The organism is Thioalkalivibrio sp. ALRh (genome assembly GCF_000381425.1).
Lineage (GTDB): Bacteria > Pseudomonadota > Gammaproteobacteria > Ectothiorhodospirales > Ectothiorhodospiraceae > Thioalkalivibrio.
In genome coordinates, this window is record NZ_KB906524.1 from 67,954 (window position 1) to 125,624 (window position 57,671).

Consider the following 57,671-nt stretch of genomic DNA (forward strand, 5'->3'; position numbering starts at 1 on the left):
AGATCTCCAGGTTGGCGATGGTGTTCTCGAAACGCACCTGCACCGAACCCAGGTCGGCTCGCAGGGAGTTCACCTGGTTCAGCGCTCCGTCGACGATCGCGAGGGCCTCGGTGGCACCATTACGGCTTCCAATGTCTACGTCGGTGAGATTCAACGGATCCGATTCAGTGCCATCGAACAAAGTGATCGAAGTGGCATCTGAGTTGTCATCGCCTTCACCATCGCTGAGAGTTACATCACCGCCATCTACTTCAAACGCGGTGTCAAAGTTGCCGCGAATCGCTATAGTGGTTTCACCATCATTGTTGGTGATCAGCGATGCACTTAGGCCAGCATCGCGAATCGCACTCACCGCAGCGTCCGTATCCAGATCGCCGCTTTCGAACCCTTCATCTGCGACGGCTTCACCTTCGGGTGAGGATAGTGCCGTATTGATCTGACGGACCGCGTCTTCTAGAGAGGTCACTTCGCTGAGATCAACCTCCAGTTCGACTCCCAAACCTTCATCTTCGCCCTCTCCCCCAAGGACACCGACTTTATCGAGCGTGATCGTCAAGTTGTCAATGGATTCAATTCCGACATCGTTGATCTGTTCCTGGGTCAGCCCTCCTTGTTCCTCATCCGCATCGCCCACGGCGATCGCCCGGCCAAGTTCAGTTGCCCGCGCATCGGCGCCGGACACCGCGATGTTCTGACCCTGGTTGGCCCCGATCTGGAAGAAGATGTCGTTCAGCGCACCGTCCAGGATGGCATCGCCGTTGAACTCGGTCTCGTTGGCCACACGGCTGATTTCGGCCACGAGCTGCTGGGCCTCGTTGTTCAGGGCCTCGCGGTCGGACGACGAGTTGGAGTCGTTCGCCGCCTGCACGGACAGTTCACGGATACGCTGCAGCGCATCGCCCACGGTACTCAGCGCACCCTCGGCGGTCTGCGAGAACGAGATGCCGTCGTTGGCATTGCGCACGGCCTGGTTCAGGCCGTTGATCTGCGTGCTGAAGCGCTCGGAGATGGCCAGACCGGCAGCATCATCCTTTGCGCTGTTGATTCGCAGGCCCGAGGACAGCCGCTCGAGGCTCTGGCCCAGGGCACCCTGCGACTGGCTCAGATTGCGCTGAGCATTCAGGGACAGGATGTTCGTGTTGATAACTTGGGACATGATTACGTCTCCTTACGGCATAGCTTTAGACCGCCTCGGGCGATCGCGATGGCGGCATTCAACCGCTCTCAGGGCCGTTAACGTCTGCCTGTCCTCAAGCTTTAACGACAATTTCCGATTTTTTCCGATTGTGTCCCGCACAGGTCCGCAATCAGGCAGCGCGCGCGGCGCGGACAGAAAAAAGCCGGGACAAGCCCGGCTGAAGGTCACAATATGCGCGGTGAGGCGCATCAACCTCAGGCCTGTTCCTCGACACCAGTGCCATCCAGGCCCCGTTGCTCCTGGAAATGACGGATCAGGGCCACCACCGCCTCCGGCGGAATCTGCCGAATCACCTCGTCCTGCTCGGCATCTTTGACCGTGATCACTGTCCGGCCGCTGGAGTCGTCCACGCTGAACTCCAGCGCACGCTTGGACGACTGCAGATAGGCGTTGATCGACTCCACCACCTGTTCCATACCCTCTGACTCGCTTGGGTCCAGGCCCTGCCTTGCTTCGCTGAATTCCCGCTCGAGTCCATCCGTGGGAGTCGAAACGACATTGCCGGGCACAGCCCGGGAACCCGATCCATCCGCCGGCCCACGCGCGACAGGCATCGAGGCGTCGCCCGGACCCTGGCGCACGGGCTGAAACACCAATGAAGTGATACTGCCAATCGAATCACTCATCTTGCTCCCCTCACCATCAAGGGCGGGTGACCGTCCGGCCACCCGCCCGCCTGGCCTTCTACCGGTTCAATTTACTGCAGCAGCGCGAGCACGTTCTGCGACGTTGCGTTCGCCTGGGCGAGCACCGAGGTACCCGCCTGCTGCAGGATCTGCGCCCGGGTCAGCTCGGCCGTTTCGGCGGCAAAATCCGCGTCACGGATGCGGGAGCGGGCGGCCTCCAGGTTCTCCGAAGACACCTGCAGGTTCGCGATGGTGTTCTCGAAGCGCACCTGCACCGAACCCAGGTCGGCCCGCAACGAATTGATCTGGTTCAGAGCCCCATCGACGATGGCAAGTGCTTCCGTAGCGCCACCGCGGCTGCCGATGTCAACATTGGTCAGGTTCCGCGCGCGAGAGGCAACCTCATCCTCATCGGTAAAAAGATGGACTGCAACTTCATCTTCTAGCGTCACGGTACCGCCCGATACTTCGAAAGCAGTGTCGAAGTTACCGCGGATGGCTATCGTGGTTTCGCCATCGTTATTGGTAACCAGCGAGGCACTGAGGCCGGCATCGCGAATCGCAGTCACCGCAGACTCGGTACCGAGCTCGTTATCGTCGAAACCGTCCTCTGCTACAGCATCACCTTGGGGCGCAGAAAGCGCGGCATTGATCTGGCGGACCGCATCTTCCAGCGAGGTCACCCCATCAAGATCAACCGTCAGCGCAACTCCCAATGCATCGTCACCCTCACCCCCGAGCACGCCAACCTGATCAAGCTGGATGGTGACGTTGCTGATCGAGTCAATGCCGATGTCGTTCAATTGCTCCTGCGTAAGACCGGCATCCCCTTCGGCAATAGCACGCCCCAACTCGGTAGTACGAGCATCCACACCGGAGACTGCGATGTTCTGCCCCTGATTGGCCCCGATCTGGAAGAACAGATCCTGCAGGGCCCCATCCAGGATCGCATCACCGTTGAACTCGGTGGAGTTGGCCACGCGGCCGATCTCGGCGATCAGCTGCTGGGCCTCGTTGTTCAGGGCTTCGCGGTCGGAGGCGGAGTTGGAGTCGTTCGCCGCCTGCACGGACAGCTCGCGGATACGCTGCAGCGCATCGCCCACGGTGCTCAGCGCACCCTCGGCGGTCTGCGCAAACGAGATTCCGTCGTTGGCGTTGCGCACGGCCTGGTTCAGGCCGCGGATCTGGGTGGTAAAGCGTTCGGAGATCGCCAGACCAGCGGCGTCATCCTTGGCGCTGTTGATACGCAGGCCGGAGGACAGTCGCTCCAGGCTCTGGGCCAGCGCGCCCTGGGAATTGCTCAGATTGCGCTGAGCATTCAGGGACAGGATATTGGTGTTGATGACTTGAGACATGATTACGCTCCTGTAGCGTCATGCCGAACCACCTTGGTCGGCTTCATCGGCGAACACTCGTGCGCCTTCGAAAGCAGTAACGACCACTCGACCGAATCCTTTAGCCCCATTCCGGAAAAATTTTGCCGCCCGCCTGAACGTGTCCGCCACGGCGCCCTCTCGCCGCCCCCAGCGCTTCCGTTCACACCACATGTCACCCCGGCCGATGCGAAGCCACCCATACCGTCATTGCGAGAAGCCGCAGGCGACGCGGCAATCGGCTCGCCGAGCCAAGGGCGTGTGAATCGAGCACCGTGCACGTCCAGGCCGATTGCTTCGTCGCTTTGCTCCTCGCAATGACGTCTCCATTGGCAGGGGGCCAGCGGCCTAGAGCAGCCAGGTGGTGCCGATGCGGGTCTCGGGCGTGGCGCCGGGGATCAGGTCCATCAGCAGCCAGCCGAAGATGAGGGTGATGAAGGCGCCACAGAAGACGGTGGCCACGAACAGGCCGATGCGGTTGCCGCGCTTCAGGCCGAGGATGCCGCGCAGCGACCAGTAGAGCAGCCACAGGCTGTAGAAGATCAGCAGCAGGCCGACGGTGTTGCCCCAGGGCCAGGGAAAGGCGGCGGCGACCTTGCCCACCCAGGCGGGCAGCAGGCCGATGGTCACCGCCAGCATCGCCCGGTCCGGGTGGGAGTAGCCCTGGAACAGCTCAGTCAGGTAGTGCGCGGACCAGGCCAGGCCCAGCACCCCGATGCTCATCGCCAGCACGCTGTAGACGCCGAAGCCCCAGGCGCCCGGGATTGCCTCCTGCGGCAGCCCGGTCGGGATGATCTGGTACAGCCACTGGCTGACGATCACGCTGAGCAGCAGCACCGGGAACGCCAGACGCAGAAAGGTTTGCCACCAGAGGGGTATCGCCTCCAGTTCGCCCACCTCCCGCACCGCCCGCAGGGGGTTCGTCAGCGTGCGCAGGACCAGAAGGCCCGGGCTCAGGCGAGAGGGGAATGAGTTCATCCCGTCAGTATGTGGCAATCCCGTGACGGTTTCGTGACAACGCTTGCCTTGACCCTGGCCTGATCGACCCGGGCTCAGCCCGCGAGCGTCAGCACCAGAATCACGAGGGTCAGGGTCTCCACCAGCTCCAGCGTCGCACCGGCCGTGTCGCCAGTGAAGCCTCCCAGCCAGTGTCTCAGTACGCGCGTTGCCACCCACAGCGTCAGCCCGGCGGCGAGCAACGCCGGTATCACCCCCCAAAGGCCGGAGAGCAGGCCGAGCACCAGCACCACGGCAGCCGAGACTGCGACAACGCCGATGGCGGCGCTGCGTGGAAGGTGCCTGGCCATGTCCGCGCCCAATCCGACGGGGTTCACGTAGGGCGTAGTCAGAAACAGCACCGGCGGCACCACGCGCCCCAGCAGCACCGCCAGCAGCAGCGCGACCCAGGCGCCGGTATCGACCACCGCCACCAGCGCCGTACCTTTCAGCAACAGGATCAGGATCAGCGCCGCGACCGCCATCGGGCCACAGGCCGGGTCCTTCATGATCGCCTGGGCCCGCTCCGGGTGCCGCTGACCGCCGACCCAGGCGTCCACCGTGTCCGCCAGCCCGTCCAGGTGCAGTGCGCCGGTCAGCGCGACCCAGAAGGTCAGCACCAGCGCCGCGACCAGCAACACCGGCGCTCCGGGGATCGCGGAAAGCCCGATCCCCACCAGCACCAGAACCAGACCCAGGATCAGCCCCACCAGCGGATAGGCCAGGACCGAACGGCCGAGGTCCTCGGGCCGCGGCTCCTGCGCCGGCGTCGGCACGCGGGTCAGGAACTGCAGGGCCAGCCAGAAGGGGGCTAATACCGAGTTCATTGCGCCCCCCCTTCCATTCCTGCTGTAGGAGGCCAGCCCCCTGGCCGATGGGGCGTTGGCATATTCCCGATCGGCCAGAGGGCTGGCCTCCTACATTTGTTTTGCTTGATCACGAGGGCATCTCCTCGCGCTGGCCCGGCTCGACAACGTGCAAAGAGGCCAACGGCACTTCGATCGACAATAGCTTCTCCAACGGCCAGCCCTCCAGTTGTGCACGCAGCAGGCGAATCACCCCGCCGTGGGTGACGACGAGGACACGACCGCCCGGCGCGATCACGCTCTGCTCCCAGCCGGCCAGCACCCGGTCGCGGAAGCTGCCGAGGTCTTCGCCGTTGGGTGGCGGGTAGCCGAACGGGTCTTCCCAGAACCGACCCAGCGCCTCGGCGTCCGTCTGCATCAGGGCCTCGGCCGTTTGCCCCTCCCAGTCCCCAAAATGTAGCTCCTGCAGGCGGGGATCACACTGGACGGGGAGCCCGGCCGCGCGGGCGAAGCCCTCGGCCGGAAGCCGGCAGCGCTGCAGTGGCGAGCACACGACACGATCCCACTCGCCCGAAGCCTCGAACGCCGCACACATCGCCCGCTCGCCTTCCGGGGTCAGCGAATCATCGCAGCCGCGCCCGCGAAAGCCGGCACCCGTCGTCTCGCCGTGGCGCAGCAGACCGATACGGACCGATTTGGTCATGGGGTATCGCCCGACACGCCAGCCTCGGCGAAGGTCGCCATGCCGGCGTGAAGCTCGCAGGCCAGGCGCAGCAGGGGCACGGCCGTGGCCGCCCCACTGCCCTCGCCCAGGCGCATGCCGAGATCCAGCAGCGGCTCGGCCGCCAGCGCAGCCAACAGGCGCTGGTGGCCGGGCTCCGCCGAGCTGTGGGCATAGAAAAACCAGTCCGCCGTACCCGGACAAAGTCGCTCGGCCACCAGCGCCGCCGAGGTGCTGATGAAACCATCCACCAGCACCGGCAGCCCGATCTGCGCCGCGGCGATGTAAGCGCCGGCCAGCCCCGCGATCTCGAACCCCCCCAGACAGCGCAGGCTGCCCAGTGCCTCGCCGCGCACCGCGGCGTGGGTGCGCAGCGCCTGCTCGATCACCTCGGCCTTGTGGCGTACCCCATTTGCATCCAGGCCCGTGCCGGGCCCGGCCAGATCGACCGGCGGCAGGTCCAGCATTGAGCAGGCGAGTGCAGCCGCAGCGGTCGTGTTGCCGATGCCCATCTCGCCGCCGATGAACAGTTGTGTGCCACTCCGCCGCGCGCGCTCGGCACACTGGCGGCCGGCGTTCAGCGCGCGTTCCAGCTGCGCCGGCGTCATCGCGGGTTCGCGGGCCAGGTTTGCGGTGCCGGGGCCCAGGTTCAGCTGCTGCACACCGCTGACGGCCGGTGGCTGGGCCACGGTACCCAGGTTGATCACCTCAATGGACGCGCCCAGGTGCCGCGCCAGCACCGAGATCGCCGCACCGCCGTTCGCGAAGTTCGCGACCATCTGCGCGGTCACGGCCTGCGGGAAACGCGAAATGCCTTCCGCCACCACACCGTGATCGCCAGCGAACACCGCGACATGAACCCGCTCCAGCGTGGGCTGGCCCACGCCCTGCATGGCGGCCAGGCGCTCGGCGATCGCCTCCAGCCGCCCGAGCGAACCCGGCGGCTTGGTCAGCTGGGCCTGCCGCTCGGCGGCCGCCTGGCGCGCGTCGGCACTCAGGGACGCCGGCGGCACCTGCAGCCAGTCACAGTCTTCGGTCACGTGTTCCTCCGATGTTGAAACCAACACTCTTCATCAATGACGCCCGTCATTGCGAGGAGCCGAAGGCGACGTGGCAATCCGTCAGTTCACCCCGGGCCGATTGCTTCGACGCTGCGCGCCTCGCAATGACGGTGCCTGTTTCGCGCGTTGGTCTATTCATTCCAGCGGCTCACCCTTGAGCACATGAGGAAGGCCGGCGACGGTCAGCACGACGCGGTCCATCGTGGGGGCCAGGCGCTGGTGCAGCCAGCCCGCCTCGTCGGCGAAGCGGCGGGACAGCGCGTCCATCGGGGTAATGCCCATGCCCGTCTCGTTGGAGACGAACACCAGGGTGCCCGGCAGGCGCGGCACGGTGGCGATCAGGGCCTCCCGCTCGCGTTCGATCAGCGCCTCGTCCTCGGTGCACAGGAGCTGGGTCAGCCACAGCGTCAGGCAATCCACCAGCAGGCATTCATCTGGCCTTGCGGCCTCTTCCAGCGCGGCGGCCAGGCCGGTATCGGCCTCGATCAGGTCCCAGTCACCGGGCCGGTCGGCGCGGTGGCGTTCGATGCGGCGTGCCATCTCGGCGTCGTCGGCACGCGCGGTAGCGACATAGGTCACGTGCAGGCCGCTGGCATCGGCCAGCTGCTCCGCCAGCCGACTCTTGCCGGAACGCACGCCGCCGAGCACCAGCGTCTTCATGTCACAGGCTCCGTCTTCCCTGTCCGCAGCAGGGCAAGGATGCGCCCCAGGTCCAGATGCGCCTCCAGGGTATCGGCCAGGCGTTCCAGGCCGCGCTCGCGTGCGGTCGCCAGGTCTTCGCCGTGCTCCTTCCCATTGCGCATGCCAGCCCAGTGCAGCAAAGCCTCGGCGGCAGCGGAGGTATCGAATACCCCGTGGACATAGGTCCCCGCCACCGCATCGTCCTCGCTGCGCGCGCCGTCCGGGCCATGCTGCAGCTCCAGTAGCGGGTGATCCAGTCCGGGGCCGGTCGTCACTCCTGCATGGATCTCGTAGCCCTCCACGCGGGCCTCCCGACCCAGCACACGGCCCCCGTGAACACGTTCCAGGCGCTTTTCCGGTGCTAGACGCGTCTCGATGTCCAGCCAGCCGAGCCCCGGCGTGGAGCCGGGCCGCCCCTCGACACCGTCGGGGTCGTGCACGACCCGGCCCAGCATCTGGAAGCCGCCACAGATCCCGAGCACCTTGCCGCCATAACGCACATGGCGCTGCAGCTCGTCTTCCCAGCCCTGTTCCCGCAACCAGGCGAGGTCGTCGCGAACGGCCTTGGACCCCGGCAGGATGACCAGATCCGCCGGCTGCAGCGACTCGCCCGGGCCGGCGAAGCGAAGGTCCACACCCGGGTGCAGGCGCAGCGGGTCGAAATCGGTATGGTTGGAGATGCGCGGCAGGGCCGGCACGACGACCTTCAGGGCATCCACCGCCTTTTCCGGCACCGCCTCGCGCGGCAGGGCGTCCTCAGCATCCAGGTACAGCCCGTGGAGATACGGGATCACGCCCAGCACCGGCTTGCCGGTCTCCTGCTCCAGCCAGTCCAGTCCCGGCTGGAGGAGCGAGATATCGCCGCGAAAGCGGTTGATCACGAAGCCCTGCACCCGCGCGCGCTCCGTCGCGCTCAGCAACGCCAGCGTACCGACCAGATGCGCGAACACGCCGCCACGGTCGATATCCGCGACCAGGATCACCGGACAGTCCACCGCCTCGGCAAACCCCATGTTGGCAATATCGCCTGCGCGCAGGTTGATCTCTGCCGGCGAGCCCGCCCCTTCCACCAGCACGTGCGCATACTGCGCGGTCAGCCGTCGATGCGAGGCCAGCACGGCCTCGCGGGCGACGGGCTTGTAGTCATGGTAGGCACGAGCATCCAGCTCGGCCGCAGGACGGCCGTGGATGATCACCTGCGCCCCCTGATCGGAGCTGGGCTTGAGCAGCACCGGATTCATGTCGGTATGCGGCTCCAGGCCGCAGGCGGCGGCCTGCAGGGCCTGGGCGCGCCCGATCTCGCCGCCGTCCAGGGTCACTGCACTGTTCAGCGCCATGTTCTGCGGCTTGAACGGCACCACCGACAGCCCACGGCGATGCAGCACCCGCGCCAGACCGGCCACCAGCACGCTCTTGCCGGCATCCGAGGTGGTCCCCTGCACCATCAGCGTGGTCGCGCTCACAACGCCTCCAGTCCCTGTTCCAGGCGGTGCCATTGGGCCTCGTCGCCCGGCAGCCCGAAACGCAGGCTGGCGGGGTCGTCGAAACGCCGCACCAGGATCGCCTGTCGCGCCAGCGCATCCTGAACCGCGACCGCATCATCGCGGCGCCCCCAGCGAAACAGTGCGGTGCCACCTTCGGTAGCGATTCCGTACCGCCGCAGCAGCTCTTCCAACCGCGCACCCGCCGCGGTCAGGTTCGCGCGCGTCTGCTCCTGCCAGGCGCGATCCTCCAGCGCTCGGGTGGCCGCCCAGCGCGCCGGGCCGGACAGCGCCCACGGACCCAGCCGCTCCGCCAGCGCCGCCCGCAGCGCCGGCTCCGCCGCCAGGAATCCGACCCGCGCCCCGGCCAGACCGAAGAACTTGCCCAGCGACCGCAGCACCAATAGCCCCGGGCCCAGGTCCGTGCCCGGGTCGGCCGCCAACAGGCTGTGCCGGGGGCTGGTATCCATGAAGGCCTCGTCCACCACCAGCCAGCCGCCGCGTGCCGCAAGCCCCCTATGCCAGCGCAGCAGCGTCTCCACGGTCACGCGCAGTCCAGTCGGGTTGTTCGGGTTGACCAGTACCAGCACATCCAGCTGCGGCAGGCGTGCCTCGATCGCGGCCGGCGCCGCGTCGCCAAGCGCAGGAAGCGCCTCGACCCGATGCCCGGCCATGCGCCAGGCCCGCGCGTGTTCGTTGTAACTGGGCGCGAGGAGGCCAACCCGAGCAGCCGCTGGGCGAAGCTGTGGCAGCAGCTGGATGGCCGCCTGCGAGCCCGCCAGGGGCAACAGCCCTTTGCAGCCGTAGTACCGCGCCGCGGCCGCCTCCAGACCGTCGTCGGGCTCCGGCAGGCGCGCCCAGACGTCCGCCGGGGGCATGGGCAGCGGATAGCCGTGCGGGTTGATGCCGGTAGACAGGTCCAGCCATTGCTCCGGCGCCACCCCGTAATGCCTGGCAGCTGCGCGCAGTCCGCCACCATGCACCTGGGTTAGCACGGCCCCGGTCGGTGCCGGCCGCGCTCTGTTCAGCTCAGAAGATCGCAAGGCTCACCCCGATGACAAGCACGCCCATCCACAGCGCCAGCGCCCGATCCACCAGCCCCATCGCCGCACGGATGCCGGCGGCATCCGGTGCCGCGCCCATCCCCAGGCGCGGACGCCACTGACGCTCGCCGTGATATTGGCTGGCACCGCCCAGCACCAGCCCCAGTGCGCCCGCCCCAGCGGCCATTACCGGCCCAGCGTTCGGGCTCTTCCAGGCCGCGGCCTGCTCGCCCCAGCACTGCAGGGCATCGCGAGTGCGCCCGGCCAGGGCATAGGCCAGCGCGGTCATGCGCGCCGGGATCCAGTTCAGCAGGTCATCCAGCCGCGCCGCGGTCCAGCCAAAGCGCGTGTAACGCGCATTGCGGTAGCCCCACATCGCATCCAGCGTATTCACCAGGCGATACAGCACCACCCCCGGCGCACCGGCCACCAGGAACCAGAAAATGGTGCCGAACAAGGCATCGTTGCCGTTCTCCAGTACCGACTCCACCGCCGCGCCGCTGACCCCGGCCACATCCAGGGCCTCGCTGTCGCGGCTGACCAGCATCTGCACCTGCTGCCGCGCCTGGCCCAGATCGCCGGCCTCCAGCGCCCGGGCCACGCGCTCGGCGTGCTCGTCGAGGCTGCGCCAGCCCAGCGCCAACGCCAGTACCAGCAGCCCTACCAGCCAGACCGGCAGGAGCTGCTGCAACCAGACCGTCAGCAGCACAAAGGGCACCACCAGGACGGCCAGAAGCAGCGCGCCGCGGGCCCGACCATCGCGGTAGAACCGGGCCTCCAGGCGCTGGACCAGCAGCCCGAACCCGGCCAGCGGGTGCCAGCGGCGCGGATCGCCGATCAGGCGATCCAGCACCAGCGCACCAAGCAGCGTGAGGAACGCGATCAGCATCGGGTCATCCACTCGCTGAGGAACCGCCGGGTGCGTCGGTACGGCTGCCCCAGCGATTCTCGAACACCAGTTCGTCCAGCGACCGTCGCTGATCCCAGCCCTCGGTTTCCAGCATCGGCCGCTCGTAGAACGCATCCACATGACCCAGACAAAGGATCGCGATCGGCCAGGCCCCTTTCGGCATCCCCAGCTCCCCGGCCAGCCAGTCCGGGTCGAACAGCGACACCCAGCCCATGCCCAGGCCCTCGGCCCGGGCCGCGAGCCACAGGTTCTGGATCGCACACGCGGCGGAGCACAGGTCCATCTCCGGGATGGTGCGCCGACCCAGCACGTAGCGCTCGCGCCCATCGGTCAACGCGACCACCAGCAGCTCGCCGGCATCGCGGATGCCTTCGAGCTTCAGACGGTGCACCTCGGCGGCACGCTCGCCGCAGGCCTCGGCCGTGCGTGTCTGCTCCGCCGCCACATGCCCGTGCAACGCATCGCGCAGCCGCGCGTCGGTCACCCGCAGAAAGCGCCAGGGCTGCATGTAGCCCACGCTGGGCGCCTGGTGCGCGGCCTCCAGCAGGCGCCGCAGGGTATCGGGGTCCACCGGGTCCGGGCGGAAATGCCGCATGTCCCGGCGCTCGCCGATCACGCGATAGACCGCTGCGCGCTCCGCCGAGGCGAACGCGTTCGGATTCTCTTCTGACTGGTTGGGAGCTGGGGCCGTCATGAGGTTCCGTCGAGGCGACGGCGCGGCGAAGACACGAAGGAACAGGCTTTTAGGAACGCACCTGCGCCCTCGACCGTTGCCCGCCGCACGGTCGCAGGATGAATCACCGCCAGGCCGGTCTCCGGGCTTGCGAGCGTCGGGGGATGCCGACCGGCAGACGCCTTCCCGGGCACAGGACCCAGTGGCCAGTCTGCCGAGCGATTTACCGCTCGCTTACCGTTGCGGGGGCAGCGCCGGACTTGCACCAGCTTCCCGTTTCACCTGCCAACTGCAGGCACCTGACGAAAGCGGAGCATGATACGCGCTCAGGGTGCCCCCGACCAATTTGGGCACCAAACCATCTTGCCCTTGCTGCTATGATGAGGCGCTTTCGCTGCCCGTGCGGCGCCCCGAAAACACGGTATTGTTTACGTTACGAACAATCCACAACAGTCGGATTTTTAATGACTTTCACTTCCCTCAAACGCCAGTTAACGGCCCTTGCCGCGCTATTCCTGTGCGCGGGGCCGACACTGGCCGAACCGGTCACGGTGACCGACGATGACGATCGCGAGGTCACGCTCGACCGGCCCGCCGAACGTATCGTCAGCCTGGCCCCGCACATCACGGAAGTCCTGTTCGCCGTCGGCGCCGGAGAGCAGCTGGTCGGCGTCACGCAGCACAGCGACTTCCCGCCGGAGGCGGAGATGATCCCGCGAGTCGGTGGCTACAGCCGCATCGACCTGGAACGTGTGGTCGAGATGGACCCGGACCTGGTGGTCGCCTGGCGCAGTGGCAACTCCAGCTCGCAGATCGAGCGCCTGCGCGATCTGGGGCTGAACGTCTATGTCTCGGAGCCGCGCAGTTTCGAGGGCGTGGCCTCCAGCATGCGTCGCATGGCGCAGCTGGCCGGTACCGAGGAACGCGGCGAAGCGGCGGTGCAGGCCTTTCTCGACGAGATCGAGACGTTGCGGCTGGACTATGCCGACCGTGACCCGGTCCCGCTGTTCTACCAGGTCTGGGAACAGCCCCTGATGACGGTCAACGACGATCACCTGATCGGCGAGGCCATCCGCCTGTGCGGGGGCAAGAACGTGTTCGGCCACCTGGACCGCCTGGTGCCGCGCATGGACCGCGAGGCCGTGATCGAGGCCGATCCGGAGGTGATCATCGGCGGCGGCATGGGCGAAGACCGGCCGGACTGGGTAATTGCCTGGGAACAATGGGAGGACATGACCGCGGTGCAGCGCGACAACCTGTTCTTTATCCCGCCGTCGCTGCTCCAGCGTCACACCCCGCGGATTGCCGAAGGGACCCGGCTGATGTGCGAGGAACTGGAACGGGCCCGTTCACGCCGGGACGACTGACCAGCCGTGACGCGCTCCTTCCTCCTCGCCACGGGGGTCCTGCTCCCGGCGTCGCTGCTTGCGATCCTGATCGCGCTGGCCTACGGCAGCGTCGCCATTGCTCCCGGCGACCTGCTCGCGGTGATTCAGGGCGAAGGAAGCCGCCTGCACAACACGCTGGTACTGGAACTGCGCCTGCCACGCGCCCTGGCCGCATTCGCCGCCGGCGGGCTGCTGGGCGTCGCCGGTGCCCTGATGCAGGTGTTGCTGCGCAATCCGCTGGCCGATCCCTATGTGCTGGGCCTCTCCGGCGGGGCTTCGGTGGGTGCCCTGCTGGCCATGCTCGCGGGGCTGTCGATGTTCTCGGTCTCGGTCGCCGCATTCGCAGGCGCGCTGCTGTCCACGGTGATCGTGTTCGGCCTGGCGCACGGCACCGGCAGCTGGACGCCGACCCGATTGCTGCTGACCGGCGTGGTCGTGGCGGCCGGCTGGGGCGCCGTGATCAGCTTCCTGCTCGCCGTGAGCCCGACCGCGGAGCTGCCCGGGATGCTGTACTGGCTGATGGGCGATGTCTCCCACGCCCGCAACCCCTACCCCGCCTGGGGTGTGCTGGTGCTGGTCGTGTTGCTGGCCCTGCCGCTGGGACGGACGCTCAACGTGCTGGCGCGCGGCCCGATGCAGGCGGCCGCACTGGGCGTGGCCGTGCGGCCGGTGGAATGGACGATCTACGTCGCGGCGGCACTGATCACCGCCACGGCGGTCATGCAGGTCGGTGCGGTGGGCTTCGTCGGACTAATCGTGCCGCACATGCTCCGGCTGATCTTCGGCAACGACCAGCGCGTGATCCTGCCGGCCTCGGCACTCGGCGGCGGCATCCTGCTGACGCTGGCCGACACCCTCGCCCGTACGATGATCGCCCCGGAGCAGTTGCCCGTCGGCGTGATCACCGCGATGCTGGGCGTCCCCGTATTCCTGTTCCTGCTGTACCGGAGCCGCTGATGCCTCCGCACACTGCCGACCCCCAACGTCACGGCGACCCCCATGCGCCGGGTGCCGAGAGCGTGCACGAGGCGCCGGGGCCGGACACCCTGCTGGCCACCCACGATCTGGTCATCGATATTCCGGAACGCGCCAGCGGCTCACCCCTGGACCTGACCATCAACCCGGGACAGTGCTGGGGCATCCTCGGCCCGAACGGCGCGGGCAAGAGCACCCTGCTGCATACCCTGGCCGGGCTGCGCGCGGCCCGCACCGGAGAGATCCATGTGCAAGGCCGCCCGCTCCCTGAATACTCGCGAGCGCATCTGGCGCGCGAGCTGGGCCTGGTGTTTCAGAAGCACCACGACGGCTTCCCTGCAACAGTACTGGAGACCGCTCTGATCGGCCGCCACCCCTACCTGCGGCCCTGGGACATCGAGTCCGCCGAGGACTACGCCCAGGCCCGCGCCGCCCTGGCCCGCATGGATCTGGCGGAACTGGAGCACCGCCTGGTGGATACCCTGTCCGGTGGCGAACGCCAGCGCCTGGCCATCGCCACCGCACTCACCCAGAACCCGCGGCTCCTGCTGCTGGACGAGCCCACCAGCCAGCTCGACCTGCACCACCAGGTGGCGGTGCTGGACCATATACGCGGCATCGCCCGGGACAACCGCGCCGCGATCCTGGTGCTGCACGACGTGAACCTGGCGGTACGTTACTGCGATCACCTGCTGCTGATGTTCCCCGACGGAAAGGCCTGCTGGGGCCCCACCCGAACCATGCTGGTGCCCTCCGCGCTGGAACGGCTGTACAACCAGCCACTGAGCACCGGCGAGATCGACGGCCAGCCGGTCTTCATGCCGACCATCCCGTAACGAGGAATCCCGGTGGAATTCTTTCGCACCCTGCCCCTGCAAGCTGTCGCCGATTCCCTGCAGGCCGAGCTGACCGTACCGGCCCTGCCCCGGCTTTGCCCCGCCATTGACGCCCTTGTTGAAGAGACCGGGCCCGATGCCGGCGTCGTCTACTGCCTGTGGGGCGAGTTTCGTGTCCGGCGCGAGTGCATCAATGGCGGTGTGCGCTTCACCCTGCCGAGCTGCCCGAACGCCCTCGCCTGGACCCTAACGACCGGGCATCCGCCGAAGCCGGAGGCGGTCATGCTGCACCTGACCATCAACCGCCAGGAGCACGACCCGGATTTCGTGGAGAGTCTTGAATTCTTTGCTGATAGCTGGCTCGAACTGACATCGCTGCAGCCGCCCCATGACAGGCCCTGACTGCAATTTTCTTTTGCTTTTATGGTCGGTATGGTTGCAGGGTTCATTAAGGGAAACACTGATGACTGTACACACTCGCGTTGGCACCCCAGGTTCTCCGAGACAAGGCGCGGTGCGCAGCCGGTAGTGGTTCTACCGGCAAGGGCCGCAACGCAGGATCGGGGAACCTGGGGTGCCAACCCCACAAGCCATTGAATGCAAGGGCTCGAGTCGCTTTTGCGCGCGCACGGCGTTGCGGCTCCCTTGTGCAGAATGACTGCACGGCGGTCACCGCGCCTTGTTCGCACGCAAAAGCGACTCGAGCGCGAGCGTGTACATTCATCAGTGTTTCCCTAGGAGAAGTCATGACCCCCACACCGCCGGACAGCGTACGCACAGCCCACCCGACCCAGGACGGCGCGGGTGTGAAGATTCGCCGCATCCATGACTTTCGCGGCGGCCTGGATCCCTTCCTGATGCTGGACGAATTGAAGGCCAGTGCGAAGGAGGACTACATCGGTGGTTTCCCCTCCCACCCGCATCGCGGGTTCGAGACGCTGACCTACCTCGTCCATGGCGGCCTGACCCACGAAGATTCGATGGGTAACCAGGGTCGTGTGGAGGCCGGCGAGGCGCAGTGGATGAGCGCCGGGCGCGGGGTCATCCACTCCGAGATGCCCCTGCTGGACTCGGACGGGCTGCACGGCTTCCAGCTATGGGTAAACCTGCCGGCACGGCGCAAGATGGACCCGCCGCGTTACCGCGACGTGCGCGCCGACGCGATGCGCCACCTGCCGGAAGACGACGGCCCACTGCACTTCAAGGCGATCGCCGGCTCCTGGCAGACCAGCGCCGGGGATACCGAAGGCCCGCTGGAACAGATCGGAGAAGGTGCGGCGATGGCGGATCTGAGCCTGCCGGCAGGCTACCGCCTGTCACTGGCCGTCCAGCTGGACGACCGGGTGCTCGCCTATGTCTATGACGGCGAGCTGACCGGGCTGAAGACGGGCGAACTGGGCACCTGGAGCGGACAGACGCAGATCCACCTGATCGCCCAGCAGGATGCGCGGGTGCTGCTGTTCAAGGGCCGCCCGCTGGGCGAACCGATCGCCCACTACGGCCCGTTCGTGATGAACACCTCCGACGAGATCGAGCAGGCGATCAGCGACTATCAGTCCGGCCAGCTCGCGGCCGAACCGGCCAGCATCGACTGACCCGGCAGGGTCTGACTCTGGCAGGGGCTTTCGCGGGCAAGCCCGCTCCCACAGACTTCAGGGTAGCGCCGGGTAAGAGTCATCGCTCTACCCACTGCCCCCTGTGGGAGCCGCCTTGGCGGCGAAGCCCCTGCCCACGCCAGCCAGCTCCCCCGGACCACCCGCCCGCTAGTTGGGCGCCTCTTGGTCGTCCTCGCGCGCCCACCCCATCGTGCGTTTTACGGCCTTCTTCCAGCCCCGGTAGTAGCGATCGCGGGTGGCCGCATCCATCTGCGGCTCGAATACCCGGTCCAGCTGGCTCTTCTGCGCCAGTTCGTCGCGCGTCCAGAAACCCACGGCCAGCCCGGCCAGATAGGCAGCCCCCAGGGCAGTCGATTCCGTGACCACCGGGCGCTCGACATTCACCCCGAGCATGTCGGCCTGGAACTGCATCATCACGTTGTTGGCGACCGCACCGCCGTCGACGCGCAGGCCCTTCAGCGCGATGCCGGAGTCCTGCTCCATCGCGTCGATCACGTCCTTCGTCTGATAGGCCAGCGAGTCCAGCGTGGCGCGGGTGATGTGTTCCTTGCGCGTACCGCGCGTCAACCCGAAGATGGCCCCGCGGGCATACATGTCCCAGTACGGCGCCCCGAGCCCCGCAAATGCGGGGACGACATACACACCATCGGAGTCATCCACCTTGCTCGCGTAGTACTCCGAGTCCTCGGCCGAGTCGATCAGCTTGAGCTCGTCGCGCAGCCACTGAATCGCGGCACCGGCGATGAAAATGGAGCCCTCCAGCGCATACTCGACCTGGCCATCGACGCTCCAGGCGACGGTCGTGAGCAGGCCCGAGTGCGAAGCGACCGGCTCGATGCCGGTGTTCATCAGGAGAAAGCAGCCTGTGCCATAGGTGTTCTTGGCCATGCCGCGCTCGAAGCAGGTCTGCCCGAAGAGCGCCGCATGCTGGTCGCCGGCAACGCCCGCGATGGGGATCTCGTTGGCACCGAACATCTCGGTTCCCGTATGGCCCAGCACTTCGCTGGAGGCACGGACCTCGGGCAGCATGGCCCGCGGGATCTCCAGCTCATCCAACAGCGTGTCATCCCAGTCCAGTTCGTGGATGTTGAACAACTGCGTGCGCGAGGCGTTGGAGACATCCGTCACATGCCGCTCGCCGCGGGTGAGATTCCAGATCAGCCAGGTATCCATGGTGCCGAACAGCAACTCGCCGCGCTCCGCGCGCTCACGCGCACCGTCTACATGGTCGAGCAGCCAGCGCAGCTTGGTTCCGGAGAAGTAGGCATCGACCACCAGCCCGGTGCGGCTGCGGACCGTCTCCTCCAGCCCGCGCGCCTTCATCTCGTCGCAGAAACCGGCGGTGCGCCGGTCCTGCCAGACGATTGCCGGGTGGATCGGCTTGCCCGTCTCCCGGTCCCAGACCACGGTGGTCTCGCGCTGGTTGGTGATGCCAATGGCCGCGAGCTGGGCCGGCTTGATACCGCGGGTCTCCAGCACCTCGCGCGCCGCCCCGATCTGGGTGCCCCAGATCTCCATCGCGTCGTGCTCGACCCAGCCGGGCTGGGGGTAATGCTGGGTGAACTCGCGCTGGGCGACACCGATGATCGACGCCTCACGATCGAACAGGATCGCCCGGCAGCTGGTCGTGCCCTGATCCAGGGCCAGGATGTACTCGCCGTCCATGTTCCCTCCTCGTGCAGCGGGGATTTCGGCGCGGCGCACCCGCGCGGTGTCAGCCCGCCTCGATCAGTTCGACGGTGTTGCCGTCCGGGTCGCGGACGAACGCGGCCGGTCGCCCGGACTGACTGCGATCGGCCGAGTGCCCGGCGTTCTCCAGGCGTTGCAGCAAAGCTTCCAGACCACACACGCGCAGCGCTAGGTGGCGATCGCGACCGCCGCGCACGCGGCGTTCGGTGGCGTCCGGGTTGGGCACACCCAGCAGGTGCAGGGTCTGCCCGCCACCCAGGTCATACCAAAGCCCCGGAAAGCCGAGATCCGGACGCTCCACGGGGCGCAGCCCCAGGATCTCGCCATAGAACCGCGCGGACGCCTCCAGATCGGCGATCACGACACTGACGTGATCCAGACCCAGCACGCTGGGGGATCGAGCCGCCGTCATACGTGCATCAGCCCCGAAGAAGGCTCCAGCAGCACCACCGCCTGGGCCGCCACGCCTTCTCCGCGCCCTGTAAAGCCCAGACGCTCGGTGGTTGTCGCCTTCACATTCACCGCACCCGCCATCAGCCCCAGGTCCGCAGCGATGTGGTCCTCCATCGCCGCCACATGCGGGGCCATCTTCGGTGCCTGGGCGATCACGGTCGCATCCACATTTACCGGGCGCCACCCGGCCTCCTGGACCCGGCGCAGGGTCTCGCGCAGAAGGTCGCGGCTGTTCGCCCCACGAAAGCGCTCGTCGGTATCGGGAAAGTGGCGGCCGATATCTCCCTGCCCCGCCGCCCCGAACAGGGCATCACAGATCGCGTGCAACAAGACGTCGCCATCGGAATGCGCGACAAAGCCGTGATCGAACGGGATGCGCACACCGCCCAGGATCAGGTGATCGCCGGGTCCGAAGGCATGCACGTCGAAGCCCTGCCCCACGCGCATGCCGCTCATGGCCGGAACCCGCCGTCCAGTCGCCCCTGCTGCATCAGGTATAGCTGGGCCAGTTCCAGATCCTCCGCCCGGGTGATCTTGATGTTCATCATCGAGCCCTCGATCAGACGCGGACGGGCGCCATGCCATTCGATCGCGCTGGCCTCGTCGGTAACCGCATGACCGGCCTCGCGGGCGGCCCGATTGGCCTCCCGCAGCATGCCGAGGCGGAACATCTGTGGTGTCAGCGCGCGCCAGACGCGCGCGCGTTCCAGCGTGCGCTCGACGCGCCCGTCCTCGTCACTCCACTTGACCGTATCCGTGCTGGGCGTGGCCAGCAGACCGCCCACCGGATCGTCCCGCAGCGCGTTCAGAAGGTGGTCCAGATCCGCGCGTGGCAGACAGGGGCGCGCGGCATCGTGCACCAGCACCCAGTCATCGGGGGCCGCGCGTTCCTGCAGGAAGTCGAGTCCGTTCTGGACCGAATCCGCCCGCTCGGCCCCGCCGGCCACACGAAACAGGCGCCCGCCCGCCGTTGGAAGATCCAGCGCGTCCGGGTCCACATCCGGCCCGAGCACCAGGACCACACCGCGAATGCGCGGGTGCTCAAGAAAGATCGACAGGGTATGCGAGAGGATGGTGCGTGACCCCAGCGTCAGGAACTGCTTGGGTCGATCGGAGCCCATGCGCCGGCCCACGCCGGCCGCCGGGATCAGGGCCCAGTAGGCGGGTTCCGCGGAGGGGTTGTTGGTGTCGGGATCAGCCATCAAACGGATCCTCGGGTGGCAGCGTATCGGTTGCCGGCTCGCGTTCGCGGTCCGGGATCTCGGCGGGCCCCGGGGACACATCCCGCGCCGGGTCTGGCAACGGCTCCGGCACTGGACGCCGGTCGTCGTCCTCGCCGACCACAAAGAAGAAGATCTCGTCTTCGCGGATCATGCCCAGGTCGCGGCGGGCGCGTTCTTCCACCGCATCGGTACCGGTACGCAGGTCGTGTACCTCGGCCTCCAGCGCCTGATTGCGTTGCTCCAGCTCGGCGTTGGCCGCACGCTGCTCCTCTACCTGCTCGCGCAGGTCGCGTACATCGCGCCAGCTGCCCTCTCCCAGCCACAGCGGCCACTGCAACAGCAGTAGCAGCACCGCCAGACCGATCAGCAACCAGCGCATCAGCGATTCCCGCGGCCGGTCGCCACGGCCAGCCGCCAGGGAGAGAGTCGAGCTTCCATGCCCGGCATTCTACGGCCCCTTGGCCGCCGGGCACAGGAGACGCTCTGCAGGCTGAGAACCCAACCCGCGACAAACGCAACAATCGCGGATTATCGCCGGATGTTGAAGGCATCCATGCCGGGATAACGCGCCCGGGATCCCAGATGCTCCTCGATCCGGATCAGCTGGTTGTACTTGGCCACGCGATCCGAGCGCGAGAGCGAACCGGTCTTGATCTGGCCAACCCCGGTGGCTACCGCCAGATCGGCGATGGTCACGTCCTCGGTCTCGCCGGAGCGATGCGAGATCACCGCCGTGTACTTCGCCTGGCGCGCCAGCTCGATGGCCTCCAGGGTCTCGGTTACGGTGCCGATCTGGTTCAGCTTGATCAGGATCGAGTTGGCCACGCCCTTGTCGATCCCTTCCTGCAGGATCTGCGTATTGGTCACGAACAGGTCATCGCCGACCAGCTGCACGCGGTCACCGAGACGCTCGGTGAGGACCTTCCAGCCATCCCAGTCGTCCTCGCCCATGCCGTCCTCGATGGTCAGGATCGGGTACTGGTCGACCCAGTGGGCAAGGTAGTCGCAGAACTCGTCGGCGGAGAAGGCCTTGCCCTCGGAGTCGAGGTGGTAGCGGCCGTCGCGATAGAACTCGGAACTGGCACAGTCCAGGCCCAGCCAGATGTCCTGCCCGGCCTTGAAGCCCGCCTTGTGGATGGCCTCGAGGATCACCTCGATCGCAGCCGAGTTGGACGGCAGATCCGGGGCAAAGCCGCCCTCGTCCCCCACGCCCGTCCCCAGGTTGCGCTGACCCAGCACCTTCTTCAGGGCATGGAACACCTCGGCGCCGTAGCGCACGGCCTCACGCACGGAGTCCGCGCCCACCGGCAGGATCATGAACTCCTGCATGTCGACGCTGTTGTCGGCGTGGGCGCCGCCGTTGATGATATTCATCATCGGCACGGGCAGCAGGGTCGCCTGCTCGCCGCCCATGGACTCGAACAGCGGCTGCTCGCGATCCGCCGCCTGTGCATGCGCGGCCGCCATCGAGACTGCCAGCAGCGCGTTCGCACCCAGGCGCGACTTGTTCTCGGTGCCGTCCAGCTCAAGCATGCGGCGGTCCACCGCCGTCTGGTCCAGCTCCATGCCACGCAGGGCGTCGCGGATCTCGCCATTCACATGGCCCACGGCCTTCTGCACGCCCTTGCCGCCATAGCGCGGCTCGTCATCGCGCAGCTCCAGCGCCTCGCGGGCCCCCGTGGAGGCCCCCGACGGCACCGCGGCACGACCCATCGCGCCGGAATCCAGGACAACGTCGGCCTCGACCGTCGGGTTGCCCCGCGAGTCGATGATCTCGCGGGCATGAATCTCCGCAATCTGGGACATGCTTTCTCCTTGAAAAATAAACTCATCCGCCCCGAAGGGTTGGAGGCGGAACTTAAATGAAACTCTTAAATAATCCTGCGCGAATCAACCCAGCCCGTACTCGGCCTCGGCAAACGGCTGCGCCTTGGCGGCCGTATCCAGCGCCTTGAGCGTGGTCAGCAGCTCCGTCATGCGCGGCAGCGGCCAGGCGTTGGGCCCGTCCGAGAGGGCGCGCTCGGGATCCGGATGGGTCTCCATGAACAGACCCGACACCCCGGAGGCGACGGCCGCCCGCGCCAGCACGGGGACATACTCGCGCTGCCCACCAGAGGTCGCGCCCTGCCCGCCCGGCTGCTGGACCGAGTGCGTGGCGTCGAACACCACCGGGCAACCGGTCTGGCGCATCTGGGCCAGACCCCGCATGTCCGAGATCAGCGTGTTGTAGCCGAAGGAGACGCCGCGTTCACAGACCATGATCTGGTCGTTGCCGGCCTCGCGCGCCTTGTCCACGACATTGCCCATATCCCAGGGCGCCAGGAACTGGCCCTTCTTGATGTTCACCGGGCGCCCCTGGCGCGCGACATTCTGGATGAAGTTCGTCTGCCGGCACAGGAACGCGGGCGTTTGCAGCACGTCCACCACGGCCGCGACCTCGTCCAGCGGGGTGTCCTCGTGGACATCGGTCAGCACCGGGACTCCCAACTGCTGCTTCACCTGTTCCAGGATGCGCAGGCCCTCTTCGATGCCCGGACCACGGAAACTCTTCGTCGACGAGCGATTGGCCTTGTCGAACGAGGACTTGTAGATAAACGGGATGCCCAGTTCGTCGGTGATCGCCTTGAGCGCACCCGCGGTCTCCAGGGCCATCGCCTCGGATTCGATCACGCAGGGGCCGGCAATCAGAAAAAAGGGCCGGTCGAGGCCGACTTCAAAACCGCAAAGCTGCATGCAATGTCCTGTCTGGCGGACGCCACCCTCCGGGTACGGCCGCAAAGCGTCATCGTACGGCGCGCTAGTCCGTCAGCGCCGTCGTGGTCTCCGGCTCGCGCTCGTCCTGATAGGTCCGCGCGGCACGGATGAAACCGGTAAACAGCGGATGCCCGTCGCGCGGGGTCGAGGTGAACTCCGGATGGAACTGGCAACCGATGAACCACGGGTGGCCCGGCAGCTCCACCGCCTCGACCAGTTCGCCAGACTCGGACACACCCGAGATGCGCAGGCCCGCTGCCTCCAGCCGTTCGCGATAGGCGTTGTTGAACTCGAAGCGGTGGCGATGGCGCTCGCTGACATCTTCGCGGCCATAGGCCTCCGCAATCCGCGAACCCGGGGCCAGTCGCGCGGACTGTGCCCCCAGACGCATCGTGCCGCCGAGATCGCTCTCGGCATCGCGCCGTTCGATGCGGCCCTCGCGGTCCTGCCACTCGGTAATCAGGGCAATCACCGGGTGCGGGGTATCCGGGGCAAACTCCGTACTGTGCGCGCCTTCGAGCCCGGCCTGATCACGGGCGAACTCGATCACCGCAACCTGCATGCCCAGACAGATACCCAGGTAGGGCACGCCGTGCTCGCGCGCATAGCGCACGGCCGCGATCTTGCCTTCCACACCGCGCTCGCCAAAGCCACCGGGCACCAGGATCGCGTCCAGACCTTCCATCTCCCCCTGGATCTCGGCATCCGCGCCTTCGAGCTTTTCCGAATCGAGATAGCGAATACGCACCCGCGTCCCGACCTGTACGCCGGCATGGGTCAGCGCCTCGTTCACGGACTTGTAGGACTCGGTGAGATCGACGTACTTGCCGATCATGCCGACGGTGACCTCGGACTCCGGGAACTCCATGGCGTTGACCACGTGCTTCCAGTCCGACAGGTCCGCCTGCGGCGCCTCGATATGCAGCTTGCGCAGCACGATCTCGTCGAGCTTCTGCGAATGCAGCCACAGCGGGATCTTGTAGATATTGTCCACGTCCACCGCGGAGATGACCGCCTTCTCCTCGACGTTGGTGAACAGGGCAATCTTGCGCCGCTCGCCCTCGGGGATCGCCTGGGTCGAACGGCACAGCAGGATATCCGGCTGGATCCCGATCGAGCGCAGCTCCTTGACCGAGTGCTGCGTGGGCTTGGTCTTGATCTCGCCGGCGGCGGCAATAAAGGGCACCAGGGTCAGGTGCATGAACAGGGCATTCTCGTGTCCCAGCTCCACACCCATCTGGCGGATCGCCTCGAGGAATGGCAGGGACTCGATATCGCCCACCGTACCGCCGATCTCGATCAGCGCAATGTCGGCATCGCCCGCACCCTCGCGGATCGAGCGCTTGATCTCGTCGGTGATATGCGGGATCACCTGCACCGTACCGCCCAGGTAGTCGCCGCGGCGCTCCTTGCGGATCACGTTCTCGTAGATCTGCCCGGTCGTGAAATTGTTGCGCCGCGAGGTGCGGATGCGCACAAAGCGCTCGTAATGCCCCAGGTCCAGGTCCGTCTCCGCGCCGTCATCGGTCACGAAGACCTCGCCGTGCTGGAACGGGCTCATGGTGCCCGGATCGACGTTGATATAGGGGTCGAGCTTGAGCAGCGTCACCTTGAGGCCGCGCGCCTCCAGGATGGCCCCCAGCGAGGCGGATGCAATGCCTTTGCCCAGAGACGAAACCACGCCTCCGGTAATGAATACATAACGCGTCATGCGGGAAACCTGGCTAGGGAATTACGGTAGCCCCGCTCATACGGCTCACGGGCGGCTCAGATCGGCCGAAATGCTACCAGAGAGCCCCTGACGGCTCAATCGGCCGCCGCACCACGCGGCATGTTTTGCGCGTCCGCCGCGAGCGGCCGGAAGGCCACCAGCGTCATGTCGTCACGCCGTGGCTCGCCGCCGCGATAGTCCTCCAGCACCCGCACCACGGAATCGATCTTGGCGGCCAGGTCACGCGGGGACTTTTCCGCCAGCACGTGGCGCAGGCGACGGCGCCCGAACAGTCGGGGCGGCTCGCCACCCACATGGTCGTGGGCTCCGTCGGTAATCAGGAAGAACTCCATGCCCGGCTCGACCGCCACCACATGATCCACCGGCTGTGCGGGCTCCAGGCTGCGATACCCCAGCCCACCGCGGACGCCGCGAATCTCTTCCACCTGTCCCGCACGATCCATGATCAGCGGCAGCCCCACGCCGGCAAAGGTCAGGGTCCGGGCATCCGGGTCATAGACGCACACCGCCGCCTCCAATCCGTCGTCGGAATCCGAGTCATGACCGTCCTGGCGCAGGCGCGAGCGCACCAGCCGATCCATCTCGCGCAGGATTGCCGACGGTTCCAGGAGCCGGTGTTCATGCAGGATGCGATCCAGCGCCGAGGCCAGCACCAGGGTAATGAATGCCCCGGGGACGCCATGCCCGGTACAGTCCGCGGCCACCAGCACGCTGCGCCCGTCGATGGCCTCCAGCCAGAAGTAGTCGCCCCCGACCAGGTGCAGCGGCTCCCAGTAGACCTGCACCTCGTCCAGGTGTCCGTCCAGGGCGTGCTTGTCCGGGAGCATCGCGGTCTGGATGCGCCGCGCATAGCGGATGCTCTCCACCACAAGGCGGTTGCTGCGCTCGAGTTCGCGGTTGGCCTCATCGACCCGCGCAAGCGCACGTTCCGTCTCCAACTTCTCGGCCTCCAGCTCGCGGGTACGCTCGACCACGCGGCGCTCCAGGTCCTCGTTCAGGGCCTTCAGCTCGCCCCGCGCACCATCCCGCGCATCAAGGCCCTGCTGAAAGGCATTCAGGAGGCGGTCGAGCGAGCGGTCCAGGGCACCGAGCTCGTCATCCGCATGGTGGCCCATGCTGGGGCGCGGCCACTGGGCCGGATGGTCGGGATCGGTACCCGCCACGGCTCGGGAGATGCGCAGCATCGGGCGCAGCATGAGGCCGTAGAACAGCAGTACGACGACCAGCGAGACGATCACCGCCTGCACCACGCTGGTGATCACGCTATTGCGCAGACGCTCGATCAGGGCTGCAGCCAGCACATCGGGGGCGAGCTCCACACGCAGCATCCCCACTGCACCATTGGTTTCGCGCAGGTCCGGGTGGAGCAGTTCGCGCTCGTGCTGGCGATCCGCCCCGAACAGGCGTTCCCCAAGCCAGGAGGCGCCGCCACCTTCGCGTTCCACCTCGGCCAAGGTGCGCCCGAAGTCGTCGAGTATCTCGGCGCGGTGGATCTCGTCAAAGGCCTGCAGGCCCGCCACCAGTGATTCCGCCTGATCGGCATTCAGCTGATAGGCCGCCTCGGCCGCGGGAGGAGCCACCAGCCGTTGCAGCCGTTCGATCTGTTCCAGGGTGTCCGCGCGAAAGGCGCGCGAGTCGGCCGCGATCACATAGGCGCTCGCCAGCAGGCTGAGCGCCAGTGCAACCAGCAGGGTCGCGAGCGCCAGCTTCGCGACCAGGCTGCGGCTGCGCGCCGGGCCGGGCTCTGTCATACAGGCTCGCCGTGGAACTGGACCTCGACGCGATTACGGCCTTCGTTTTTCGCGCGGTAAAGCAGATCATCCGCCGCCGCGACCAGCGCCCCGGCATCCGGCCAGCGTTCGGTCGTCACGACGAGACCGATCGAGACCTCCAGATGCAGCGGTTCGCCCTTCCAGCGCGGGATCGTCTGCTCGACACTGGTGCGGATGCGCTCCGCCAAGCTCATGGCCGCATCAAGCTCGAGGTCCGCGGCCACCACCAGGAACTCCTCGCCCCCCATGCGCCCGGCGTACTGATCGGCGCCGAGCTCGCCGCGGAGGATCTCGGCGAAGCTCTGCAGGGCGTAATCCCCGGCGGCATGGCCATGGGTGTCATTCAGGGCTTTGAAGTCGTCGAGGTCGAGCATCATCACAGTGAGCGAGCGGGCCTGATCGCCCACCGTTTCGGCCAGCCCCTCGACACAGTCCATTACCCGGCGCCGCGAGAACAGCCCGGTCAGGGCATCCTCCAGCGCCAGGCGCTCGAGCTCGGCCGTCAGGCGCTCGCGCTCGCGCACCTCGTCGGACAGTGCACCGTTGAGCTGCTCCAGGTGGGTGGCCTGCTCGCGCAGCTGACGGTTGGCGGCCTGCAGGTCCAGCTGCATCCGATCACTCATGCGCATCATGCGGCGCTGAACGCGATAACTCTCTGAATAGGCCTTGGCGAGCATGCGCACGCCCTCGGCCACATCGTCCAGCGCCTCCAGCATCTGCTCGGAGCGCTGCATGATCTGCTTCTCCTGCTCGAACAGAGAGAAGTCGGCAAGCGCTTCCGGATCGTCGCCGTCGCGTGCGGTCGCTGGCACCGGCACTGGCTGCTTGGGGTCGTGAGAGGCGTTCATGATGTCGGGCACATGCGGTAGTCCGCGTGGGCAAAGTCCTCGGAAAAGTCCTCGCCGAATTCTTCCATCGTCTCGTCGTCTTCGTGGTAGCACCAGTTGATGCGCACGTTGATGCCGGCCTCGGCGGCGTCTTCGAGGATCTGAAAGAGGTTCATCAGCGCCTTCGCGGTCGAGCTGTTGAAGTAGATCATCTCGACGCTGAACTCCAGCGACTCGCTGGCCCGCTCCTGGACCGCCTGTCGCAGGCCCTGGGTCAGGGGTCCATAGAAGCTCGCGGCGTCTTCCGGGTAGGACTCGCCGGAAATGCGGTAATGCCCCGCCGCGAAATCGAACAGGACCTCCGGGGTGCGGTCCGTTGCCTCGTGTCGAATGGGGTCCAGTGCTGCCATCAGATGTAGGCCTTCAGTACAAAGTAGGAATACGCGTCGGAGAGGTGCTCGAAGTCGAACTGGATCGGCTCGCTGGCTCGGCGGGCGATCTCGATCAGCCCGATGCTGCCCCCCTTGCTGCCCTCGTCCGGCGGCTCGCGCAGCTTTTCCTTGTAGAAGCGCCGCAGGGCCTCGTTGTCCATCCCCTGAAGCTCGCTCAGCCGGCTGCCCAGAGTATCCGCGTCTTCGCGGGCGATGATATTGCCGCAGATCACGAAGAACCGGCCTTTTTCGGAGCCGACCGTAATCATGCCGGAGCTCAGCTCCACCGGGGGTTCCGCCGCGTGCTCGATCCGTTCGGCCGAGTAGCGAATGATGTTCTGCACCTGCTCGACGAACACCGAGAACACTCGGTTTACGGTCTTGTTGTCCGTCGACTCCAGCCGGATCTTCTGACGCAGGGCGTCGCCCAGCGCCTTCAGGATGCCTTCGGAGATATAGCCGGTGAACGAAAAGATAATGCCGCGCCGGGTCATGTTGCGCTGAAAATCCAGCACCTCCTCGGCGATCAGGCCACCGCGATCCGCTTCGCGCTGCGTGGCGAACTCAGTCATTCGCGTCTCCGTTACGTTCGAGTACTTCGCTGACGATCGCTGCGTAGCGGCCATCCTCGCGCATGGCATCCAGCGCGGCCTGGAGGCGGTCCAGCCGATCGCGATCGGTATCCGGGTGGCAGGCGAGCGACATCACCGTGTCGTTGAAGGCAAACAGCGAGCGCAGTTCGCCGATCTCTTCCAGACGCGCGTACCAGGGTGCGAGGTGCTCGCCACTGACCCAGACGTCAATCCGGCCGGCCGCGAGCTTGCGCGCGTTCAGGCGGTCATTGGGGGCGGTATCGATCTCAATCCCCCGGGCCTCGACATACAACGCAACGGCGTCGTCGCGATAACCACCCACTCGATAGTCGTGAAGGTCATCGAGCGACTCCGCTGCGACGTCGGAGCCCTCAAGGGCATAGGCATGCCACTGATTCTCCACCAGCGGGCCTACCCACTCGAAGAGCTCTTCGCGTTCCGGGGTCCGCGTCGTGGAGAACACGCAGGTATCGGGGTTCGACTGCGCCTCGGCGTAGGCACGACTCCAGGGCAGCAAACGGATCTCCGCCTCGATCCCGGTTTCCTCGAGCAGCTGGTTCATCACGCGCACAGAGATACCGTCAAGCCCGCCTTCCGGCGTCTCGAAGTTAAATGGCGGATAACTCTCGGTGGCCAGGTTGAGGGTTCCGCCCTGTGCCGTTGCCATACCCAGCAACGCGAACACACAAGCGATACCCCGGACATACGCCCTGGTCTGCCGGCTGATGGTTCTCACACCCCGGCCCCTCAAAAGTATGACGAAGTTCAAGCATTGGCTTTTCCGCTCGCCCCGTCAACTGCAAGGGGACTACAGGTTTTGAACGGATCACCATCCATCAGACCTGCCACCTTCAGGGACTCAGGTCTCCATCCGACCAGAGAATGGCCACGACGAGCCCATCCGACCGCCGCCTGACCAACGGCAGGTGCTCGCGTTCCCATGGCGGGATCCCCCGCTCCTGAAGCCGCTTTTTCAAGGGTCGGCGGCCCGCTGGCGTCACCACGGTTTCCCCACCCCGGCGAAAACCGACCTCCAGCGCCTCCTGCGCGTCCACACCCAGGGCCACCAGCGCTGCGCGCTCCAGTACCCGACCATCCGGGAGCGTCAGGCGCGCATGCCCCGGCGGCCAGGGGATCACGTCACCTGGCACGGCCGACTTTGCATCCGGGGCTTCGGCACAAATCGTTCCGCGATAAACGCCCATCCAGCCATCCGCCCAGCGCAGCTCCGGATTCCGGTCCGGCGCGTGGACCTCCAGTTGCCGACAGAACTCCTCCAGCCGCGCATGGCCCGGCGGTCGCAGGCCCTGCGCGCGCAGCCAGGCCCGCAATCGCGCGCGTCGAGCGGGCCGGTCCAGCTCGGCCAGCGAGGCCAGCTCGAGCGAGGCCTCATCCGGAATGCGTTCATCCTCCAGGCTCTCCAGGCGGTCGACGGCCTCGCGCTGCCAGCGGGCGCTGCGCGCCAGGGAGGCATGAACAGGGAAGCGCTCCGCCAGACGCGGGAGGATCTCGCGGCGCAGGAAATTGCGATCGAACCGGGTGTCGTCATTGCTTGGGTCGTCGTACCAACCGAGCCCCGCCGCTTCTGCGTAGTCCGCGATGGCCTCGCCCGGGACCTCCAGCAACGGTCTCCCCAACCAGGTGTCCCCTTCGCGACGCAGTACCCGCATGCCCTGAAGGCCCTCCGGACCGCTCCCGCGCAGCGCGGCGAGCAGAAAGGTCTCGGCCTGGTCGTCGGCATGCTGGGCGGTCAGGATCAGGTCCCGCCCCCCGAGGCCCTCGCGCAGGGCCGTGTAGCGTGAACGGCGCGCTGCGGCCTCCGGCCCCTCGGAGGCATCATCAAGAACGGTCACCTTGCGTACGGTCAGCGCTACATCCAGCGCCTCGGCAACGCGTACACAGAACGCCGCCTGCGCATCGGCATCCGGTCGCAGGCCGTGATTCACATGCCAGGCCTCAAGTCCTTGAGGGCGCAGTCGCGCAAGCGCGTGCAGCAATACAGAGGAGTCGCGGCCGCCGCTTAAGGCGACGCGCAAAGAAGCGAAGTCCGGGTGGTCCTGCAAAAAGGCCCGAATGGCGACCATCACCGGGTGGGTGTGATCCCCCACCCGGCCCGGTGTCTCAGGAGGTGGCTTCCTGGAAGGCACCGTAGTCCATCAGGCGGCGGTAACGCCGATCCAGCCGCTTGGCCGGGTCCAGCGCCTCCAGGCCATCAAGGGTTTCCAGCAGCGCCGAGCGCAGGTGTGCCGACATCGTCTCCGGATCGCGATGGGCCCCGCCCAGCGGCTCGGAGACGATGCGATCGACCAGCCCCAGATCGTGCAGCCGTTGCGAGGTAATGCCCAGCGCCTCCGCTGCCTCGGACGCGCGTTCGGCACTCTTCCAGAGAATGGAGGCACAGCCTTCCGGCGAGATGACCGAGTAGGTCGAGTACTGCAGCATCAGCGTGGCATCCCCGACCCCGATCGCCAGCGCGCCGCCGGAGCCGCCCTCGCCGATCACGGTCGCGATGATCGGGGTATCCAGCCGCGCCATCACCATCAGGTTGCGGGCGATCGCCTCGCTCTGGCCGCGCTCCTCGGCACCCACGCCCGGATAGGCACCCGGGGTGTCGATGAACGTAAGGACCGGCAGCCGAAAACGCTCGGCCGTCTCCATCAGCCGCAGGGCCTTGCGGTAGCCCTCCGGGCGCGGCATCCCGAAGTTGCGGTAGACCTTCTCGCGCGTCTGGCGACCTTTCTGATGGCCGATGATCATTACCGGGCGCCCGTCGAGGCGGGCCACGCCCCCCACGATGGCCGGATCATCCGCGTAGGTCCGGTCACCGTGCAGCTCCTCGAACTCGTCGAACAACTGCGGGATGTAGTCCAGCGTGTACGGGCGCTTGGGATGACGCGACATCTGCGCCACCTGCCAGGGGGTGAGCTTGGCGAAGATGCTCTCCGTCAGCGAACGGCACTTCTCCTCCAGCCGCTGGATCTCTTCCTGGATGTTGACCTCGGCATCGTCACCCACATAGCGCAGATCCCGAATCTTGGCTTCCAGTTCGGCAATGGGCTGTTCGAAGTCGAGAAAATCCGGATTCATGCAGGGTCCCGCGTCGGAAAGATGGGCGTCAGGCGCGGAATTGTAACCAATTACCCCGCACTTCGCTGCCCGTTCGAGACCGGCCGAGGCGGATGTGCAGCGACATGCGGTGGCTCAGGGCTGTTGATCACAACACCTAATTGCGTAGATGCCGACAGAATCAACGGCCGTACAGGACCTGGGCCTCGCAGCCCGGGCCCAGGCTCTGCTGCAGATTGCGCAATAGCCGCTCGTCCGGACGAATGGCCCAGGCCTCGGGCAGGCTCAGCTCGGCCTCGAAATCATCCCGCCGGTAGCACAGGTGGACTCGGCACTGACCATCGCGATATTCCTCCATCAGGCCGCGCAGGTTCTGCACCTGCTCGGCGTGCACCCCCTCCAGGCACAGGTGCAGGGCGCGCGCCCACTGCGCCCGCGCCTCGTCCAGGGTGTACACGGCCCGGGCCCGCATGCGGATGCCGCCGGCATAGTCATCCAGCGCCACCGTCCCCTCGGCCACCAGAAGGGTGTCCGGCTCCAGGCGATCGCGGTAGGTGGTGAAGTCGTCGTTGAACAGCACGATCTCGGCACGCCCGCTGCGATCATCCAGGGTCGCGATGCCCATGCGCCCATTCTGCGTGTTGCGCACCCGCACCCCCACGACCAGGCCGGCAATGCGCACGGTCTCCTGGCGCCCGCGTCGCCCCTGCTGGCCGCTGTCATCGGGCCGCTGCTCCAGCTTCGCCTCCAGATCCGCGAACGTACTGCCCGTCAACCGCTTGAGCTCGGCGCGATAGCGCTCGACCGGGTGTCCGGTCAGGTACAGGCCGAGCGTCTCTTTCTCCCCGCGCAGACGATCGTCGTCCTCCATCTCCGGGAGGGTCTCGCTCTCCGGGACCACCGCAGCCGCCGGATCGCCAAACAGGTCCACCACACCCAGGCTCGCATTGCGCTCGGTCTGTTCCGCCGCGGCCACGGCCGTGGGGATGTCGTTCAGCAGCGTCGCGCGGTTCGCGCCGATCGCATCCAGCGCACCCGCGCGCACCAGCGTCTCCAGCACCCGCTTGTTGAGCTTGGACAGGTCCACGCGCTGGCACAGGTCGATCAGCCCGTGGAAGGACCCGTCCGCCGAGCGTGCCTTCAACAGCGTGTCGATCGCAGACTCACCCACGCCCTTGATCGCCCCGAGGCCATAGACCACTGTCTGCGCATCGAGGCAGGTAAAGCGGTAGTCCGACTGGTTCACGTCCGGCGGCAGGACCTTCAGGCCCATGTTCCGGCATTCCTCGATCAGGCCCACGACCTTGTCGGTGTTGTCCATATCCGCGGACAGCACTGCCGCCATGAACGGCGCCGGATAATGCGCCTTCAGCCAGGCAGTCTGATAGGCGACCAGGGCGTAGGCGGCCGAGTGCGACTTGTTGAAGCCGTAGCCGGCGAATTTCTCCATCAAGTCGAAGATGTAGGTCGCGGTCCCCTCCTCGACCCCACGCCCCAGCGCGCCCTCCATGAAGATCTGGCGCTGTTTGGCCATCTCCTCGGGCTTTTTCTTGCCCATCGCACGGCGCAGCAGGTCGGCGCCGCCCAGGGTGTAGTTCGCCAGGACCTGGGCGATCTGCATGACCTGCTCCTGGTACAGGATGACGCCGTAGGTCGGCTGCAGGATCGGCTCCAGATCCGGATGCGGGTACTCCACCTGCGCGCGACCGTGCTTGCGGTCGATGAAGTCGTCCACCATCCCCGACTGCAACGGGCCCGGCCGGTACAGGGCCACCAGCGCGATGATGTCCTCGAAGCTGTCCGGCTGGAGGCGCCGAATCAGATCCTTCATCCCGCCCGATTCCAGCTGGAACACTGCCGTGGTCTGGTAGGCCTTCAGCAGCTTGAAGGTGTCGGGGTCATCCAGCGGGACCGCATCCAGGTCGATGCGGGCCTCCGGGTCCATCTTGCGCACGTTCTCGACCGCCCAGTCGATGATCGTCAGCGTGCGCAGCCCGAGGAAGTCGAACTTCACCAGGCCCACGGCCTCGACGTCGTCCTTGTCGAAGTGGGTCACCAGCGAGCCGCCATCGTCCTCGCAGTACAGCGGCGAGAAGTCGGTCAGCGCAGACGGTGCAATCACCACACCGCCCGCATGCTTGCCCGCGTTGCGCGTAAGTCCCTCGAGCTTGAGCGCCAGATCGATGATCCCGCGCACCTCCTCGTCCTGGTCGTACTGCGCCTTCAGGTCCTCGCTCTCGGCCAGGGCCTTGCCCAGGGTCATGCCCAGCTCGAACGGGATCAGCTTGGCGATACGGTCGACAAAGCCGTAGCCATAGCCCAGTACGCGGCCACAGTCGCGCACGACCGCCTTCGCGGCCATAGTGCCGTGGGTGATGATCTGCGAGACCTTGTCGCGGCCGTAGCGCTCGGCCACGTAGTCGATCACGTCGTCGCGTTTCTCCATGCAGAAATCGACATCGAAGTCGGGCATGGAGACGCGCTCGGGGTTAAGAAAGCGCTCAAAGAGAAGCTCATAACGCAATGGATCCAGGTCCGTAATACCCAGCACATAGGCGACCAGCGAACCCGCCCCCGAGCCACGCCCCGGGCCCACCGGGATGCCGTTGTCCTTGGCCCACTGGATAAAGTCGGCCACGATCAGGAAGTAGCCGGGGAAACCCATCTGGCAAATCACGTCCAGTTCGAGCTTCAGGCGTTCGTCGTACTCCGAACGCTCGGCGAACTGGAAACGCTCCAGCCGTGCCGCGAGCCCCTTCGCGGAGGTCTCGCGCAGGTGATCCTCGACGGTGTATCCCTCCGGCACCGGGAAATCCGGCAACACTGACTCCCCAAGCGTCAGGCTCACGCTGCAGCGCCGCGCGATTGCCACCGAGTTTGCCAGGGCCTCGGGGATATCCGAGAAGCGTTCCGCCATCTCCTCCGGGCTGGCAAGGTACTGGTGTTCCGAGTAGCGCCGCGGACGCGAGGGGTCATCCAGCGTGGTGCCGTCATGAATGCAGACACGCGCCTCGTGGGCCTCGAAATCCTCGGCCCTGAGAAAGCGCACGTCGTTGGTCGCCACCACGGGCAGATCGAACTGCTCCGCCGCTGTCAGGGCCTGCTCGATCCAGGCCTCCTCGCCCGGACGCTCGGTGCGCGTCAGCTCCAGATAGAAGCGCCCGGGAAAACGCTTCAGCCAGGGGCCAAGCTCATCCTGGGTCAGTGCGCGCGCCACCCCGGAGCCGCTCACGAACAGACCATCGATGCCACCCGACAGGGCGATCAGGCCCTCGGCCGCGCTGTCCAGCCATTCGGCGTCGATCCTGGGGATGCCCTTTTCCTGCCCTTCCTGCCAGGCACGCGAAATCAGTCGGGTGAGGTTGCGGTAGCCGGGGTCGTTCTGCGCCAGCAGGGTTATGCGCGCCACGCTCCCGTCGGCACGGGCGTCCCGCACCAGCAGATCAGCCCCGATGATCGGTTGCACACCCTGGGCAATGGCCGCCCGATAGAACTTCACCAGCCCGAACAGGTTGCAGTGATCGGTCACCGCGACGGCGGGCATGCCCTTCTCCGCGACCGCCGCGACCAGCGGCTTCAGGCGCACCAGCCCGTCGATCAGCGAATACTCGGAGTGCACCCGCAGGTGCACAAAGCCGGGGTCGTGCCATTCGCTGCTCATGCCCCTTCCCCCGTAACAGCGGCCAGCGCCCGCGCCACCGGTCCAAAGCTGCGACGGTGCTCTGCACACGGCCCGAGGCGCGCCAGCGCGTCGCGATGGTAGGCGGTCGGGTAGCCTGCATGGCGATCAAAGCCGTAGTCGGGATAGCGTTCGTGCAGGGCCGTCATCTCCGCGTCGCGCGCCACCTTGGCGATGACCGAGGCCGCGCTGATTGCTGCTACGGAGCCATCCCCGCCGACGATCGCCTCGGCGCTCCAGGGGCCCTCTGGCGTAAAGCGCCCATCGACCAGCAGGTGATCGGGCACCTGCGACAATGCGGCCACCGCGCGCTGCATCGCCAGCAGGGTCGCGCGATGGATGTTCAATGCGTCGATCTCGGCCGCCTCGGCTCGCCCCAGCGCCCAGGCCACCGCGCGTTCGCGAATCTCGACATCCAGCGCCTGCCTGCGACGCGCCGAGAGCTTCTTGGAATCGGTCAGTCCCGGTGCCTCAAAACCTTCCGGCAGGATCACCGCGGCCGCCACCACAGGCCCCGCCAGTGGGCCACGTCCCACCTCGTCGACGCCCGCGACCCAAGCGTTTGCCACCCTGTTTGCGGACATCGAACCCCCGATCGGGCCTGGACACCAAGGGAACACTGAAACCCGTGTTTCCCTGGACAATAGCGGGAATGGATCGCGGACATGCGCAGTCCGGGCGATCCGTTACAATAGCGCCGGAAATCCTAGCACACGCCCCACGAACCTCGAGCCCGCCCATGTCTCAGAATCCCCTGCGCTGCGCCGCGATCGGCGTCGGTCACCTTGGCAAATGGCATGCCGCCAAATACGCCGCCCTGCCCGAGACCGAACTGGTCGCCGTAGCCGATGCCGATGCCGCCACCGCCGAGCGTGTCGCCGCCGAACATGGCTGCGCCGCGGTCACCGATCACCGCGAACTGCTCGGCCAGGTCGATGCGGTCTCGATCGCCGCGCCGACCACCCTTCACTACGACATCGCCCGGGACTTTCTCGACGCCGGGTGCCATGTGCTGGTGGAAAAACCGATCACCGCGACGCTGGAGCAGGCCGAGGCCCTGAACCAGCTGGCCGAGGCCAAAGGGGTCGTGCTGCAGGTCGGGCACCTGGAGCGCTTCAATGCCGCCCTGCGCCGACTGACCGACGATCCGCTGCATCCGCGATTTATCGAATCGCACCGTCTGGCGCCCTACAAGCCCCGCGCGACCGACGTCTCGGTCGTGCTGGATCTGATGATCCACGACATCGACATCATCCTGTCCCTGACGGACTCACCGCTAACCGAGGTCCGTGCCTCTGGCGCCCGTGTGCTCACGCAGGACATCGACATTGCCAACGCCCGCCTGGAGTTCGCCAACGGCTGTGTGGCGAACGTCACCTCCTCGCGCGTCAGCAACAAGTCCGAGCGGCGCATGCGCATCTTCCAGTCGCATGCCTATGCCTCGGTGGACTTTCAGAACCGCATCCTGTCGCTCAACCACATTGGCGCGCCCGATCCGGAGACCGGTGCCCCGGAGATCCACCGGGACGAGAGCGTCTTCGACGAGGCTGATGCCCTGCTCGCCGAGATCCGCGCCTTCGTGGCCGCCGTACGCGGCGAAGGCCCGGTCGTGGTCAGCGGCCGCGACGGCCAGCGCGCGCTGGCCACCGCCGAGCAAATCACGAAGCTCGTCTATCAGAACCTCAACGTGATGGGCCAGGCCGACGGCCCCCACAGCCACCTCGAAAACACTCGCACAGGAGTCAAGCCGTGATCCCGATGGTCGACCTGCAGCGCCAGTACCAGAGCCTGCGTCCCGAAATCGATGCCGCGCTGCAGGAGGTCCTGGCCGGGGCCCGCTACATCCTGGGCCCCAATGTCCAGGCGCTGGAAGACGAGCTGGCGCGCTATCTCGGTGTGGAACATGCGATTACCTGCGCCTCGGGGACGGATGCGCTGCATCTGGCCCTGGCCGCCGCAGGCATCGGCCCGGGCGACGAGGTGATCACCACGCCATTCACCTTCATCGCCACCGCCGAGGCAATTCGCTATGTGGGGGCCGACCCGGTGTTTGTGGACATCGATCCCGACACCTTCAACATCGACCCGGAGCGGGTCGAAGCCGCGATCACCGAACGCACCAAGGCAATCATTCCCGTGCACCTGTTCGGACAGCCGGCCGACCTGCCACGCCTGCAGGCCATCGCCGAACGCCACAAGCTCCTGATCGTCGAGGATTGCGCCCAGTCCTTTGGCGCCGCCATCGATGGCGCGCAGACCGGGTCCGCCAATGCCTTTGGCTGCTTCTCGTTCTTCCCCTCGAAGAACCTCGGGGCCTTCGGCGACGGCGGTCTGGTCACCACCAGCTGCCCGACCTCGGCCGAGGCCCTGAAGCGACTGCGCAACCACGGGTCCAGCGAGCGCTACTACCACGACGAGGTGGGCTACAACAGCCGCCTGGACGAGATGCAGGCGGCAATCCTGCGGGTGAAACTGCCGCACATCGACGCGTACAACGCCCAGCGCCGGCGCGTCGCCGCCAGCTACCGCAAGGGCTTGGAGGGCCTGCCAGTTCAGACCCCGCACGAAGACGGTATCGGTACGCATGTCTACCACCAGTACACGCTTCTGACCGATCACCGTGACGCGATCATGCAAGCCCTGAAAGAGGCCGAGATCGCGCACGCGATCTACTACCCGGTCCCGCTGCACCAGCAAAAAGCCTTCGCGGATCTGCCGAACCTGCCTGCGAGTCTTCCGGTCACCGAATCCGTCACCGCACGCTGCCTGTCCCTTCCGGTGTTCCCCGAGCTCGAGGACGGCCAGATCGAGATGATCTGCGACACCATCCGGCGCGCCCTCGCCTAAGCGCCGAGACAGACCCGGCCCCATGCGACGCCACGTGGTCATCTGCGCCGGAGAGAGCTCCGGCGATGCCCTGGGGGCCGGGCTGGTACGCGAACTCGCGATCCTGGAGCCCGAAGTCCGATACTCCGGCATGGGCGGCGCCCAGATGCGCGACGCGGGTGTCGAGACGCTGATCGATGTCGAGGAACTCGCGGTCGTCGGGCTCGTCGACGTCCTGGTGAACTACCCGCGCCTGCGCCGACTGTTCCGGCGCATGGGTACCCACCTGGAGCACAACCGTCCGGACCTGCTTGTCCTGGTCGACTACGTCGAATTCAATCTGCGCCTGGCGGCACATGCACGACGCCTGGGTATCCCGGTCCTGTTCTATGTCAGCCCCCAGTTGTGGGCCTGGCGATCCGGGCGAATCCGCCGGATTCAGCAGTGCGTCGATGCGATGGCGGTGCTGTTTCCGTTCGAGACCGAGATTTACGAGCGTGCCGGCGTCCCGGTGCGCTACGTCGGCAATCCACTGGTGGACCGGGTCCAGGAACCGACCGTACCGCTAGCGGAACGGATCGCCGTTGCCGAAGATGAACGCGTGGTCGGACTCTTGCCCGGCAGCCGCAGCGGAGAGCTCAAGCGCCACTGGCCGCTTCTGCTCGAAACCGCGCGACGGATGCACGCGGAGGATCCCTCGCTGCGCTTCGCGGTCGCGCTGGCCCCGGGTGTGGACTCGTCACGGCTGGACGCACTGGCGCCGCGCGACGGCCTGCCGACATCGTTTGTCTCCGGGGAAGAAGGCGCACACGCCCTAATGGCGGGCGCCGATCTGCTGCTGATTGCCTCGGGCACGGCCACGCTCGAGGCCGGCCTGCTCCAGGCGCCCATGCTGGTGTTCTACCGAATGGGGGGGCTTAGCCACGCGGTCTTTTCGCGACTGGTCCGCCTGGAGAATATCGCCCTGGTCAACATCGTCGCGGGGGAACGACTGGTCCCGGAATACCTTCAGCGCCAGGCGAACCCCGAACGCCTGGCGTCAGACGCGCTCGACCTGCTGCGGCACCCGGAACGGCTCGGCGCGATGCGGGAGTCCCTCGCCTCGATCCGTGAACGCCTGGGAGACGGCGGGGCCGACCGCCGTATCGCCGAGATGGCGCAGGAACTGCTCAGCCAGGGGCATCTGTCCCAAGGTTGAATCCGGCCTCGGGGATCAGCGGTTCCCTAGTGCGGCCGCCCGCCACGCAGTATGCCACGCTGGCTGTTACGCACGAACCCGATCAGGTTGCGCACTTCCGGGACCTCGGTCTCGTCGAACATCGTCTCCAGATGGCGCTCGCGGCCGGCGCGACCACGCATGCCGAGGATAAAGACCCGATGCAGCGCCTGGATCGCCTCGTTGGAGAAGCCATTGCGCCGCAGCCCAACCTTGTTGATCCCGATCAGCCGCGCGTAGTTGCCACTGGCCAGGCAGTAGGGCGGCAGGTCACGGTTAAGCGCCGCGCCCATGCTGGTAAAGGCAAAGGTCCCCACCCGACAGAACTGGTGTACCAGGGTAAAGCCACCCAGGGTCACGTTGTCCTGAATCTCGACGTGACCCGCCAGCGAAGTCGCGTTGGAGAAGATGATCTTGTTGCCGATGGTGCAGTCGTGCGCGATATGCACGTAGGCCATAATCAGGTTGTCGTGACCGATCACGGTCTCGCCGAGCCCTTTCTCCGTTCCCCGGTGCAGCGTGACCGATTCCCGGATCACGTTGCGATCCCCAATCACCAGCCGCGTCGGCTCGCCCTTGTAGGTCGTGTCCTGGGGTTCCTCGCCGATCGAGGAGAATTGGAAGATGCGGTTCTCGCGACCGATCTCGGTCGGGCCGCGGATCACCACATGCGGACCCACGCGGGTACCGGCCCCGATTCGCACATTCGGACCGATCACGCTGAAAGGCCCGACCTCGACCGAGGAGTCCAGCTCCGCGCTCGGGTGTACGTCAGCCCGAGGGTCGATCACGAGGGGATTTCCTGCCCGGAACACATCAGCTGCGCCGTGGCACAGACGTCGTCGCCCACACGGGCGACCGCGTCAAAGCGCCAGATGCCGCGCATGGTGCGCTTGAGATCCACACGCAGGTGGAGCTGGTCGCCGGGTACCACCTGGCGGCGAAAACGTGCCTCGTCGATGCCGACAAACAGGTACAGCTGCTGCTTGTCCTGATTCTCGTTGCGCGCCTCTTCGGTTTTGAACGCCAGGAGACCCGTGGCCTGCGCCAGCGCCTCGAGGATCAGGACACCGGGCATCACCGGCTTGATCGGGAAATGACCCTGAAAATAGGGCTCGTTGATGCTGACGTTCTTGATCCCGGTCAGGTAGACGCCGGCCTCCCACTCCAGCACCCGGTCGACCATGAGAAACGGATATCGATGCGGCAGATAGCGCATGATCTCCTGGACATTGAAGTCATCCACGCGGCATTCCTTTTTTGCTGATTCTGATGAGCCGAGACCAACGGACGACTCCAACACAAGCGGGTTTCATGCATCCCGCGTCCGGGCGAGCCGACGCAGCCGTGCCAGCATGCGATTCCACAACCGGGCCTCCTGGTGAGGGACACCGGACGCATACTCCCCTGGTTGATCAATCGAGCGCGTGACGAGCGTCATCGCGTGCAGTGTCACCCGATCGGCTATCGCCAGGTGGCCGAGAATCCCGACCCCGCCCCCAATGGCGCAATGCGCCCCGATGCGTGCGCTGCCCGCAATCCCCACACAACCCGCAATGGCCGTATGGTCGCCAATCTGAACGTTATGGGCAACATGGACGAGGTTGTCGATCTTGACCCCGTTGCCAATCCGCGTGGACTCCAGCGATCCGCGATCGATAGTGGAGTTGGCACCAATCTCCACATCATCGCCCACGCGCACATCCCCCAACTGCTCGATCTTCTCCCAGGTGGAATCCGGACCGCTTGCGAATCCAAACCCATCGGCACCCAGTACCGCGCCACTATGGATGATGGCACGTCTGCCGATTTGCACTCCGTTCAGCAGGCTGACCCGAGGATGGAGATAGCTCTCCTCCCCTACCTCAACTCGCGCGCCCAGAACGCTGTGTGCGCCAATCACCACACCGGCACCAATACGGCAACCGGCGCCAATCACCACGCCCGGTCCAACCTCCGCATCAGCGGCCAGGCGTGCGTCAGGATGCACTCGCGCGCTTGGGTCAACACCGGGAGTACCGCATCGGCGCCCGGCACCAAACCAGCGGGACGCCTGCCCATAGGCGCGGTAGGGATCATCGACGGCAATCCAGGCACGCGCTGTCGTGCTCACCGACTTGGCACCCACCCTGGGGACCAACACACAGCCCGCTTCGGTAGAGTCCAGGGCATCGCGATAGCGATCGGGATTCGTAACAAAGGACACATCCGCCGGCCCGGCCCGGGCAAGCGTCGCCAGCCCTCGCAACGGGATCTCGGCCGGCCCGGTGAGCTCGCCGCCCAGATGTACGGCGAGGTCGCCGGCGGTGATCACCCGCTCAGTCGTCGCGCTGCATTGCGGCAAGGATATCGTCCGTGATGTCGACCCGGTCGCTGGCGTAGAGCACGTTGCGTTCGGTCAGGATGACGTCGATCTCGCGTTCGCGCGCCAGTTCCACAATCGCATCGTTGATCCGCCGCTGCAGTCGGGACAGCTCTTCGTTACGGCGAACGTTCAGGTCCTCGCTAAAGCTCTCCTGGGCGCGCCGGAACTCACGCGACCGCTGGGAAAACTCCCGCTCCAGATCGGCCCGCTCGGAGGGATTCATCATGTCGCCGTCGCGCTCCAGCCGGTCACGCATGCGCTGGAGTTCTTCGCGTTCGGCCACCAGCTCGGCGTCACGCGGGGAGAACTCACGCTCCAGCTCGCGCATGGCCTGCTCGGCCTGCGGCGAGTCCTCCAGGATGCGGTTCATCGTCACGAATGCCACGTTCTGAGCCCCGGCCTGGGCCGGGAGGGCCAGCCAGCCCGCCAACAACAGCACGGCGGACAGCGCCAGGGAGACGCCGCCCTTCATGGTCCCACTGCGCTGACTCATGTTCTTGCTCCTCGCGCTCAGAAGGACGCCCCCAGCAGGAACTGGAAGCGCTGAATATCGTCTTCCGGCTGGTCGTTCAGCGGCTCGGCCACGCTAAAGCTCAGCGGCCCCACCGGCGAGAACCAGGTTATCGCGAAGCCAGCGGACGCCCGCAACTCGCCGACGTCCCAGTCGCCCGGATCGTTGAACACATTACCGGCATCGACAAAGGTGCTCATCCGCACCGCGTCGTTATCGGCGGCGAACGGCAGCGGGTAGAACAACTCCCCTGAGATCGTGGTACGGAAGCGGCCACCATACGGGTCGTCATTGGAGTCGCGCGTCGCAGGAACATTCTCGTCCCGGAATTCGCGCAGCTCGCGCTGATCCCCGAGGCGGTTGTCCTCGTAACCACGCACCGAACGAATACCACCGGCAAACAGCCGTTCATAGAACGGCAGCTCGGAGCCGCCATAGCCATCCGCGTAGGCAATCCCACCCGAGATACTGAAGGAATAACGATCCGACAGGCGGAAGATCTCCTCGCCCGAATAGGTCAGCTTGTAGAACTCCCGATCACTGCCGGGCACGGCCAGTTCCAGACCAATGCGGTGGCGTCGCCCCTGGGTGGCGAAGGTCGTGCGATCGCGCGTGTCGTGGATATAACTCGTCTCGATCTTGTAGAAATTTGCCGAACTACCGAACTCGTCGACCTCGTCAAAGATCTCGTCCGGGCTGCCCCGCCGGCCGTCACGTTCGACCGTGTCGATATCAATGTGTTCGAATCCGGGTACGATGCGAACACGGTCGAACTCCGACAGCGGGATCCCGTAGCTCACGTCAAACCCATAGCGGTTCGAGGAATAGCGCGAGATGTTCGCCTCTTCGGCGTCGATCTTGCGGTAGAAGACAGAGAACCCACGGCTGGCCCCGGCGGGGGTGTAGTGCGGGTTGGTCACGCTCATGCGGAAGATCTGGTTCACTCGGCTGGTACTGACCTCCGCATTAAAGCGGTTACCCGTACCCAGGAAGTTGTCCTGCTGCAACCCCGCGGTCAACAACAACCCCTGGTTCTGCGAGAAGCCCGCCCCAAGCGTCAACGCGCCGGATTGCTGCTCGGTCACCGTGATGTTCAGATCCACCTCGTCGTCAGTACCGGGGACTCGCTGCGTCTCCACGTTCACGCTCTGCACGAATGGCAGACGCTGCAGCCGCACGCGGGAGCGCTCGATCAGGGCCCCGTTGTACCAGGAGCTCTCCATCTGCCGCAGCTCGCGGCGATAGACGCGCTCCTCCGTATTCTCGTTACCAGTGATCTGGATGCGCCGAACGTATACACGCGGGCCTGGGTCGATAAAGAAGGTGATATCGACCTCGCGGCTGTCCTCATCGACATCCGGCACGGGATTCACGTTGGCGAATGCATAGCCGTCCTGCATCAGGCGATTGGTGATCCGCTCGGCGGATTGCGTCACCTGGCTGCGCGAGAAGGGTTCGCCCACATCAATCTCGACCAGCTCTTCCAACTCGTCCCGCGACACCACGAAATCACCCGCCAGGTCGAATCCGGTGACGGTATAGCGCTCACCCTCATCCACGTTAATCGTGATGAACAGATCGCGGCGGTCCGGCGTCAGGGTCACCTGGGTGGAATCGATATCGAACTCGAGAAAGCCCTCGTCCAGGTAGTGCGAACGCAACTGCTCCAGGTCGCCCGACAGCTTCTCGCGGGAATAGTGGTCCCGCCGACTGAAGAAGGCCCACCAGCGGGGTACGCCCGAATCAAACCGGCGGGTCAGTTCGCGGTCGGTGAAGGTCTCGTTGCCCACCACATTGACCTGCTGGATACGCGCCACAGGGCCTTCGGCGATATCGATCTCGATATCCACGCGGTTGCGCGGCAGGTCGATAATCTCGACATCCACCTCGACGTTGTAGCGGCCGCGAGCGAAGTACTGCTGTCGCAGTTCGCTCTCGATCCGGTCGAGCATCGTGCGGTTGAACACGCGACCGCTGCGCAGTCCGGCCGCTTCAAGCGCCTCGCGCAGGCCATCGTCCGGGATGTCACGATTCCCGGAAAAATTGATCTCGTTGATCGCCGGACGCTCGGAGACAATCACCACCAGCACATTCCCGCGCCGGGCAATCTCCACGTCGTCGAAAAACCCCGTCTGGAACATCTCGCGGATGATGTCCGGGCTCTGGCTTTCGTCGAAGGTGTCGCCCACTTCAACTGGCAGATAGCTGAGCGCCGTACCCGCGGTAATCCGTTCCAGCCCCTCGATCTCGATATCTTCGATCTGGTAGGTCTGTCCCCAGGCCGTACCTGCCAGACCCAGGAGACCGACCAGGGCTATTGCTCTCAAGCTGTTTCGCGACATGCTTTCCGCCAATTCAGAAGGGCTGTTTCGGGGTTACCCGAACAGACGTGTCAAATCGTTGTAGAGGGCCAGCAACATCAACCCGGCGATCGCGAGGATGCCGAACTGCTGCCCGATGATCTGGGCGCGCTCGGACACCGGACTCCCTTTAACCGCCTCCACCGCGTAATACAGCAGGTGGCCACCATCCAGCAGCGGGATCGGCAACAGATTGATGATCCCCAGCGACACACTCACCAGCGCCAGGAACCCGAGGAAGGCCGAGATCCCGATCACCGCTGTGGTGCCCGCAAACTCGGCTATGGTAACCGGTCCGCTGATGTTTTTGACCGAGGCCTCGCCGGTGACCATGCGCCAGAGGATGCCGACCGTCAGTATCGAGACATCCCAGGTACGGGCCGCCCCGGAAACCAGCGCCTCCACGGGGCCCTGGCGCACCAGTACCGCCATCTCGCGCGCCGCGGGCTGGTCCGGATCCACCCCGGCACCGATGCGCCCGATGGTCTCGCCATTGGTGGCGATTGCCTCCGGCTTAACCCTCAGCTCGACCGTTTGGTCACCACGTTCCACCTGCACGACCTGTTCACGCTCCGGGCTCGCCTGAATGCGGCGGACCCAGTCGTTCCAGTCGTCGATCGCATCACCGTCCACGGCAAGAACACGGTCGCCAGGCTCAAGCCCGGCCGCCGCCGCGGGACTGCCCGACTCGACCTGGCCGATGCGCGGCACCAGTGCCGGGCGATAAGGCGCGAGCCCCACCTGCTCCAGGAATTGCCCCTGGCCCAGGATCGCCTGACGATCGCGCAGATCCAGCGTGCGCTCCACCTCGCGGCCATCGCGGTCGCGCACGAGAACCGGCACCGTATCACCCCGTACGGCATGGTCAAGGAGCCGAAGGTTCGTTTGCTCCCAGTCCCGTACGGCACGCCCGTCCACCGCAAGAATCTCTTCGCCACGCTCCAGGCCCGCGACCGCCGCCGGGCTGTCCGCGGTGATGTCGCCCACCACCGGTCGCACCCCGCCAACGCCAATCATGAACATCGCACCATAAGCGACGATCGCGAACAGGAAATTCGCGAGCGGGCCGGCGGACACGATGAACGTGCGCGCCTTCAGACCCTTGTTGTTGAAGGCCCGATCCAGTTCTTCAGGCGCGACATCGCCCTCGCGCTCGTCGAGCATCTTCACGTACCCGCCAAGCGGCAGAGCCGCCACGACGAACTCCGTCCGATCCCGCCCGATCCGGCGGCTCAGCAACGGCCGCCCAAACCCGACCGAGAACCGCAGTACCTTGACTCCCATCGCGCGCGCCGCCAGGTAGTGCCCGTACTCGTGCACCGTCACCAGCACACCGATGGCCACGGCAAACGCCAGCAGACTGGTCAACAGCGTCATGACACCGCCCGGCGCTGCAGACGCCCGATCTCGCTACCGGCATGAGCGCGCGCCTCGGCATCCGCCGCCAGCACACGCTCCAGGGAATCGGCGGCCTGCGTCGGCAGAGCGTCCAGCGTCCGCTCGATAACCACCGCGATGTCGCTGAAGGCCAGGCCACCCGAGAGGAACGCCTCCACCGCGACCTCGTTCGCCGCGTTCAGCACGGCGGTAGCGGTACCGCCCTGCTCCATGGCGCGATAGGCCAGCCCCAAAGCCGGGAACCGTTGGGCCTCCGGCTCGCGAAACTCCAGCGGCCCCACACCCAGAAGATCCAGTGGCGCCACTCCGGACGCCACCCGATCGGGCCAGGCCAGCGCATGCGCGATCGGCGTACGCATATCGGGATTGCCCATCTGGGCAAGCACCGAGCCGTCGTTGTACGCCACCATCGAGTGCACGATGCTTTGCGGGTGCAGAACGACCTGGATGGCCGAGGGCTTCACCGCGAACAGCCAGCAGGCCTCGATCACCTCCAGCCCCTTGTTCATCATCGTCGCGGAATCGACCGAAATCTTGCGCCCCATGTCCCAGTTCGGGTGGGCACAGGCCTCGTCCGGCGAGATGTCGCCAAAGGTATCGAGAGGCCGGTCGCGGAACGGGCCACCCGAGGCGGTCAGCCAGATGCGCTCGACGCCATGCGGCGCCACCTCGTCCGCGCAGACGTACCCCGTCGGCAGACACTGGAAAATGGCGTTGTGTTCGCTGTCGATCGGCAGCAGGCAGGCCCCGGAACGACGCACGGCATCAATCAATAGTGCCCCGGACATGACCAGTGCTTCCTTGTTGGCCAGGAGCACGCGCTTGCCGGCCTCAGCCGCCGCCAGGGTCGGCAGGAGCCCAGCCGCACCGACAATGGCGGCCATCACGGCATCCACCTCCGGCGCCTCCGCCACCTCGGCCAGTGCTTCCGGCCCCGCTCGCACCTCCGTGGGACAACCCGCCGCCTCCAGTTCGCGCTGAAGCGCGTCCGCGGCCGCCTCCTCGGCAACGACGGCCACGCGCGGTCGCGCCTCCAGACATTGCGCCTTCAGACGTTCGACATTGCGATGCGCAGTCAGCGCATAGACGTGAAAGCGATCCGGCTGGCGCGACACCACATCCAGCGTGCTGACGCCAATACTGCCGGTGGAACCGAGAATGGTGATCCGCGTGGGGCTCATAACGTGTTACCTGCGAATTCTCATGCCCCGGGGACGGGCAACAAGGCCAGCCAGAGCAAGCCGGCCAGAAAGATCGGGGCCGCCGCGATCAGGCTGTCGATGCGATCCAGAATACCCCCGTGACCGGGTAGCAAGGAACCGCTGTCCTTGGCTCCCGCCTGGCGCTTGAGGATGCTCTCGAACAGATCGCCCACCACCGACACCAGCGCAATCAGGATCGACAGCAGCACGAACACCAGCGCATCCATGGGCACCAGCCCCCAGACACCGGCCACCACTACGGCCAGAGCGAACACCGCGCCCAGACCGCCGAGCAGCCCTTCGCGGGTCTTCCCCGGACTGATATGCGGAGCCAGTGCGGTACGCCCGAAGGCCTTTCCGGCGAAATAGGCACCGGTATCGGCAAAGCCCACCAGAACGATCAGGTACACCACGAGCCAGGGCGCCAGCGCATGCAGCCAGACGACGGCCATCCCCGCGGGCACCAGCGTCAACACCGCCGCGACGGTGAGCAGCTTGGGGCGCGGACCACGCCCATCGATCCCCGAGCGGTAAAACGGTAGCGCCAGCACAATCAGCAGCCACCAGACAACCGCAAACAGGAGAACCAATAAATGCACGGGCTGCGCCAGCGTCAGCCCCAGGGCCACCAGTGGCACCAGCACCAGCAGCACCAGCACCGCACGTTCCCAGGCGACGTGCAGTCCGGTCAGCTCGCCCCACTCCCAGGTGGCCAGCCCAATTCCCAATGCCATCAACGCCAGCACCGCCCAGTTGGGCCCGAACGCGATCAGTGCCAGCGCGGGCAGCCCGATTACCGCGGCGGTCATTACACGGGTTCTAAGCACCGGGGACCTCGGTCGCTGAATAGGCCCCGGCCGACACTCGCCCAAAACGCCGCTGGCGCTGGGCATACCAGGCCAGGCTGCGCTCGAAATCCTTCTCGCCAACATCCGGCCAGTAGGTCTCGATGAACAGTATTTCGGCGTAGGCCGCCTGCCACAGCAGGAAGTTGCTGATGCGTTGTTCGCCACCGGTGCGGATCAGCAGGTCCACGTCGGCCAGACCGGTCGTACTCAACTCAGCCGCAAAGGCGGACTCGGCATCACCATCGGCCTCCGCCCCCCCCTTGGCCACCCACTTCCTGGCCGCCTGCAGGATGTCCCAGCGGCCGCCATACCCCAGCGCCACCACCAAGCACATCCCCTCATTGCCGGCCGTGGCCTCTTCGGCCTCGCACATGCGGGTTTGTAGCGTTGGGGGAAAAGTGGCGCGATCGCCGATGAATCTCAGGCGAATGCCGCGCTCGACCAGCTCGGGGAGCTCTCCCTCGATGGCTGTGACGAAGAGTTCAAAGAGCGCCTCGACCTCGGAACGGGGGCGCCCCCAGTTCTCACTGCTGAAGGCAAATACCGTGAGGGACTGAATGCCGTGTTCGGCGTAGAAACGCACAGCCCGGCGAGTCGCCTCCAGACCCTCGCGGTGGCCTTCGGAGCGCTCCAAGCCACGGGCCTGGGCCCAGCGCCCGTTGCCATCCATGATGATGGCAACGTGGCCGGGCAGCGCGGGGTCGGTGGCGGAGGAAACCGGCATACAGGGGTGGCCGGTCAGACTTCCATCAACTCGGCTTCCTTGTCCTCGAGCAATGCATCGATCTTGGCGATGTGGTCGTCGGTGAGCTTTTGCACCTGTTCCTGTGCCTTGCGCTCTTCGTCTTCCGAGACCTCCTTGTCCTTCACCGCCTGCTTGAAGGTATTGTTGGCATCGCGCCGGATATTGCGCACTGCAACACGCGCATTTTCGGCCTCCGCCCTGACCACCTTGACCAGGTCGCGGCGGCGTTCTTCCGTCAGCGCCGGCAGCGGCACCCGGATCACGGTGCCCATGCTCGCCGGGTTCAGCCCCAGATCCGAGGTCATGATCGCCTTCTCTACCTTCGCGACCATGTCCTTTTCGTACGGCACCACGGCCAGGGTGCGCGAGTCCTCGGCGTTGATGTTCGCGACCTGATTGATCGGCACTTCCATGCCGTAGTAGTCGACATGCACATGCTCGAGCAGACTGGGGTGCGCGCGACCTGTGCGGATCTTGGCCAGCTCGTTGCGCAGGGCCTCGATGCTCTTGTCCATGCGCTGGCGCGCGTCCTTGATCGTGGCGTCAGTCATCTCGGGATCCCTCGACCAGGGTTCCCACCGGCTCGCCCATCACCAGCCGGCGGAGGTCCCCTTTTGCAAACATGTTCATCACGCGGATTGGCAGGCCGTTGTCACGACACATCACCAGCGCGGTCGTATCCATTACACCCAGACGGCGTTCCAGCGCCTCGTCGAACGTCAGCCGTTCATAACGGCGGGCATCCTTGCTCTTCATCGGGTCCGAATCATAGACCCCGTCCACCTTTGTGGCCTTGATCATCAACTCGGCATTGATCTCGATGGCGCGCAGCGAGGCGGCGGAGTCGGTGGTAAAGAATGGGTTGCCGGTTCCCGCGGCGAACACCACGATCCGGCCCTTTTCCAGATGCCGCACAGCGCGGCGGCGAATGTAGTCTTCGCAGACCTGATTGATGCGGATGGCCGACATCACGCGGGAGAAGCGGCCTGCGCGTTCGATCGCATCCTGAATGGCCAGGGCATTGATGACCGTTGCCAGCATGCCCATGTGGTCGCCCGTAACCCGGTCCATGCCACCCTGGGCGAGACCGGCGCCACGAAAGATGTTGCCCCCTCCGATCACGATGCCGACCTCGACACCCATGCTCGAAAGCTCCGACACCTCTTCGGCGACCTGCGCCAGGACATCCGGGTCCACCCCATAGGATTGCCGGCCCATCAGGGCCTCCCCACTCAACTTCAGAAGGATGCGCCTGTACGCGGGCTGCCTGTCCTGACTCATTGGGCTCCTTTATCGGGCTCGGGTCCTGCACCTGTCATCAATGGCCGTGAATGCCGGCCGGCGAGCGATGCGGGCGCGTCCTGCGCCCGCATCGGGAGTCTACGCCAAAGCGATTCGGCGAATCAGGCCCCGCGGGCCTGGGCCATCACTTCTTCGGCGAAGTTCTCTTTTTTCTTCTCGATCCCTTCACCCACCTCGTAGCGCAGGAAGCCGGTGACCGAGGCGCCCTTCGCTTCCAGCAGCTGGGCAACGGTCTGATCCGGGTCCTTCACAAACGGCTGGCCCACCAGGGTGATCTCGGCGAGGTACTTGCGAATGCGGCCTTCGATCATCTTCTCGATGATGTTCTCCGGCTTGCCGGACTCCTCGGCCTGCGCCTTGAAGATCGCGCGCTCCTTGTCGAGCAGCTCCTGCGGCACGCCGGACTCGTCCACGCATACCGGCTTCGAAGCCGCGATATGCATGGCAACGTCCTTCGCGAGGGCCTCGTCGCCCCCCTTCAGGCTGACCACCACGCCAATACGCGTGCCGTGCTGGTAGAAACCCAGCGCGTCTTCGGCCTGCAGGCGATCGAAGCGGCGGACCTGCACGTTCTCGCCAACCTTCGCGATCAGCTGGGTGCGTTGCTCCTCGAGGGTCTGGCCATCAACGGTCTCGGCCATCAGGCCTTCCACGTCGCCCGCGCCGGAGCTCAGGGCAATCTGGGCGCACTGCGCGGAAAAGGCACGGAAGTTGTCGTCGTTACCAACAAAGTCAGTCTCGCAGTTGATCTCGACCAGCACGGCCTTGTTGCCCTCGCTGACGATCTCGACGCGACCTTCGGCCGCCACACGACCGGCCTTCTTGTCGGCCTTGGCCATGCCGGACTTGCGCATGGCCTCCACGGCGGCTTCCAGGTCGCCCCCGGTCTCGGTCAGTGCCTTCTTGCACTCCATCATGCCGGCGCCAGTGCGCTCGCGCAGTTCTTTCACTTGGGCAGCAGTAATCTGCATCGGGAAGTACTCCTGAAAATTTCGTCAATCGAGCCGGCCACGCAACAAACCGGGGCCGGCTCTTTGGTTCAAGTGGCCCGGGCGCGGTATCGCGCACCGGGCCCGATGCCGACTCAGGCCGGGTTGGCCGGGGCCGCCTCGCTGGATTCGGCACTGCCACCAGCAGCGGCGTCTGCACCCGCGAACTCGTCCTCGGACACGCCGCCCGTGGTCACCGCGCCCTTGGCCTCGATGATCGTGTCGGCGATCGCAGCCACGTAGAGCTGGATCGCACGCATCGCGTCATCGTTGCCCGGGATCACGTAGTCCACGCCTTCCGGCGAGTGGTTGGAATCGACCACCGCGACGACCGGAATACCGCGCTTCTTGGCCTCGGCCACCGCGATCTTCTCGTAGCCGACATCGATCACGAACATCGCGTCGGGCATGCGGTTCATGTCCTTGATGCCACCCAGACTGCGCTCGAGCTTGTCCTTCTCGCGGCGGCGGGTCAGCGCTTCGCGCTTGTTCAGCACCTCGAAGCTGCCATCGGCGTCCATGGTCTCCAGATCCTTCAGGCGCTTGATCGACTGCTTGACCGTGCTGAAGTTGGTCAGCATGCCGCCCAGCCAGCGATGGGACACGAACGGCATGCCGCAACGGCGCGCCTCTTCACCCACCACTTCACGCGCCGAGCGCTTGGTGCCCACGAACATGATCTTGCCGCCGTCCGCGGCAATCTTGCCGAGGAAGTTCAACGCGTCGTTGAACATCGGCAGGGACTTTTCGAGGTTGATGATATGAATCTTGTTGCGTTCCCCGAAGATGTACGGGGCCATTTTGGGATGCCAGTAACGCGTCTGGTGGCCGAAATGCACACCGGCTTCCAGCATCTGTCGCATAGTCACGAGGGACATGAGGTTTCTCCTGTAACGGGTTGAGCCTCCACGCATCCCGATCTGAAACCCGAGCACGAGACCGTAGCCTCCTGGCGGGCACCCGACAGACCGTGTCGATGCGTGTGTGGATTTAAGTTCGCGAGACCGCCGGCTGTTGGCCGCCTCCCGGCCCCGCCGAATTGCCAGCGAGGCGCGCGCTTTATAGCATAGGACGCTGACTTGAACCAACTATCCGGGCCCTGATTGGCGCCGTGTCGCGGGCTCCCGAAACCCGTCGCGCGAGCCCTCACAGGTCTCGACCGGAGCCCCCATGTCCGTAACCATCAAGACCCCCGAAGAGATCGAACACATGCGCGTCGCCGGCCGCCTGGCCGCCGAGGTCCTGGAGATGATCGAGCCGCATGTGCAGGCCGGGGTCACCACCGGCGAGCTGGACCGCATCTGCCACGACTACATCGTGAAGACCCAGGACGCGATCCCCGCGCCGCTCAACTACCGCGGCTTCCCCAAGTCGATCTGCACCTCGGTCAACCATCAGGTGTGTCACGGCATCCCGGGCGATCGCAAGCTGAAGAACGGCGACATCCTCAATATCGACATCACCGTGATCAAGAACGGCTTTCACGGCGACACCAGCCGCATGTTCGTGATCGGCAAGCCCAGCATCCAGGCCCAGCGCGTGATCGACGTCGCGCGCACCAGCATGTATCTCGGCATCCAGCAGGTACGCCCCGGCGCGACCCTCGGCGACATCGGGCACGCGATTCAGCAGTACGCCGAGGGTCAGCGCTGCTCGGTGGTGCGCGAATTCTGCGGCCACGGCATCGGGCGGGGCTTCCACGAAGACCCGCAGGTGCTCCACTACGGCAAGCCGGGTACCGGCCTCAAGCTCGAGGAAGGCATGTGCTTCACCATCGAGCCGATGATCAATGCCGGGCGCCGGCATACCCGGATCCTCGCCGACGGCTGGACCGCCGTCACCAAGGACCACAGTCCGTCCGCACAGTGGGAGCACACCCTGCTGGTCACGGCCGACGGCTACGAGATCCTGACCCTGCGCAAGGACGAGACACCGCCCCAGGAACTCGCGGCCTGAGGAGGTGCCCATGAGCACCCTGCCCGCCGGCGGCACGCCCAGCGAGGCCGACGCGCCCGCGTTCTCGCCCGACTGGGGCGAGGACTACCAGCGTCTGAGCCGCAATCCCGGGAATATCGCCCTGTTCCGCGACCGTCGGCATGCGATCCTCGAACAGCAATACCAGGGCTTTCGCGACGGCATGCCGATCGAGGACCTGATCCTCGGTCACGCCCGGCGCATCGACGAAATGCTCAAGCTGATCTGGGCCCAGCAGGGCCTGGCCGACGACGACCGCCTGTGCCTGGTCGCGGTGGGCGGCTACGGGCGCGGCGAGCTGCACCCGGCCTCCGACATCGACCTCCAGATCGTGATCGATGGCACGGCGGACCGAGAGGTGTTCGACCGGATCAGCGCGTTCGTTACCTTCCTCTGGGATATCGGGATCGAGGTCGGGCACAGCGTGCGCAGCATCGAGGACTGCACCCGCGAGGCCCGCGACGACATCACGGTCGCGACGAACCTGATCGAGTCGCGCTATTTAAGTGGCAATTTAAGTCTTTTCAACGATTTTCGATCCGCGATCGACTCCGATCGCATCTGGGACTCGCGTAGCTTCTACGCGGCCAAGCTCGCGGAACAACAGGCCCGGCACCGCCGCTTCGGCGAGACCGGGTACCGCCTGGAACCCAACGTGAAGGAAGGCCCCGGCGGGCTGCGCGACATCCAGATGATCGGCTGGGTGACCAAGCGCCACTACGGCGCGGAACGTATCGAGGAGCTGGTCTCGCTGGGCTTCCTTCGCGAGGGCGAGCTTCACGAGATGCTGGAGGGCCAGAGCTTTCTCTGGCGCGTGCGCTTCGCCCTGCACATGCTCGCCGGGCGCCGCGAGGATCGGTTGCTGTTCGACCTCCAGCGCCAGCTGGCCAACACATTTGGCTTCGTGGACCAGAACCACAATCGCGCGGTCGAGCAGTTCATGCAGCGCTATTTCCGCACGATCAGCGATCTGGAGCGGCTCAACGAACTCCTGCTGCAGCACTTCAACGAGGCCATCCTCGACGACCCGGAGGCCCTGCAGGATCCAGTGCGCATCCATCAGCGCTTCCAGGTTCGCGGCGGTTATCTGGAAGTGGCACACGACCAGGTCTTCATGATCTACCCGCCGGCCCTGCTGGAGGTCTTTCGCCTGTTGCAGGAGCACCCGGAGATCCAGGGCATCCGCGCCTCGACCATCCGCCTGATCCGCGCCCACCGCCATCTGATCGACGGCCACTTCCGCCGCAACCCCGTCTGCCGCACCCTGTTCATGGATATCCTGCGCGCGCCCCGCGGCATTACCAGCCAGCTGCGCCGCATGAACCGCTACGGCGTGCTGGGCAACTACCTGCCGGCCTTCGGACGCATCATCGGGCGCATGCAGTACGACCTGTTCCATGCCTACACGGTCGACGAGCACACCCTCAACGTCGTGCGCAACGCGCGCCGGCTGGCCCTGCCCGAATTCGCCCACGAACAGCCGCTCGCTCACCGCATCTACACCGAGCTGGAACGCCCGGAACGGCTCGTACTGGGGGCCCTGTTCCATGACATCGCCAAGGGTCGCGGCGGCGACCACTCGGAGCTGGGCGCCCACGATGCCCTGCACTTCTGCCAGCAGCACGGCCTGTCGGACGAGGACGCCGGCCTGGTGGCCTGGCTGGTGCGCTCCCACCTGCTGATGTCGCTGACCGCCCAGCGCAAGGACATCTCCGATCCCGATGTCGTGCTGGCCTTCACCCGCGAGGTGCGCACCCGCGAACGCCTCGACTTCCTGTACCTGCTGACCATCGCCGATATCCGCGGCACCAACCCAGAGCTATGGAACAGCTGGAAGGACTCGCTGCTGCAGACGCTCTATCACGCCACGCGCAACCTCCTCGAACGCGGGCTCGACGCGGCCCCGAATATGGACACACAGATCCGCGAGACTCGCGGCGAGGCCCTGCAGTTGCTCCAGGGGCGCGGCTTTGGGGCCCACGACGCCGAGGCCCTGTGGGACGAACTCGACGACGAGTACTTCCTGCGCCACTCCGCCGACGAGGTCGCCTGGCACGGACAGGCCCTGCTGCCACTGAAGGCTGACGAACTGCCGCTGATTCTCGTGAGGCCCAAGACCTCGCGTGGCAGCACCGAGATCTTCGTCTATGCGGAAGACCACCCCTACCTGTTCGCCCGCATCACCAGCGCGTTGACCCAGCTGGGTCTCGACATCGTCGATGCCCGCATCATCACCACCGCGGGGGGACGTACGCTGGACACCTTCATGGTGCTGGAGAGCGGCGGCGGCCAGACTGTGGATGCCGGCTACCGCAGCGACGAGATTCGCCAGTACCTTGCCAACGAACTCACCCGCACCGATGGCGAAAAGTCCCCGGTAAGCCGCCAGTTACCACGCCGCCTGAAGCACTTCGATGTCGATACGCGAATCGAATTCGAACCCGCCTCCGTTGGGCAGGCGACACGCATGCGGCTGCGCGCGCTCGACCGCCCCGGACTCCTGTCGACCATCGGCCACATCCTGGCTGAGCACGCCATCGACGTACGCACGGCCCGAATCGCCACAGCCGGCGAGCAGGTGGAAGACAGCTTTCTGCTGGAATGCAACGCCGGCGGCCCCCTCACGGAAGACCAGCAGGACCGCCTGCGCGATGCCCTGTTGGAACGCATCTAAGGAAGCGCCGAACAATCAGCGTTTCCCTAACGGCCACCGGCGTCAAAAGTCCGCAGTGCATCGATCAGGGTGAACGCGCCTCCAGCGGTTCCGGTGACGGGCGGGCCTCGGCGTTGCCCAGCAGCCGCGCCTCGAAGTCCGTCAGTACGCTGAACTCCACTCGCCGCGAGGCCTCGCGGTCCTCTTGCCCATCGGCATCCAGCACCCGCCGCGACGAGGACAAGCCGACCGCAGCCACGCGCGAGCGGAACCAGTCGTCCTCCTGCAGGGGCTCAAGCCGGTAGGCATGCTCCAGCACTGCTCGGGTGCGGCGCTGGCTCAGGTCCATGTTGCCAAAATAGGCATCGATCGCATCGTCGCTTCCGGCCCACTCGCTGGAGGTATGCCCCTCGATACGCACCTCGCGTATCACGTCCGCAAACGGGCGCAGCTGCTCGGCGTAACGCGGCATGAAATCGTCCAGGATCGCCTCGAAGCGCGGGCGGATGCTCGCGGAACTCCGCTCGAACAGGACCTCCGGCTCGCGAAAGCGCAGCGTCAGGGTGTCGCGGTCGAGTTCGGCATTCCAGCGGGGCAGATCCTCGCGAAACTCCTCCTCCAGCACCGAGTAGATTGCCGCCCGCAACGCGGCGGCCTCGTTACGCGCCTCGACATGCGCCGCGCTCGAGCGTTCGACCTGGACCATATGCAAGAGCGCCAGGAACAGGAAGATCATCATCAACGCGGCCATGAGGTCCGCCACTGCCAGCCAGTGCGACCCCTGATCCGCCTCGTGCGCTGCGCCGCCGGTGCGTGCACGGCGTCGCAGCAACCAGCGCAGGATCACGACCGCGCTCCCACGGTATCCGCCGGCGTCGCAACCCCCACTGCGAACGCGTCACCCCGCCAGCGCGACTCGGCCGCGCGCCCGGACTGCACGGCGTTCTCGATGCTCTCCAGCATCGCCTCGAGCCGCGCATCCATGGCCGGGAAGGCCTCGGTGGCTCGATCACGCAGCGCGGCGATCGCACTTAGCAGGGCTTCCAGCTCCACCGTCTCCCGGCGCAGACTGGCCAGCGTCGCATCCTGCTCCTCGACATGCCGCGTAATCTTCAGCGCCTGCCCGGTCAGACGCTCCAGGGCACCCTCGCTCTGCTCGACGCCCTCGCGTGCCTGATCGAACGCCCGGTGCAGGGTATCCATCTGCTCGCGATAGCGATCCTGCCAGTCCACCAGCCGCGCCACCGAGTCATCCAGCCGACGAAAGTTCTCGCCAAACTGTTCGCCCAGGCGATCATTGAAGTCGCGAATGACCTGTTCCAGCGCGGCCACTAGATGCCCGCTGCTGAGCTCGCTCATACGATCCGCCAGCCCCTCCAGGCTCTGCTTCAGTTCGTGGTGCTGGGTCTCGAGACGCTGGTCCAGGCGACGGTCCATCTGCTGCACCGCCTGCAGCAGGGCTCGCGTCGCATCACGCTGCTCGGCCAGCACGCGCTCGGGATCACCGCTGACCTGGGGATCGCCCCCGTCATCCGTTGCCATCACCGGCGCCGGCATCATCACCTGCAGTACGCGCAATACCGACGCCAGCAGGATGCCGACGATGCTGGTCACGAACGCGAGCTTCAGCCCCTCCAGCAACGCCGGAATGCTCGCCTCTACCCGCGCCGCATCGAAGTCGATCAGGCCGATCGCCACCCCGAGGAACGTACCCAGAACCCCGAGCGTGGTCAGCAGCGCCGGCGCGGCACCCTGAAACGCGTTCGCCCGGCGAAGCGTCAGCGCCATCAGGGCCACCAGAAAGAGCGCGAACAGCAACAGCGAAAAGGCCCCGATAACGGTGAGCGGGGTCAGCCCCTGCAAAGTGGCGAGCAACGCCTCGGCTACCCGGTCGAAAATGGTCATCTTGATTCCTCCGGCCGCGCCCGTCGACGCGGTCATCTGCATGCGAGACCGCTTCATGCAAATTCGACGCCAGCCCCCTCGCAACCCGCCCGATGAGACGCGCCCGGGCGGATTCAACGGATTCCCGACAGCAGCACGAACGAACGTCCGGCTGCGGCGCCGATTTATTGACGCATGGACACACCGAGTGCGGTTGACTATAGACACCTGTAAGCCCTGCCGCCGGGATCCCACCCGATGGACCAAGCCAGTGCCGGAGCGCCCCCTCCAGCCGCCATGAGTCGCCGGCCCCGCCGATGGGGGCCGGGACTGATACTGGCTCTCGCCCTACTCACCGGGCATGCGCTCGCGGACGACACCTGGGAGCTTGGGCTGCAGCCATTCGCGAGCCCTCACGACCTCTTTCAGCGATACGCACCACTACGCGACTGGTTCGCGGAGGTACGGCAAGCGCCCGTTCGTCTGGAGGCCTCACGGGACTTCCTGCATTTTCTCGAACGCCTGCAGACTGAGCGCTACGACGTGGCGATTGTCGCCCCGCATGTCGTGCCCGCGCTTGGAGAGAGCAGCCCGTACCGACCGCTCGTACGCTCACGCGACGAACTGGCCATGATCATCGTAGTGCCCATGGACACCTCCCCCCGGCAACTGGCGGACCTGGAGGACACGACGCTGGCAACCCCCGCCCGTCACAGTCTGGGCACTCGGCTGGCTCGAGAGCGAGTCGGCGCGGTGTTCGACAGTGAAGATCCACCCGTCCGATTCCTCGAGTTC

The 57,671-nt window shown here is 66.1% G+C and carries 55 protein-coding genes and 1 riboswitch (2 of these 56 only partly in view); of the genes, 11 read left to right on the top strand and 44 right to left on the bottom strand.

The window, feature by feature from the left end:
• From F791_RS0111455 to bluB, 12 genes are all read right to left on the bottom strand, one after another.
• On the bottom strand, positions 1–1,156 hold the 5' portion of the coding sequence (locus tag F791_RS0111455) for a flagellin (RefSeq protein ID WP_019592642.1). Its footprint begins 161 nt before the window's first position; only the first 1,156 of its 1,317 coding nucleotides appear in the window; it begins with the start codon at positions 1,154–1,156; the stop codon falls past the left edge of the window.
• A 236-nt stretch (positions 1,157–1,392) separates the two neighbouring features.
• Positions 1,393–1,824, bottom strand: coding sequence for a flagellar protein FlaG (locus F791_RS13590; protein WP_231364692.1), 432 nt, complete (start codon positions 1,822–1,824; stop codon positions 1,393–1,395).
• Between the two features lie 71 nt (positions 1,825–1,895).
• Positions 1,896–3,179 carry a flagellin gene (locus F791_RS0111465; RefSeq protein WP_019592644.1) on the bottom strand — a complete coding sequence of 428 codons (1,284 nt, stop codon included), beginning with the start codon at positions 3,177–3,179 and terminating at the stop codon, positions 1,896–1,898.
• 366 nt (positions 3,180–3,545) lie between these two features.
• Positions 3,546–4,175 (bottom strand): YIP1 family protein, encoded by a 630-nt coding sequence (locus F791_RS0111470; protein WP_019592645.1) that lies wholly within the window; start codon positions 4,173–4,175, stop codon positions 3,546–3,548.
• 74 nt (positions 4,176–4,249) lie between these two features.
• Positions 4,250–5,020, bottom strand: a complete 771-nt coding sequence (gene cobS / locus F791_RS0111475; protein WP_019592646.1) for an adenosylcobinamide-GDP ribazoletransferase — start codon at positions 5,018–5,020, stop codon at positions 4,250–4,252.
• A 109-nt stretch (positions 5,021–5,129) separates the two neighbouring features.
• A complete protein-coding gene (locus F791_RS0111480; protein WP_019592647.1) occupies positions 5,130–5,702 on the bottom strand; it encodes a histidine phosphatase family protein in 573 nt (190 codons plus the stop codon).
• Positions 5,699–6,760 (bottom strand): nicotinate-nucleotide--dimethylbenzimidazole phosphoribosyltransferase, encoded by a 1,062-nt coding sequence (gene cobT / locus F791_RS0111485; protein WP_019592648.1) that lies wholly within the window; start codon positions 6,758–6,760, stop codon positions 5,699–5,701. The genes F791_RS0111480 and cobT overlap by 4 nt, the downstream gene beginning before the upstream one ends.
• Positions 6,761–6,916: 156 nt before the next feature.
• Complete coding sequence (cobU, locus tag F791_RS0111490; protein WP_018994220.1) at positions 6,917–7,441, bottom strand: bifunctional adenosylcobinamide kinase/adenosylcobinamide-phosphate guanylyltransferase; 525 nt, start codon at positions 7,439–7,441, stop codon at positions 6,917–6,919.
• Positions 7,438–8,925: a cobyric acid synthase gene (locus F791_RS0111495; RefSeq protein ID WP_019592649.1), complete on the bottom strand. Its 1,488-nt coding sequence runs from the start codon at positions 8,923–8,925 to the stop codon at positions 7,438–7,440. Before F791_RS0111495 ends, cobU begins: the two co-directional genes overlap by 4 nt.
• Entirely contained in the window at positions 8,922–9,884 is a 963-nt protein-coding gene (gene cobD, locus F791_RS0111500) for a threonine-phosphate decarboxylase CobD (RefSeq protein WP_019592650.1), read from the bottom strand. The genes F791_RS0111495 and cobD overlap by 4 nt, the downstream gene beginning before the upstream one ends.
• 88 nt (positions 9,885–9,972) lie before the next feature.
• Positions 9,973–10,875 (bottom strand): adenosylcobinamide-phosphate synthase CbiB, encoded by a 903-nt coding sequence (cbiB, locus tag F791_RS0111505; RefSeq protein WP_018139652.1) that lies wholly within the window; start codon positions 10,873–10,875, stop codon positions 9,973–9,975.
• Between the two features lie 4 nt (positions 10,876–10,879).
• A complete protein-coding gene (bluB, locus tag F791_RS0111510) occupies positions 10,880–11,590 on the bottom strand; it encodes a 5,6-dimethylbenzimidazole synthase (protein WP_018139651.1) in 711 nt (236 codons plus the stop codon).
• Positions 11,591–11,684: 94 nt separating this feature from the next.
• A riboswitch (cobalamin riboswitch) is annotated at positions 11,685–11,887 on the bottom strand.
• 146 nt (positions 11,888–12,033) lie between these two features.
• Here bluB and F791_RS0111515 point away from each other — a divergent pair.
• The 5 genes from F791_RS0111515 (at position 12,034) to F791_RS0111535 (ending at position 16,363) form a co-directional block, all read left to right on the top strand.
• On the top strand, positions 12,034–12,936 hold the full coding sequence (locus tag F791_RS0111515; RefSeq protein ID WP_019592651.1) for a cobalamin-binding protein: 903 nt from the start codon (positions 12,034–12,036) through the stop codon (positions 12,934–12,936).
• 6 nt (positions 12,937–12,942) lie between these two features.
• Entirely contained in the window at positions 12,943–13,914 is a 972-nt protein-coding gene (locus F791_RS0111520) for an iron ABC transporter permease (RefSeq protein ID WP_018139649.1), read from the top strand.
• Positions 13,914–14,768, top strand: coding sequence for an ABC transporter ATP-binding protein (locus tag F791_RS0111525; protein WP_019592652.1), 855 nt, complete (start codon positions 13,914–13,916; stop codon positions 14,766–14,768). The genes F791_RS0111520 and F791_RS0111525 overlap by 1 nt, the downstream gene beginning before the upstream one ends.
• Positions 14,769–14,780: 12 nt before the next feature.
• Positions 14,781–15,170 carry a hypothetical protein gene (locus F791_RS0111530; protein ID WP_018139647.1) on the top strand — a complete coding sequence of 130 codons (390 nt, stop codon included), beginning with the start codon at positions 14,781–14,783 and terminating at the stop codon, positions 15,168–15,170.
• Between the two features lie 344 nt (positions 15,171–15,514).
• A complete protein-coding gene (locus F791_RS0111535) occupies positions 15,515–16,363 on the top strand; it encodes a pirin family protein (protein ID WP_018139646.1) in 849 nt (282 codons plus the stop codon).
• A 168-nt stretch (positions 16,364–16,531) separates the two neighbouring features.
• Here the strand turns inward: F791_RS0111535 and glpK are convergent, their stop codons facing one another.
• The 17 genes from glpK to rnhB form a co-directional block, all read right to left on the bottom strand.
• Positions 16,532–18,049, bottom strand: coding sequence for a glycerol kinase GlpK (gene glpK, locus F791_RS0111540; RefSeq protein WP_019592653.1), 1,518 nt, complete (start codon positions 18,047–18,049; stop codon positions 16,532–16,534).
• Positions 18,050–18,098: 49 nt separating this feature from the next.
• Positions 18,099–18,485 carry a VOC family protein gene (locus tag F791_RS0111545; protein ID WP_026333036.1) on the bottom strand — a complete coding sequence of 129 codons (387 nt, stop codon included), beginning with the start codon at positions 18,483–18,485 and terminating at the stop codon, positions 18,099–18,101.
• Positions 18,482–18,982 carry a 2-C-methyl-D-erythritol 2,4-cyclodiphosphate synthase gene (gene ispF, locus F791_RS0111550; protein ID WP_018139643.1) on the bottom strand — a complete coding sequence of 167 codons (501 nt, stop codon included), beginning with the start codon at positions 18,980–18,982 and terminating at the stop codon, positions 18,482–18,484. The genes F791_RS0111545 and ispF overlap by 4 nt, the downstream gene beginning before the upstream one ends.
• Positions 18,979–19,728, bottom strand: coding sequence for a 2-C-methyl-D-erythritol 4-phosphate cytidylyltransferase (ispD, locus tag F791_RS0111555; protein WP_018139642.1), 750 nt, complete (start codon positions 19,726–19,728; stop codon positions 18,979–18,981). The genes ispF and ispD overlap by 4 nt, the downstream gene beginning before the upstream one ends.
• Positions 19,721–20,128 (bottom strand): cell division protein FtsB, encoded by a 408-nt coding sequence (gene ftsB / locus F791_RS0111560; protein WP_018139641.1) that lies wholly within the window; start codon positions 20,126–20,128, stop codon positions 19,721–19,723. Before ftsB ends, ispD begins: the two co-directional genes overlap by 8 nt.
• Before the next feature lie 149 nt (positions 20,129–20,277).
• A complete protein-coding gene (eno, locus tag F791_RS0111565; RefSeq protein WP_019592655.1) occupies positions 20,278–21,555 on the bottom strand; it encodes a phosphopyruvate hydratase in 1,278 nt (425 codons plus the stop codon).
• An 84-nt stretch (positions 21,556–21,639) separates the two neighbouring features.
• The gene (gene kdsA / locus F791_RS0111570; protein ID WP_018173952.1) at positions 21,640–22,482 is read right to left on the bottom strand and encodes a 3-deoxy-8-phosphooctulonate synthase; all 843 of its coding nucleotides are present in this window, start codon (positions 22,480–22,482) and stop codon (positions 21,640–21,642) included.
• Between the two features lie 64 nt (positions 22,483–22,546).
• Entirely contained in the window at positions 22,547–24,214 is a 1,668-nt protein-coding gene (locus F791_RS0111575; RefSeq protein ID WP_018139638.1) for a CTP synthase, read from the bottom strand.
• 95 nt (positions 24,215–24,309) lie between these two features.
• On the bottom strand, positions 24,310–25,986 hold the full coding sequence (locus F791_RS0111580; protein ID WP_018173953.1) for a PP2C family protein-serine/threonine phosphatase: 1,677 nt from the start codon (positions 25,984–25,986) through the stop codon (positions 24,310–24,312).
• Complete coding sequence (locus F791_RS0111585) at positions 25,983–26,855, bottom strand: GGDEF domain-containing protein (protein ID WP_051080509.1); 873 nt, start codon at positions 26,853–26,855, stop codon at positions 25,983–25,985. Before F791_RS0111585 ends, F791_RS0111580 begins: the two co-directional genes overlap by 4 nt.
• Complete coding sequence (locus F791_RS0111590; protein ID WP_018139635.1) at positions 26,852–27,244, bottom strand: DUF1987 domain-containing protein; 393 nt, start codon at positions 27,242–27,244, stop codon at positions 26,852–26,854. The genes F791_RS0111585 and F791_RS0111590 overlap by 4 nt, the downstream gene beginning before the upstream one ends.
• Positions 27,244–27,837 (bottom strand): SiaB family protein kinase, encoded by a 594-nt coding sequence (locus tag F791_RS0111595; RefSeq protein WP_018139634.1) that lies wholly within the window; start codon positions 27,835–27,837, stop codon positions 27,244–27,246. The genes F791_RS0111590 and F791_RS0111595 overlap by 1 nt, the downstream gene beginning before the upstream one ends.
• A complete protein-coding gene (locus F791_RS0111600; RefSeq protein WP_019592657.1) occupies positions 27,830–28,525 on the bottom strand; it encodes an ABC transporter substrate-binding protein in 696 nt (231 codons plus the stop codon). Before F791_RS0111600 ends, F791_RS0111595 begins: the two co-directional genes overlap by 8 nt.
• Positions 28,526–28,709: 184 nt before the next feature.
• On the bottom strand, positions 28,710–29,966 hold the full coding sequence (tilS, locus tag F791_RS0111605; RefSeq protein WP_019592658.1) for a tRNA lysidine(34) synthetase TilS: 1,257 nt from the start codon (positions 29,964–29,966) through the stop codon (positions 28,710–28,712).
• Between the two features lie 13 nt (positions 29,967–29,979).
• Positions 29,980–30,945 carry an acetyl-CoA carboxylase carboxyltransferase subunit alpha gene (locus F791_RS0111610; RefSeq protein WP_018139631.1) on the bottom strand — a complete coding sequence of 322 codons (966 nt, stop codon included), beginning with the start codon at positions 30,943–30,945 and terminating at the stop codon, positions 29,980–29,982.
• A 160-nt stretch (positions 30,946–31,105) separates the two neighbouring features.
• Positions 31,106–34,585 carry a DNA polymerase III subunit alpha gene (dnaE, locus tag F791_RS0111615; protein WP_019592659.1) on the bottom strand — a complete coding sequence of 1,160 codons (3,480 nt, stop codon included), beginning with the start codon at positions 34,583–34,585 and terminating at the stop codon, positions 31,106–31,108.
• Complete coding sequence (gene rnhB, locus F791_RS0111620; RefSeq protein WP_026333038.1) at positions 34,582–35,187, bottom strand: ribonuclease HII; 606 nt, start codon at positions 35,185–35,187, stop codon at positions 34,582–34,584. Before rnhB ends, dnaE begins: the two co-directional genes overlap by 4 nt.
• 155 nt (positions 35,188–35,342) lie before the next feature.
• On the opposite strand from rnhB, the gene F791_RS0111625 reads away from it, so the two are divergent.
• From F791_RS0111625 to lpxB, 3 genes are read left to right on the top strand one after another with little or no spacing between them, the layout of a single operon-like run.
• Positions 35,343–36,356 (top strand): Gfo/Idh/MocA family protein, encoded by a 1,014-nt coding sequence (locus F791_RS0111625; RefSeq protein WP_018139628.1) that lies wholly within the window; start codon positions 35,343–35,345, stop codon positions 36,354–36,356.
• Positions 36,353–37,450, top strand: coding sequence for a DegT/DnrJ/EryC1/StrS aminotransferase family protein (locus F791_RS0111630; RefSeq protein ID WP_019592661.1), 1,098 nt, complete (start codon positions 36,353–36,355; stop codon positions 37,448–37,450). The genes F791_RS0111625 and F791_RS0111630 overlap by 4 nt, the downstream gene beginning before the upstream one ends.
• 22 nt (positions 37,451–37,472) lie before the next feature.
• A complete protein-coding gene (lpxB, locus tag F791_RS0111635; RefSeq protein WP_018994235.1) occupies positions 37,473–38,627 on the top strand; it encodes a lipid-A-disaccharide synthase in 1,155 nt (384 codons plus the stop codon).
• A 26-nt stretch (positions 38,628–38,653) separates the two neighbouring features.
• Here lpxB and lpxA read toward each other — a convergent pair whose 3' ends face one another.
• The 13 genes from lpxA to rpsB form a co-directional block, all read right to left on the bottom strand.
• Entirely contained in the window at positions 38,654–39,436 is a 783-nt protein-coding gene (gene lpxA / locus F791_RS0111640) for an acyl-ACP--UDP-N-acetylglucosamine O-acyltransferase (protein WP_017926286.1), read from the bottom strand.
• Entirely contained in the window at positions 39,433–39,891 is a 459-nt protein-coding gene (gene fabZ, locus F791_RS0111645; protein WP_018139625.1) for a 3-hydroxyacyl-ACP dehydratase FabZ, read from the bottom strand. The genes lpxA and fabZ overlap by 4 nt, the downstream gene beginning before the upstream one ends.
• 66 nt (positions 39,892–39,957) lie before the next feature.
• Positions 39,958–40,959 (bottom strand): UDP-3-O-(3-hydroxymyristoyl)glucosamine N-acyltransferase, encoded by a 1,002-nt coding sequence (gene lpxD / locus F791_RS0111650; protein ID WP_019592662.1) that lies wholly within the window; start codon positions 40,957–40,959, stop codon positions 39,958–39,960.
• 4 nt (positions 40,960–40,963) lie between these two features.
• Complete coding sequence (locus F791_RS0111655; RefSeq protein ID WP_018139623.1) at positions 40,964–41,503, bottom strand: OmpH family outer membrane protein; 540 nt, start codon at positions 41,501–41,503, stop codon at positions 40,964–40,966.
• A gap of 17 nt (positions 41,504–41,520) precedes the next feature.
• Complete coding sequence (gene bamA / locus F791_RS0111660) at positions 41,521–43,863, bottom strand: outer membrane protein assembly factor BamA (RefSeq protein ID WP_019592663.1); 2,343 nt, start codon at positions 43,861–43,863, stop codon at positions 41,521–41,523.
• Between the two features lie 33 nt (positions 43,864–43,896).
• On the bottom strand, positions 43,897–45,258 hold the full coding sequence (gene rseP, locus F791_RS0111665; RefSeq protein ID WP_019592664.1) for an RIP metalloprotease RseP: 1,362 nt from the start codon (positions 45,256–45,258) through the stop codon (positions 43,897–43,899).
• Entirely contained in the window at positions 45,255–46,460 is a 1,206-nt protein-coding gene (gene ispC, locus F791_RS0111670; protein ID WP_019592665.1) for a 1-deoxy-D-xylulose-5-phosphate reductoisomerase, read from the bottom strand. The genes rseP and ispC overlap by 4 nt, the downstream gene beginning before the upstream one ends.
• A gap of 20 nt (positions 46,461–46,480) precedes the next feature.
• Entirely contained in the window at positions 46,481–47,290 is an 810-nt protein-coding gene (locus tag F791_RS0111675; RefSeq protein ID WP_019592666.1) for a phosphatidate cytidylyltransferase, read from the bottom strand.
• Positions 47,291–47,300: 10 nt separating this feature from the next.
• Positions 47,301–48,053 carry a polyprenyl diphosphate synthase gene (uppS, locus tag F791_RS0111680; protein WP_018994240.1) on the bottom strand — a complete coding sequence of 251 codons (753 nt, stop codon included), beginning with the start codon at positions 48,051–48,053 and terminating at the stop codon, positions 47,301–47,303.
• Between the two features lie 14 nt (positions 48,054–48,067).
• The gene (gene frr, locus F791_RS0111685; RefSeq protein WP_012982883.1) at positions 48,068–48,625 is read right to left on the bottom strand and encodes a ribosome recycling factor; all 558 of its coding nucleotides are present in this window, start codon (positions 48,623–48,625) and stop codon (positions 48,068–48,070) included.
• Positions 48,618–49,355: a UMP kinase gene (gene pyrH / locus F791_RS0111690; protein WP_019592667.1), complete on the bottom strand. Its 738-nt coding sequence runs from the start codon at positions 49,353–49,355 to the stop codon at positions 48,618–48,620. The genes frr and pyrH overlap by 8 nt, the downstream gene beginning before the upstream one ends.
• Positions 49,356–49,477: 122 nt before the next feature.
• A complete protein-coding gene (tsf, locus tag F791_RS0111695) occupies positions 49,478–50,347 on the bottom strand; it encodes a translation elongation factor Ts (RefSeq protein ID WP_018139616.1) in 870 nt (289 codons plus the stop codon).
• Between the two features lie 113 nt (positions 50,348–50,460).
• Complete coding sequence (gene rpsB / locus F791_RS0111700) at positions 50,461–51,243, bottom strand: 30S ribosomal protein S2 (protein WP_018139615.1); 783 nt, start codon at positions 51,241–51,243, stop codon at positions 50,461–50,463.
• 292 nt (positions 51,244–51,535) lie between these two features.
• On the opposite strand from rpsB, the gene map reads away from it, so the two are divergent.
• Entirely contained in the window at positions 51,536–52,321 is a 786-nt protein-coding gene (map, locus tag F791_RS0111705; RefSeq protein WP_018139614.1) for a type I methionyl aminopeptidase, read from the top strand.
• Between the two features lie 10 nt (positions 52,322–52,331).
• Entirely contained in the window at positions 52,332–55,013 is a 2,682-nt protein-coding gene (glnD, locus tag F791_RS0111710) for a [protein-PII] uridylyltransferase (RefSeq protein ID WP_019592668.1), read from the top strand.
• Between the two features lie 64 nt (positions 55,014–55,077).
• Here the strand turns inward: glnD and F791_RS0111715 are convergent, their stop codons facing one another.
• Together F791_RS0111715 and F791_RS0111720 are read right to left on the bottom strand one after the other, a co-directional pair.
• Positions 55,078–55,839, bottom strand: a complete 762-nt coding sequence (locus tag F791_RS0111715; RefSeq protein ID WP_019592669.1) for an OmpA family protein — start codon at positions 55,837–55,839, stop codon at positions 55,078–55,080.
• Complete coding sequence (locus F791_RS0111720) at positions 55,836–56,939, bottom strand: hypothetical protein (protein ID WP_019592670.1); 1,104 nt, start codon at positions 56,937–56,939, stop codon at positions 55,836–55,838. The genes F791_RS0111715 and F791_RS0111720 overlap by 4 nt, the downstream gene beginning before the upstream one ends.
• A 234-nt stretch (positions 56,940–57,173) precedes the next feature.
• Here F791_RS0111720 and F791_RS0111725 point away from each other — a divergent pair, with 234 nt between their 5' ends.
• Positions 57,174–57,671: the 5' portion of a phosphate/phosphite/phosphonate ABC transporter substrate-binding protein gene (locus tag F791_RS0111725; RefSeq protein ID WP_018139610.1), read on the top strand. It continues 360 nt past the right edge of the window; the window shows 498 of its 858 coding nt (coding positions 1–498); it begins with the start codon at positions 57,174–57,176; its stop codon lies off the right edge, out of view.

Coding starts and splice junctions, on each gene's coding strand:
- F791_RS13590 (WP_231364692.1), bottom strand. CDS start 1,824: ATGAGTGATTCGATTGGCAGTATCACTTCATTGGTGTTTCAGCCCGTG.
- F791_RS0111465 (WP_019592644.1), bottom strand. CDS start 3,179: ATGTCTCAAGTCATCAACACCAATATCCTGTCCCTGAATGCTCAGCGC.
- F791_RS0111470 (WP_019592645.1), bottom strand. CDS start 4,175: ATGAACTCATTCCCCTCTCGCCTGAGCCCGGGCCTTCTGGTCCTGCGC.
- cobS (WP_019592646.1), bottom strand. CDS start 5,020: ATGAACTCGGTATTAGCCCCCTTCTGGCTGGCCCTGCAGTTCCTGACC.
- F791_RS0111480 (WP_019592647.1), bottom strand. CDS start 5,702: ATGACCAAATCGGTCCGTATCGGTCTGCTGCGCCACGGCGAGACGACG.
- cobU (WP_018994220.1), bottom strand. CDS start 7,441: ATGAAGACGCTGGTGCTCGGCGGCGTGCGTTCCGGCAAGAGTCGGCTG.
- cbiB (WP_018139652.1), bottom strand. CDS start 10,875: ATGCTGATCGCGTTCCTCACGCTGCTTGGTGCGCTGGTGCTGGATCGC.
- bluB (WP_018139651.1), bottom strand. CDS start 11,590: ATGACGGCCCCAGCTCCCAACCAGTCAGAAGAGAATCCGAACGCGTTC.
- F791_RS0111515 (WP_019592651.1), top strand. CDS start 12,034: ATGACTTTCACTTCCCTCAAACGCCAGTTAACGGCCCTTGCCGCGCTA.
- F791_RS0111525 (WP_019592652.1), top strand. CDS start 13,914: ATGCCTCCGCACACTGCCGACCCCCAACGTCACGGCGACCCCCATGCG.
- F791_RS0111535 (WP_018139646.1), top strand. CDS start 15,515: ATGACCCCCACACCGCCGGACAGCGTACGCACAGCCCACCCGACCCAG.
- glpK (WP_019592653.1), bottom strand. CDS start 18,049: ATGGACGGCGAGTACATCCTGGCCCTGGATCAGGGCACGACCAGCTGC.
- F791_RS0111545 (WP_026333036.1), bottom strand. CDS start 18,485: ATGACGGCGGCTCGATCCCCCAGCGTGCTGGGTCTGGATCACGTCAGT.
- ispF (WP_018139643.1), bottom strand. CDS start 18,982: ATGAGCGGCATGCGCGTGGGGCAGGGCTTCGACGTGCATGCCTTCGGA.
- ispD (WP_018139642.1), bottom strand. CDS start 19,728: ATGGCTGATCCCGACACCAACAACCCCTCCGCGGAACCCGCCTACTGG.
- ftsB (WP_018139641.1), bottom strand. CDS start 20,128: ATGCGCTGGTTGCTGATCGGTCTGGCGGTGCTGCTACTGCTGTTGCAG.
- eno (WP_019592655.1), bottom strand. CDS start 21,555: ATGTCCCAGATTGCGGAGATTCATGCCCGCGAGATCATCGACTCGCGG.
- kdsA (WP_018173952.1), bottom strand. CDS start 22,482: ATGCAGCTTTGCGGTTTTGAAGTCGGCCTCGACCGGCCCTTTTTTCTG.
- F791_RS0111575 (WP_018139638.1), bottom strand. CDS start 24,214: ATGACGCGTTATGTATTCATTACCGGAGGCGTGGTTTCGTCTCTGGGC.
- F791_RS0111580 (WP_018173953.1), bottom strand. CDS start 25,986: ATGACAGAGCCCGGCCCGGCGCGCAGCCGCAGCCTGGTCGCGAAGCTG.
- F791_RS0111585 (WP_051080509.1), bottom strand. CDS start 26,855: ATGAACGCCTCTCACGACCCCAAGCAGCCAGTGCCGGTGCCAGCGACC.
- F791_RS0111590 (WP_018139635.1), bottom strand. CDS start 27,244: ATGGCAGCACTGGACCCCATTCGACACGAGGCAACGGACCGCACCCCG.
- F791_RS0111595 (WP_018139634.1), bottom strand. CDS start 27,837: ATGACTGAGTTCGCCACGCAGCGCGAAGCGGATCGCGGTGGCCTGATC.
- F791_RS0111600 (WP_019592657.1), bottom strand. CDS start 28,525: ATGGCAACGGCACAGGGCGGAACCCTCAACCTGGCCACCGAGAGTTAT.
- F791_RS0111610 (WP_018139631.1), bottom strand. CDS start 30,945: ATGAATCCGGATTTTCTCGACTTCGAACAGCCCATTGCCGAACTGGAA.
- dnaE (WP_019592659.1), bottom strand. CDS start 34,585: ATGAGCAGCGAATGGCACGACCCCGGCTTTGTGCACCTGCGGGTGCAC.
- rnhB (WP_026333038.1), bottom strand. CDS start 35,187: ATGTCCGCAAACAGGGTGGCAAACGCTTGGGTCGCGGGCGTCGACGAG.
- F791_RS0111625 (WP_018139628.1), top strand. CDS start 35,343: ATGTCTCAGAATCCCCTGCGCTGCGCCGCGATCGGCGTCGGTCACCTT.
- lpxB (WP_018994235.1), top strand. CDS start 37,473: ATGCGACGCCACGTGGTCATCTGCGCCGGAGAGAGCTCCGGCGATGCC.
- F791_RS0111655 (WP_018139623.1), bottom strand. CDS start 41,503: ATGAGTCAGCGCAGTGGGACCATGAAGGGCGGCGTCTCCCTGGCGCTG.
- bamA (WP_019592663.1), bottom strand. CDS start 43,863: ATGTCGCGAAACAGCTTGAGAGCAATAGCCCTGGTCGGTCTCCTGGGT.
- rseP (WP_019592664.1), bottom strand. CDS start 45,258: ATGACGCTGTTGACCAGTCTGCTGGCGTTTGCCGTGGCCATCGGTGTG.
- ispC (WP_019592665.1), bottom strand. CDS start 46,460: ATGAGCCCCACGCGGATCACCATTCTCGGTTCCACCGGCAGTATTGGC.
- F791_RS0111675 (WP_019592666.1), bottom strand. CDS start 47,290: ATGACCGCCGCGGTAATCGGGCTGCCCGCGCTGGCACTGATCGCGTTC.
- uppS (WP_018994240.1), bottom strand. CDS start 48,053: ATGCCGGTTTCCTCCGCCACCGACCCCGCGCTGCCCGGCCACGTTGCC.
- frr (WP_012982883.1), bottom strand. CDS start 48,625: ATGACTGACGCCACGATCAAGGACGCGCGCCAGCGCATGGACAAGAGC.
- pyrH (WP_019592667.1), bottom strand. CDS start 49,355: ATGAGTCAGGACAGGCAGCCCGCGTACAGGCGCATCCTTCTGAAGTTG.
- tsf (WP_018139616.1), bottom strand. CDS start 50,347: ATGCAGATTACTGCTGCCCAAGTGAAAGAACTGCGCGAGCGCACTGGC.
- rpsB (WP_018139615.1), bottom strand. CDS start 51,243: ATGTCCCTCGTGACTATGCGACAGATGCTGGAAGCCGGTGTGCATTTC.
- map (WP_018139614.1), top strand. CDS start 51,536: ATGTCCGTAACCATCAAGACCCCCGAAGAGATCGAACACATGCGCGTC.
- glnD (WP_019592668.1), top strand. CDS start 52,332: ATGAGCACCCTGCCCGCCGGCGGCACGCCCAGCGAGGCCGACGCGCCC.
- F791_RS0111720 (WP_019592670.1), bottom strand. CDS start 56,939: ATGCAGATGACCGCGTCGACGGGCGCGGCCGGAGGAATCAAGATGACC.